Origin of the sequence: Achromobacter aloeverae (genome assembly GCF_004121055.1) — a bacterium.
GTDB classification, from domain to species: domain Bacteria; phylum Pseudomonadota; class Gammaproteobacteria; order Burkholderiales; family Burkholderiaceae_B; genus Bordetella_C; species Bordetella_C aloeverae.
Genome location: NZ_PYAL01000009.1, coordinates 1 through 56,124 on the forward strand (window position 1 = coordinate 1; position 56,124 = coordinate 56,124).

At 65.7% G+C, this 56,124-nt stretch carries 52 protein-coding genes, 1 rRNA gene and 1 pseudogene (1 of these 54 only partly in view); 28 read left to right on the forward strand and 26 right to left on the reverse strand.

Annotated elements, in window-relative coordinates; translation table 11 throughout:
• The first annotated feature begins 236 nt into the window (after positions 1–236).
• Positions 237–349, forward strand: a 5S ribosomal RNA gene (gene rrf / locus C7R54_RS25525).
• A 75-nt stretch (positions 350–424) separates the two neighbouring features.
• Here rrf and ydiK read toward each other — a convergent pair.
• The gene (gene ydiK, locus C7R54_RS25530) at positions 425–1,618 is read right to left on the reverse strand and encodes an AI-2E family transporter YdiK (protein ID WP_129153719.1); all 1,194 of its coding nucleotides are present in this window, start codon (positions 1,616–1,618) and stop codon (positions 425–427) included.
• Positions 1,619–1,812: 194 nt separating this feature from the next.
• Positions 1,813–2,211, reverse strand: a complete 399-nt coding sequence (locus C7R54_RS25535; RefSeq protein ID WP_129153721.1) for a YchJ family protein — start codon at positions 2,209–2,211, stop codon at positions 1,813–1,815.
• Positions 2,212–2,499: 288 nt separating this feature from the next.
• Between C7R54_RS25535 and C7R54_RS25540 the strand changes: the two genes are divergently transcribed.
• The 4 genes from C7R54_RS25540 to C7R54_RS25555 are packed head-to-tail and all read left to right on the forward strand — an operon-like array spanning position 2,500 to position 6,938.
• Entirely contained in the window at positions 2,500–3,309 is an 810-nt protein-coding gene (locus C7R54_RS25540) for an IclR family transcriptional regulator (protein WP_129153723.1), read from the forward strand.
• A 47-nt stretch (positions 3,310–3,356) separates the two neighbouring features.
• Positions 3,357–4,376: a TRAP transporter substrate-binding protein gene (locus tag C7R54_RS25545; protein ID WP_129153725.1), complete on the forward strand. Its 1,020-nt coding sequence runs from the start codon at positions 3,357–3,359 to the stop codon at positions 4,374–4,376.
• Entirely contained in the window at positions 4,373–6,244 is a 1,872-nt protein-coding gene (locus tag C7R54_RS25550; RefSeq protein WP_129153727.1) for a TRAP transporter large permease, read from the forward strand. The genes C7R54_RS25545 and C7R54_RS25550 overlap by 4 nt, the downstream gene beginning before the upstream one ends.
• 49 nt (positions 6,245–6,293) lie before the next feature.
• Positions 6,294–6,938 (forward strand): hypothetical protein, encoded by a 645-nt coding sequence (locus tag C7R54_RS25555; RefSeq protein ID WP_129153729.1) that lies wholly within the window; start codon positions 6,294–6,296, stop codon positions 6,936–6,938.
• 9 nt (positions 6,939–6,947) lie between these two features.
• Here the strand turns inward: C7R54_RS25555 and C7R54_RS25560 are convergent, their stop codons facing one another.
• Both C7R54_RS25560 and C7R54_RS25565 read right to left on the reverse strand, forming a co-directional pair.
• Positions 6,948–7,388: a type II 3-dehydroquinate dehydratase gene (locus C7R54_RS25560; RefSeq protein WP_129153731.1), complete on the reverse strand. Its 441-nt coding sequence runs from the start codon at positions 7,386–7,388 to the stop codon at positions 6,948–6,950.
• Between the two features lie 35 nt (positions 7,389–7,423).
• The gene (locus tag C7R54_RS25565; RefSeq protein WP_129153733.1) at positions 7,424–8,827 is read right to left on the reverse strand and encodes an MFS transporter; all 1,404 of its coding nucleotides are present in this window, start codon (positions 8,825–8,827) and stop codon (positions 7,424–7,426) included.
• A gap of 137 nt (positions 8,828–8,964) precedes the next feature.
• Between C7R54_RS25565 and C7R54_RS25570 the strand changes: the two genes are divergently transcribed.
• Entirely contained in the window at positions 8,965–9,747 is a 783-nt protein-coding gene (locus tag C7R54_RS25570) for an IclR family transcriptional regulator (protein ID WP_129153735.1), read from the forward strand.
• On the opposite strand, the gene C7R54_RS25575 is transcribed toward C7R54_RS25570, so the two are convergent.
• Positions 9,740–10,669 (reverse strand): LysR substrate-binding domain-containing protein, encoded by a 930-nt coding sequence (locus tag C7R54_RS25575; RefSeq protein ID WP_275669710.1) that lies wholly within the window; start codon positions 10,667–10,669, stop codon positions 9,740–9,742. The genes C7R54_RS25570 and C7R54_RS25575 overlap by 8 nt on opposite strands.
• 183 nt (positions 10,670–10,852) lie before the next feature.
• Here C7R54_RS25575 and pcaH point away from each other — a divergent pair, with 183 nt between their 5' ends.
• From pcaH to C7R54_RS25590, 3 genes are read left to right on the forward strand one after another with little or no spacing between them, the layout of a single operon-like run.
• Positions 10,853–11,554 (forward strand): protocatechuate 3,4-dioxygenase subunit beta, encoded by a 702-nt coding sequence (gene pcaH / locus C7R54_RS25580; RefSeq protein WP_129153739.1) that lies wholly within the window; start codon positions 10,853–10,855, stop codon positions 11,552–11,554.
• 4 nt (positions 11,555–11,558) lie between these two features.
• Entirely contained in the window at positions 11,559–12,131 is a 573-nt protein-coding gene (gene pcaG / locus C7R54_RS25585) for a protocatechuate 3,4-dioxygenase subunit alpha (protein ID WP_129153741.1), read from the forward strand.
• Positions 12,132–12,144: 13 nt separating this feature from the next.
• Complete coding sequence (locus C7R54_RS25590; protein WP_129153743.1) at positions 12,145–13,554, forward strand: 3-carboxy-cis,cis-muconate cycloisomerase; 1,410 nt, start codon at positions 12,145–12,147, stop codon at positions 13,552–13,554.
• Positions 13,555–13,611: 57 nt separating this feature from the next.
• On the opposite strand, the gene C7R54_RS25595 is transcribed toward C7R54_RS25590, so the two are convergent.
• Positions 13,612–15,012 carry an MFS transporter gene (locus C7R54_RS25595; protein WP_129153745.1) on the reverse strand — a complete coding sequence of 467 codons (1,401 nt, stop codon included), beginning with the start codon at positions 15,010–15,012 and terminating at the stop codon, positions 13,612–13,614.
• A gap of 127 nt (positions 15,013–15,139) precedes the next feature.
• Between C7R54_RS25595 and C7R54_RS25600 the strand changes: the two genes are divergently transcribed.
• Positions 15,140–16,039 (forward strand): LysR family transcriptional regulator, encoded by a 900-nt coding sequence (locus C7R54_RS25600; protein ID WP_129153747.1) that lies wholly within the window; start codon positions 15,140–15,142, stop codon positions 16,037–16,039.
• A gap of 73 nt (positions 16,040–16,112) precedes the next feature.
• On the opposite strand, the gene C7R54_RS25605 is transcribed toward C7R54_RS25600, so the two are convergent.
• The 6 genes from C7R54_RS25605 to C7R54_RS25630 all read right to left on the reverse strand — a co-directional run bounded on the left by C7R54_RS25605 (position 16,113) and on the right by C7R54_RS25630 (position 21,425).
• Positions 16,113–16,742, reverse strand: a complete 630-nt coding sequence (locus C7R54_RS25605; protein ID WP_129153749.1) for a glutathione S-transferase family protein — start codon at positions 16,740–16,742, stop codon at positions 16,113–16,115.
• Positions 16,743–16,791: 49 nt separating this feature from the next.
• Positions 16,792–17,451: a glutathione S-transferase family protein gene (locus tag C7R54_RS25610; protein ID WP_129153751.1), complete on the reverse strand. Its 660-nt coding sequence runs from the start codon at positions 17,449–17,451 to the stop codon at positions 16,792–16,794.
• A gap of 107 nt (positions 17,452–17,558) precedes the next feature.
• Entirely contained in the window at positions 17,559–17,951 is a 393-nt protein-coding gene (locus C7R54_RS25615; protein ID WP_129153753.1) for a hypothetical protein, read from the reverse strand.
• Positions 17,952–18,247: 296 nt separating this feature from the next.
• Positions 18,248–19,426 carry a bifunctional 2-methylcitrate synthase/citrate synthase gene (prpC, locus tag C7R54_RS25620; protein WP_129153754.1) on the reverse strand — a complete coding sequence of 393 codons (1,179 nt, stop codon included), beginning with the start codon at positions 19,424–19,426 and terminating at the stop codon, positions 18,248–18,250.
• Positions 19,427–19,475: 49 nt separating this feature from the next.
• Positions 19,476–20,363 (reverse strand): methylisocitrate lyase, encoded by an 888-nt coding sequence (prpB, locus tag C7R54_RS25625; RefSeq protein WP_129153756.1) that lies wholly within the window; start codon positions 20,361–20,363, stop codon positions 19,476–19,478.
• A 72-nt stretch (positions 20,364–20,435) separates the two neighbouring features.
• Positions 20,436–21,425, reverse strand: coding sequence for a malate dehydrogenase (locus C7R54_RS25630; RefSeq protein ID WP_129153757.1), 990 nt, complete (start codon positions 21,423–21,425; stop codon positions 20,436–20,438).
• A 337-nt stretch (positions 21,426–21,762) separates the two neighbouring features.
• Here C7R54_RS25630 and C7R54_RS25635 point away from each other — a divergent pair, with 337 nt between their 5' ends.
• The 7 genes from C7R54_RS25635 to gltA all read left to right on the forward strand — a co-directional run bounded on the left by C7R54_RS25635 (position 21,763) and on the right by gltA (position 27,610).
• Complete coding sequence (locus tag C7R54_RS25635; RefSeq protein WP_129153758.1) at positions 21,763–22,548, forward strand: GntR family transcriptional regulator; 786 nt, start codon at positions 21,763–21,765, stop codon at positions 22,546–22,548.
• A 146-nt stretch (positions 22,549–22,694) separates the two neighbouring features.
• Positions 22,695–23,108 carry a succinate dehydrogenase, cytochrome b556 subunit gene (gene sdhC / locus C7R54_RS25640; protein WP_129153759.1) on the forward strand — a complete coding sequence of 138 codons (414 nt, stop codon included), beginning with the start codon at positions 22,695–22,697 and terminating at the stop codon, positions 23,106–23,108.
• A complete protein-coding gene (gene sdhD / locus C7R54_RS25645) occupies positions 23,109–23,492 on the forward strand; it encodes a succinate dehydrogenase, hydrophobic membrane anchor protein (protein ID WP_129153760.1) in 384 nt (127 codons plus the stop codon).
• Positions 23,493–23,495: 3 nt separating this feature from the next.
• Positions 23,496–25,274 (forward strand): succinate dehydrogenase flavoprotein subunit, encoded by a 1,779-nt coding sequence (gene sdhA, locus C7R54_RS25650; RefSeq protein ID WP_129153761.1) that lies wholly within the window; start codon positions 23,496–23,498, stop codon positions 25,272–25,274.
• Positions 25,275–25,287: 13 nt separating this feature from the next.
• Entirely contained in the window at positions 25,288–26,004 is a 717-nt protein-coding gene (locus tag C7R54_RS25655) for a succinate dehydrogenase iron-sulfur subunit (RefSeq protein ID WP_129153762.1), read from the forward strand.
• An 18-nt stretch (positions 26,005–26,022) separates the two neighbouring features.
• Positions 26,023–26,283 (forward strand): succinate dehydrogenase assembly factor 2, encoded by a 261-nt coding sequence (locus C7R54_RS25660; protein ID WP_129153763.1) that lies wholly within the window; start codon positions 26,023–26,025, stop codon positions 26,281–26,283.
• A gap of 16 nt (positions 26,284–26,299) precedes the next feature.
• On the forward strand, positions 26,300–27,610 hold the full coding sequence (gltA, locus tag C7R54_RS25665; protein ID WP_129153764.1) for a citrate synthase: 1,311 nt from the start codon (positions 26,300–26,302) through the stop codon (positions 27,608–27,610).
• 127 nt (positions 27,611–27,737) lie between these two features.
• Here gltA and C7R54_RS25670 read toward each other — a convergent pair whose 3' ends face one another.
• The 5 genes from C7R54_RS25670 to C7R54_RS25690 all read right to left on the reverse strand — a co-directional run bounded on the left by C7R54_RS25670 (position 27,738) and on the right by C7R54_RS25690 (position 32,952).
• Positions 27,738–28,883 (reverse strand): hypothetical protein, encoded by a 1,146-nt coding sequence (locus C7R54_RS25670; protein WP_129153765.1) that lies wholly within the window; start codon positions 28,881–28,883, stop codon positions 27,738–27,740.
• A 150-nt stretch (positions 28,884–29,033) separates the two neighbouring features.
• Positions 29,034–29,960 carry an AEC family transporter gene (locus C7R54_RS25675; protein WP_129153766.1) on the reverse strand — a complete coding sequence of 309 codons (927 nt, stop codon included), beginning with the start codon at positions 29,958–29,960 and terminating at the stop codon, positions 29,034–29,036.
• Positions 29,957–30,184, reverse strand: a complete 228-nt coding sequence (locus tag C7R54_RS25680; protein WP_129153767.1) for a hypothetical protein — start codon at positions 30,182–30,184, stop codon at positions 29,957–29,959. The genes C7R54_RS25675 and C7R54_RS25680 overlap by 4 nt, the downstream gene beginning before the upstream one ends.
• Positions 30,138–31,058: a LysR substrate-binding domain-containing protein gene (locus tag C7R54_RS25685; RefSeq protein ID WP_129153768.1), complete on the reverse strand. Its 921-nt coding sequence runs from the start codon at positions 31,056–31,058 to the stop codon at positions 30,138–30,140. The genes C7R54_RS25680 and C7R54_RS25685 overlap by 47 nt, the downstream gene beginning before the upstream one ends.
• 160 nt (positions 31,059–31,218) lie before the next feature.
• On the reverse strand, positions 31,219–32,952 hold the full coding sequence (locus tag C7R54_RS25690) for a 2-isopropylmalate synthase (protein WP_129153769.1): 1,734 nt from the start codon (positions 32,950–32,952) through the stop codon (positions 31,219–31,221).
• A 379-nt stretch (positions 32,953–33,331) separates the two neighbouring features.
• On the opposite strand from C7R54_RS25690, the gene C7R54_RS25695 reads away from it, so the two are divergent.
• From C7R54_RS25695 to C7R54_RS29320, 3 genes are read left to right on the forward strand one after another with little or no spacing between them, the layout of a single operon-like run.
• Positions 33,332–33,745, forward strand: a complete 414-nt coding sequence (locus C7R54_RS25695) for a helix-turn-helix domain-containing protein (protein WP_129153770.1) — start codon at positions 33,332–33,334, stop codon at positions 33,743–33,745.
• Positions 33,742–34,629, forward strand: coding sequence for an alpha/beta fold hydrolase (locus C7R54_RS25700; RefSeq protein ID WP_240039719.1), 888 nt, complete (start codon positions 33,742–33,744; stop codon positions 34,627–34,629). The genes C7R54_RS25695 and C7R54_RS25700 overlap by 4 nt, the downstream gene beginning before the upstream one ends.
• Positions 34,610–35,017 (forward strand): DUF4180 domain-containing protein, encoded by a 408-nt coding sequence (locus C7R54_RS29320; protein ID WP_240039720.1) that lies wholly within the window; start codon positions 34,610–34,612, stop codon positions 35,015–35,017. Before C7R54_RS25700 ends, C7R54_RS29320 begins: the two co-directional genes overlap by 20 nt.
• 14 nt (positions 35,018–35,031) lie before the next feature.
• On the opposite strand, the gene C7R54_RS25705 is transcribed toward C7R54_RS29320, so the two are convergent.
• Both C7R54_RS25705 and C7R54_RS25710 read right to left on the reverse strand, forming a co-directional pair.
• The gene (locus tag C7R54_RS25705) at positions 35,032–35,484 is read right to left on the reverse strand and encodes a DUF2214 family protein (RefSeq protein ID WP_129153771.1); all 453 of its coding nucleotides are present in this window, start codon (positions 35,482–35,484) and stop codon (positions 35,032–35,034) included.
• Between the two features lie 10 nt (positions 35,485–35,494).
• On the reverse strand, positions 35,495–36,343 hold the full coding sequence (locus C7R54_RS25710; protein ID WP_129153772.1) for a LysR substrate-binding domain-containing protein: 849 nt from the start codon (positions 36,341–36,343) through the stop codon (positions 35,495–35,497).
• Between the two features lie 112 nt (positions 36,344–36,455).
• On the opposite strand from C7R54_RS25710, the gene C7R54_RS25715 reads away from it, so the two are divergent.
• Entirely contained in the window at positions 36,456–37,475 is a 1,020-nt protein-coding gene (locus C7R54_RS25715) for a Bug family tripartite tricarboxylate transporter substrate binding protein (RefSeq protein ID WP_129153773.1), read from the forward strand.
• 94 nt (positions 37,476–37,569) lie between these two features.
• Positions 37,570–38,718, forward strand: a complete 1,149-nt coding sequence (locus C7R54_RS25720) for an Ldh family oxidoreductase (protein WP_129153774.1) — start codon at positions 37,570–37,572, stop codon at positions 38,716–38,718.
• Here the strand turns inward: C7R54_RS25720 and C7R54_RS25725 are convergent.
• The 6 genes from C7R54_RS25725 to C7R54_RS25750 all read right to left on the reverse strand — a co-directional run bounded on the left by C7R54_RS25725 (position 38,691) and on the right by C7R54_RS25750 (position 46,109).
• A complete protein-coding gene (locus C7R54_RS25725; RefSeq protein WP_129153775.1) occupies positions 38,691–39,545 on the reverse strand; it encodes an NAD(P)-dependent oxidoreductase in 855 nt (284 codons plus the stop codon). The genes C7R54_RS25720 and C7R54_RS25725 overlap by 28 nt on opposite strands.
• A gap of 296 nt (positions 39,546–39,841) precedes the next feature.
• Positions 39,842–40,381, reverse strand: coding sequence for a carboxymuconolactone decarboxylase family protein (locus tag C7R54_RS25730; RefSeq protein WP_129153776.1), 540 nt, complete (start codon positions 40,379–40,381; stop codon positions 39,842–39,844).
• 96 nt (positions 40,382–40,477) lie between these two features.
• Positions 40,478–41,692: an MFS transporter gene (locus C7R54_RS25735; RefSeq protein WP_129153777.1), complete on the reverse strand. Its 1,215-nt coding sequence runs from the start codon at positions 41,690–41,692 to the stop codon at positions 40,478–40,480.
• Between the two features lie 34 nt (positions 41,693–41,726).
• Positions 41,727–42,485, reverse strand: coding sequence for an SDR family oxidoreductase (locus C7R54_RS25740; protein ID WP_129153778.1), 759 nt, complete (start codon positions 42,483–42,485; stop codon positions 41,727–41,729).
• Positions 42,486–42,716: 231 nt separating this feature from the next.
• Positions 42,717–43,667 carry a GlxA family transcriptional regulator gene (locus tag C7R54_RS25745; protein WP_129153779.1) on the reverse strand — a complete coding sequence of 317 codons (951 nt, stop codon included), beginning with the start codon at positions 43,665–43,667 and terminating at the stop codon, positions 42,717–42,719.
• A gap of 150 nt (positions 43,668–43,817) precedes the next feature.
• Entirely contained in the window at positions 43,818–46,109 is a 2,292-nt protein-coding gene (locus C7R54_RS25750) for an NADP-dependent malic enzyme (RefSeq protein ID WP_129153780.1), read from the reverse strand.
• 426 nt (positions 46,110–46,535) lie between these two features.
• On the opposite strand from C7R54_RS25750, the gene C7R54_RS25755 reads away from it, so the two are divergent.
• The 6 genes from C7R54_RS25755 to C7R54_RS25780 all read left to right on the forward strand — a co-directional run bounded on the left by C7R54_RS25755 (position 46,536) and on the right by C7R54_RS25780 (position 55,723).
• Positions 46,536–49,406 (forward strand): 2-oxoglutarate dehydrogenase E1 component, encoded by a 2,871-nt coding sequence (locus tag C7R54_RS25755; protein ID WP_129153781.1) that lies wholly within the window; start codon positions 46,536–46,538, stop codon positions 49,404–49,406.
• A 73-nt stretch (positions 49,407–49,479) separates the two neighbouring features.
• Positions 49,480–50,706 carry a 2-oxoglutarate dehydrogenase complex dihydrolipoyllysine-residue succinyltransferase gene (odhB, locus tag C7R54_RS25760; protein ID WP_129153782.1) on the forward strand — a complete coding sequence of 409 codons (1,227 nt, stop codon included), beginning with the start codon at positions 49,480–49,482 and terminating at the stop codon, positions 50,704–50,706.
• Positions 50,707–50,922: 216 nt separating this feature from the next.
• Complete coding sequence (gene lpdA / locus C7R54_RS25765) at positions 50,923–52,350, forward strand: dihydrolipoyl dehydrogenase (protein WP_129153783.1); 1,428 nt, start codon at positions 50,923–50,925, stop codon at positions 52,348–52,350.
• A 110-nt stretch (positions 52,351–52,460) separates the two neighbouring features.
• A complete protein-coding gene (zapE, locus tag C7R54_RS25770) occupies positions 52,461–53,552 on the forward strand; it encodes a cell division protein ZapE (RefSeq protein ID WP_129153784.1) in 1,092 nt (363 codons plus the stop codon).
• A 111-nt stretch (positions 53,553–53,663) separates the two neighbouring features.
• A complete protein-coding gene (locus C7R54_RS25775; RefSeq protein WP_129153785.1) occupies positions 53,664–55,007 on the forward strand; it encodes a tryptophan--tRNA ligase in 1,344 nt (447 codons plus the stop codon).
• 11 nt (positions 55,008–55,018) lie between these two features.
• Positions 55,019–55,723, forward strand: coding sequence for an SMI1/KNR4 family protein (locus C7R54_RS25780; protein WP_129153786.1), 705 nt, complete (start codon positions 55,019–55,021; stop codon positions 55,721–55,723).
• 205 nt (positions 55,724–55,928) lie between these two features.
• Here the strand turns inward: C7R54_RS25780 and C7R54_RS25785 are convergent.
• A pseudogene (locus tag C7R54_RS25785) lies at positions 55,929–56,124 on the reverse strand (VapC50 family PIN domain-containing toxin) (it continues 380 nt past the right edge of the window).

The window sequence follows — 56,124 nt, forward strand, 5'->3', positions numbered from 1 at the left end:
GCTTGATCCTATAACCCTGATGGTTGGTCTGGTGTACGAGTGAAGACTCCTCGGCATCGGGCACCAACAACCCCAACGATTCAATGCATCCAAGCAGTTGTCATAGCGAGATATGACATCGCGTGCGGCGATCGCAACCCACACCGAATACAGAACGAACACAAAGCGTTAGCTTCTTCCCAGATTGGCATGCCGTGACGGGCTCACCCCCGGCCCACGACATGCAACCCCTTACGCCTGACGACCATAGCGAGTTGGTCCCACTCCTTCCCATCCCGAACAGGACAGTGAAACGACTTTGCGCCGATGATAGTGGACGGACGTCTGTGAAAGTAGGTCATCGTCAGGCTCTTATCCTCAAACCCCCGCTGGTAATCCAGCGGGGGTTTGTCTTTGGGCGGACGGAATGTGCGCGGGCCACCGTTCAGCTGGGCCCTTTCCCCTCCGGCGTAACAGGGGGCTCGGCCGAATGATGCAATGTAGCCAAAGGCGGAATGCCGGGCGAGCTGGACAGGTCCTGCGAGCTACTCGCCTTGGCGTCCGCGGCCTGTAGCGTTTCGGAAACCAGTGGCGTCCCCTGCACCCAGGCACGCAGCATGGCTTGCGTGACGGCCAGGACCACGGGCCCGATGAATAATCCCACCAGTCCGAACGCCAGCAGGCCGCCGATCACGCCGCACAGGATGAGCAGAAGCGATATGCGCACGCCGCGGCTGATCAGCCAGGGCCGCATGACGTTATCCATGGTTCCCACCACGATGGACCACAACAAAAGCAAGGTGGCCGCGATGTTGGCATCTGCCCGGTACAGGAAAATGACGCCGGCCAGCATGGGCACCAGGGGCCCTATCTGGGCAATGCAAAGCAGCAGCATGACGGCTGTGAGAATGCCGGCAACCGGCACGCCGGCTACCCAGAGTCCAAGGCCACCCAGCGCCGTCTGGGCGGCTGCGGTCAGCACGATGCCCATGGCCACCGCGCGTATCGCCTGGCCTGCCAGTACCACGGCGACTTCCCCGCCCGGCCCGGCCAGCCGCACGGCGCCGTCGCGGATGAAGCTGGCCACCACCTCGCCCCGCACATACAAAATCCCGGCGAAAACCAGTGTGATGACCATGTGGACGGCGAACGCGCCCACCACCGCGGCGTGACCCAGGACCCAACGGGCCGCCATCGTCAGATACGGTTCCACGCGGGCCAGCAGGCCGCCGGGCCCGACATCCGAAAGACGCTGCCATTCGACCGTTGCACGCGGGCCGACCAGCGGCACTTCGCGGAGCCAGGATGGGGGAGGAAACAGGGTATAGGTTGGCAGCCGGCGTATGGCGCCCACGATGTCGTTGGCCCGTTCCGCGAACGTGTCTATCGTCAGGTACAGCGGCAAGACCATGACTACCAGCAGGCATGCCATGATGATGAGCACCGCCAGCCAGCGCCGGTTGCCCACACGGCGCTGCAGCCACAGCAGCAGGGGCCAGGTGGCTACGACGATCGTGCCGGCCCAGATCAGGCCGGGGAGAAAGGGCCGCAGGATGTACACGCTGCCGGCGAGCAAGGCCGACAGCACCACGACCAGAAAGAAGCTGCGAGCGACGTCGTCGCGAGGGCGCATGGCCATGCGGATTCCCCCCTTTTCGTGACGTGGCGGCACGTTTGGCCGCCAGCAGGGCAGGTATATGGTGCCTGAGTCTGGCCGGACTATCCATACGGCTTTGGTCCATGCCGGGGCCACGCACGCCTGCACCTGCACCCCTCGGCACCGCGGCCGTGGTGGCCGGCCACCTGCGCCCCGTGGCTCCTTGCCGTCACCTTTCAGCGGTCATGGATGTCGCCATCCACATAAAACCAGCGGCCATCTTCCAGCACGAAACGGCTGGTCTCGTGCAGCCTTTCGCCTTTGCCTTGCCACCGGCTGCGCGCGACAAACTCGACCGTGGCGTGCGTGGCGTCCTGGATCTCATGGCGCTTGACCGTCAGCCCCAGCCACTTCAGTCCCGGTGGCGACGGTTCGATATCCGTCGGGCGGGTGGAGGGATGCCACGTGTCGCGCAGATAGTTGGTGAGGTCCAGCACGAAGGCGCTATAGCGCGACCGCATCAGCGCCTGGGCATCGGGGGCGCGCAGATGAGACGCGCCACCGTGCCAGCGGCCGCAGCACGCTGCGTAGGCATGGCCGCTGCCGCAGGGGCAAGCAGGGTTCTTGGTAGGCATGGTAGTGAGCGAGCCACGCTTCAGGAGCCGCGTGGCATTGAAAGCAAAGTCGGAAAGCGAAATCCAGGAAGCGGAATCCTAAGGCGGAATCCTAAGGCGGAATCCCGGTCATGACGATACCGTAAAGTCTTTCGCCGCCGCCGGCGCTGCTGCCAGGTGCGGCCGGCGGGCGGGCGTGCCCAGGGTAAATACCAGTGCCGGATATCGCGATTGAGCTTGGAAAGTCCTTCCAAAATGGAAACGACTTCCATAGAATGGCGGCACATCTCCCACCTTCGACGCACGCCCATGAGCAATATCATCGAACGCTCCTTCGCCATACTTCAGGAGCTGTCCTACCACCGTGATGGCAGGACCCTGTCCGAACTGGCGGAGAAGCTGGACATCCCCCTCAGCGCCACACATCGCCTGCTCAATGACTTGATCGCCATCGGCTACGTGCGCAAGGACGAACGCCACGGCGAATTCACGTTGACGATGCAGATCGTCTCGCTCGCCTTGCGTCACCTCAGTTCCGGGGGCATCGTCGACGTCGCCCAGCCGATACTGGAACGTCTGGCCGCGACTAGCCGCGAACTGGTGCGCCTGGCCGTGGTGGACGGCGATCAGCTCATCTACGTCGCCAAGGCGCAGGGCGCCACCGTGGGCCTGCGCTATGACCCCGAGATGGGGCAGCCCGTCATGCTGTCCTGCAGCGCGGCCGGCCTGGTCTGGCTGGGGCACAAGACGGAAGAGGAAGCGTTGCGGCTCATCGCCACGCAGGGCATGGGCGATCCCAAGGACTTCGGACCGGACGCGCCCACCAGCATCAAGGCCTTGATGACGCAGGTGCGCGCGACGCGCAAGCGCGGCTACGCCACCACCATCAATGTCTTCCTGCCCGGCATGAGTTCCATGGCGGCGCCTGTCTACGGCCCGGGCCAGGAGGTGCTCGCCGTTCTCATCGTCGCCGGTCCCATGAATCGCCTCACCCAGGAACGCATGGATGCACTGAGCCGCGACCTGGTCCAGACGGCGGACGAACTGAGCGCGGCCAGCGCCGTTTCCCCCATCTTCCAGCGCCGTCCCAGCCAGCCCTTGCCGACGCGCAAACACTGACTTCCCCCTAGCAACGCTTGGTCAATAAACCGATAACGGAGACAAAAATGACCAGACTACACACACGCCGCAACCTGCTCGGCGCGCTTGCTGCCGCTCCGGTGCTGAGCCTGCCCTTCGCGTCGCGCGCCCGCGCCGCGGAGTATGTCTTCAAGGTCGCGCATCCGCTGGCTGCCACCCACCCCACCAACCTGCGTCTGCAGCAGGCGGCCGATCACATCGCCAAGGACACGGACGGCCGCGTCGAGCTGCGCCTTTTCCCCAACAACCAGTTGGGCGGCGAAGTCGACCTGCTCAACCAGGTTCGGTCCGGCGCCGTGGAGATGTTCGTCGTCGGCGGATTGATCGCGTCCAGCGTGGTGCCCATGGCTGCGCTCGACGGCGTCGGTTTCGTGTTCAAGGACTCCGCCGCCGTGATGAAGGGCATGGACGGGGACCTGGGGACCTTGATCCGGGGCGCGCTCAAGCAGGCCAATCTCTACGCGCCGGCCACGGTGTGGGACTATGGTTTCCGCCAAGTGACCTCGTCCACCCGCGCCATCAAGACCGTCGACGACATCGCCGGGATGAAGATACGGGTCCCCGGCGCCGCCGCCTACGTCGATCTGTTCAAAGGCCTGGGGGCCGCGCCCACGAGCATCCAGTTCAACGAGGTCTATCCTGCCTTGCAGACGCGCATCGTCGACGGCCAGGAAAATCCCCTGGGCGTCATCGTCACGTCGAAGTTCTACGAAGTGCAGAAGCATTGCTCCCTGACCAACCACATCTGGCAAGGCAACTGGGTCTTGATCAATGGGCGTGTCTGGCGCAACCTGCCCGGCAATCTGCAGGAGATCGTCGAGAAGCGGCTGAATGAAGCCGGGTTGGCGCAGCGCAAGGACCTGGCGGACCAGGAGCAGTCCTATAAGGACGCCATCGCCAAGGGCGGCGTGGCCTTCAATGCTGTGGACGTCGACAGCTTCCGCAAGAAACTCACCGCCTCCGGCTATTACACCGAGGCTCGCAAGAAGTTCGGCGACGCTGCCTGGAAAGTGCTGGAGCAAGCCGCCGGCGGGGCGCTGGCATGAGTTGCGCGTCCGCGTCCCATGCCGCGGACCGCGATGGCGCCGCGTCGTGGCTGGAAAGAATGGACGCAGGGCTGGGGCGCGTGGTGGATGGCGCGGCCGCGGCGCTCATCGTGGCCGAAGTGTGCCTGCTGTTCGCCGGCGTCGTCGCGCGCTACGCCTTGCACAGCCCCATCGTCTGGTCGGACGAACTGGCCGGCAGCCTGTTTCTCTGGCTCGGGATGCTGGGCGCGGCGATCGCGCTGCGCAGGGGTGAGCACCTGGCCTTCGGCGCCTTGAGCCGGGGCACCCGGCCCGGCATCCAGGTCGTGTTGCGCGCGATTGTCATGGCCGTGGTCTTTGCCACCCTCTGCCTGCTCCTGCGGCCCGCCATGGACTACGTCGAGGACGAATCCTACGCCGTGCTGCCCAATCTGGGCGTGCCGTCCAGCTGGCGTGTATTCGGCATCGAGCTTGGCGTCATTCTGCTGCTGGTGACGGTCGTGCTGCAGGCGGCCAAGAGCAGGCTGCTGCTGGCGACGGTGGCGGCGGCCGTGGGCCTGGCTGCGTTGGGCGCCGGGCTATGGGCGATCGCGCCCTGGCTCGTCAAGATCGGCAACTTCAATTTGTTCGTATTTTTTGTCGCGATCGTCGGGGCCGCCATCTTCATCGGCGTGCCCATCGGCTTTTCCTTCGGCATCGCGACCTTGAGCTATCTTTTGCTGACGACGACCACGCCCATGAGTGTCGTGGTCAACCGGCTCGACCAGGGAATGTCCCAACCCTTGCTGCTGGCCATCCCGCTGTTCATCTTCCTGGGCCTGCTGATCGACGTTACCGGGTTTGCCCGTTCCATCATCGCCTTTCTCGCGGCCTTGCTCGGATTCGTGCGCGGCGGCCTCTATTACGTGCTGCTGGTGGCCATGCTTCTTGTCTCGGGCATTTCCGGCTCCAAGGTCGCCGACATGGCCGCGATCGCGCCCGGCCTGTTTCCCGAGATGCGGCGACGCGGCGCCAAGGACGGCGACCTGGTCGCGCTGCTGGCCTGCTCGGCGGCCATGGCCGACACGATACCGCCCAGCATCGTCCTGATCACGCTGGGATCGGTCACCGGGATCTCCATTGCCAGCCTGTTCGCCGCCGGCCTCTTGCCCGCGCTGCTGCTCGCGGTCTTTCTTGCCATGCTTACTTTCGTGCGGGCCCGCGCCGAGCCGGCCCCTGCCGAGAGCCGGCCTGACTGGCGCGCCATACACGGCACGTTCCTGGCCGCGCTGCCGGCCATTGCGCTGCCCTTCGTCATCCGATGGGCGGTGGTGGAAGGCGTTGCCACGGCGACGGAGGTATCGACGATCGGCATCGTCTATGCGCTAGGGGTCAGCATCCTCATTTATCGCCCTGTCCAGTGGCGCCGCTTCTATCCGGCCCTGGTCGAGACCGCCGCGCTGTCCGGCGCCATCCTCTTCGTGATCGGCACGGCCACGGGCATGGCATGGGCGCTGACGCAGTCGGGCTTCTCCAACGACCTGGCGCGCGCGATGACCGCGATCTCCGGCGGTCCTTATGGCTTCCTCGCGATCACGGTGGTGGTCTTCCTGCTCCTGGGCAATATCCTGGAAGGCATACCGGCGATACTCCTGTTCGCTCCCTTGCTGTTGCCGGTCGCGCATAGCTTCGGCATCAACGACGTGCACTACGCCATGGTCGTCGTGGTCGCGATGAGCATAGGCCTGTTCGCGCCGCCTTTCGGGATCGGGTTCTACGCGGCCCGCGCCATCGGCAAGGTCACGCCTGACGCCGTCATACGCCATATGGGACGTTATCTCGCGGTACTGGTTCTTGGCTTGCTGGTGATCGCAGCGGTGCCGGCGGTTTCAACGATATTCATCAAGTGACGGCGATATGGCTCTATTAGGAAAGGCAGCATTGGCCATGTGGTGGAACATGGCCGATTCCATGAGGTCGGAGTTCGAGGATTGGCATACGCACGAGCACTTTCCGGAACGGCTCGGCGTGCCGGGGTTTCTGCGCAGCACGCGATGGACCGATGCGCATGGCGGCGCCGGCGTTTTCGTGATCTATGAACTGGACACGCATGCGGTCCTGTCATCGGCCGCCTACCTGGGCCGGCTCAACGCTCCCACGCCCTGGTCGCGCAAGCTGATGCCTTATCACCAGGACATGGTGCGCAGCCAGTCCCACGTGCTTGCCACGTACGGCAGCCTTACCGCGCGGCATGCATTGACTGTCCGGTTGATGGCGGACGGCGCACGCGGTGTGGAGCGTCTGTGCGCGGGACTGCGCGAAGCGCTGGCCTGCCTGCCCGGGCAAGCAGGCCTGACCGGCGCGCACCTGTTCAGGCACGAGGCGCCGGAGATCGCGCAGACCACGGAACAGAAAATCCGCAAGGCGCCAGACCAGACCGTCGATGCCGTGGTGCTGCTGACAGGCTACGACGAAGCGGCATTGCGGGCGGCTGCCGCCGGGCACTTGAACGAGACCGCGCTGATTGCGCTGGGTGCGATCGGGGCGCCGGCGGTGAACCTGTACACGCTATCCCACTCCGCCTTGCGCTCGGACATCGGGTGAGGACGGGGCCTATGACCGCAGCAGCTGCGCCATGGCGTGCAGCGCCAAGGCATAGCCCTGCACGCCCAATCCCGCGATGACGCCGGTAGCCACCGTGGAAATGAGCGAGTGGCGATAGAGTTCCTCGCGCTTGTGGATATTGGTGATGTGGACCTCGACCAGGGGACGGACCAGCAGCTTGGCCGCATCCAGCACGGGAACCGAGAAAAACGAGAACCCGGCCGGATTGAGGACGACGCCGGCGTCCTTTTCATAGGCCTCCTGCAGCCAGCCGACCATTTCGGCCTCGCTATTGGTCTGGCGAAAGTCGCAACGCAGACCCAATGTTTCCGCCAGCGCCGTGACGTCGGCTTCGACCTGCGCCAGCGTGGTGTGCCCATACAGATGCGGCTCGCGCTTGCCGAGCATGTTGAGGTTGGAGCCGTTGAGGACGTAAACGAGTTCGGACATGATGGCCTGCTTTGCGTGTAGTGATGGATGTTGGTTCAACGGCTGTTGCCCAGGCGGGTGCCGCTATCGATGGCGCCTGGCGACGACAAGGGCGCCTGGCCTGCGCTACCCGCCAGGCGGGACGAGGAATCGGCGCGATTCATGTCTATGCCCCGCGTTTCGGGCCCCCAGAGGATGGCAATCAGCGAAATCAGGTTCAATGACGCGCACAGCGCCACCACCGCCCATGGCGACCCGTTGCTGATGGACAGCAACCAGACCGCCACCATGGGCATGGGGCCGCCGGTGAGAAGATTCGCGCCGGTATATGCCAGTGCCGACCCCGAATACCGCACATTGGTGGGAAAGGCCTCGGCGAAGGCCACGGGCTGGATGCCGCTCTGGTACTGGGTAAAGCCCAGGAACAGGCCCATGATCAACAGCATGGGCACAAAGCTGCGGGTGTCCAGCACCGAGAAATAGACCAGGGAGATCAGGAGGGTCGCGATCGACCCGATGGCCAACGCTTTCTTGCGGCCGATGCGGTCGCTGAGCATGCCGCCCAGCAGGGCGCCGCCGATCGCGAACACATTGGCGCCCATCAGCAGCATGAAGCCGTCCTGCTTGGGCACGTTCAAGGTCTTGGTGATGTAGCTGAGGGAGAACACCACGATCAGGTAGAACAAGGCTGCCGGACCGCAGAAAAACAGCATCCATCTGATGAGCGGCTTGTAGTGGAAACGCACCGCATCGCGCAGGGGATTGCTGACCTTGGCGACGTTACCCGACCGCTGCATCTCGACGAACGCCGGCGTTTCGTGCACCTTCAGCCTGATGTACACGCCGACGATCACCAGCAGGAAGCTGAGCAGGAACGGAACGCGCCATCCCCAGGCCTCGAACGCTTGCGCCGACATCGACGCGGACAGGCCGAACAGCACGGCGTTGGCGACGATCTGGCTGACGGGGGAGCAGATGCCCAGCAGGCCCGAGTATTTGCCGCGCCGGTCCGGGCTGGCGTGTTCGATGGCCATCAACTGGCCGCCGGTGGATTCGCCGCCCAGCGCGAAACCTTGCACGATGCGTAGCAAGACCAGGAGGATGGGCGCCCACACGCCTATCTGGGCGTAGGTGGGCAGCAGTCCCATCAGGAAGGACGACAGGCCCATGACCGAAACGGTTGCCAGCATGAGATTACGGCGGCCGAACTTGTCGCCCAGCGAGCCGCAGATGACAGCGCCCAGCGGTCTTGCGGCCAGGCCGACGCCGAACGTGGCCAACGACGCCAATAGCGAGGATGTCGGATCCATCGCGGGAAAAAACAATTTGGGCAGAACGGTGGCGGCCAACGCGCCATACAGCGCGAAATCCGTCCATTCCAGCGCGGTGCCTATCGTCGCGGCGGTCACCGCGCGCGTCTGCATGGCGCTGTCGCTTCCCTGTGCCGAGTTGTGGTTCATTCCTGTCTCCTGTCCTGTAATCGCGATCTTGTTGTTGTTGCGGTGAGGATCTTAATGACGGATTCGGAACCCTGTTCCGAAGTGGAATCGCATGCCACAATGCGAAAAAATCAGACTGCAATCCAAGGAGACAGCCGATGAGTGGCGTCATGGCACGCACGTTGGCCATACTCGAACTGCTCGCGGGACAGGTCGGAGGCACGCCCCTGGCCTATATCGCGGACGAACTGGACATTCCTCGCGGCGCCTGCCACCGCCTGCTGACGGATCTCAAGGCCCATGGCTATGTGCGGCAGCTGCGCGAGCACGGCGATTATGTCCTGACCACCAAGCTGGTGGGCCTGGGCTTGAGTTTCCTCAGCACGTCCGGCATCGTCGACATGGCGCAGACGACGTTGGATCGCCTGGCGGAAGCCTCCGGCGAACTGGTGCGCATGGCCCTCGTCGACGGCGATCGCATCACCTGGGTGGCCAAGGCGCAGGGCGCGGTCAAGGGCCTGAAATACGATCCGGACATGGGCATGGATACCCGCCTGTCCTGCACGGCGACCGGCCACGCGTGGATGATGACGATGACCGATGAACGCGCAGTGGAGCTGGTGAGCCGGCAGGGGTTCGGCCAGCCCGAGGATTTCGGGCCCGCGGCGCCCACCACCATCAACGGCTTGCTGGCCTTCCTGCATGCCGCCCGCGAACGCGGCTATGCAACCATCGTCGAGGTTTTCGCGCCGGGCATGACCGCCATGGCGGCGCCTATTCGGCGCAAGGGCTATCCGGCCACCGGGGTGATCAGCATCGCCGGCCCGCGGATCAGGCTGGACGAGAAACGGATGGCGGCGCTGGGACCGGCCCTGTTGGCGGCGGCCGCGGAACTGGCGGCGGCCAGCCACGCGTCGCCGCTGTTCGAGCGCTTCAAGTAGCGTGGGCGGCGGCCGCGATGGTCCGGACTTCGCGCGCGTAGGCCTCCGCCGAAGGATGCAGGGCGCGGTCCGCGCGGCGCAACAACCCGATCGGCTCCTCGGTGCCTTGCGTCGAGATGGGCAGCACGGCCAGCTCTCCTTCAGCGGCCAGGCGCTTGATCGCTGACGTCGGCGCGGCCCATACGCTGTCCGTCGTCCGCGTCACCAGGTTGCCCAGGTAGGCATCCGCCGTTTCAAGGCAGCCGTTGGGCAAGGCCAGCCCATGCCGTGCCAGCAGGCTCTCAAGGCTATGCCGCGGAATGGAGCCATGGGCGGGCACCACCAGCGGCCAGCGCAGAACGTCGGCAAGGGTGGCGGAGGACCGCGCCAGCGGGTGGCCGGCGCCGACGGCGAACAACAAGGGCTCCGGCCCTAGCGATTCGAACCATAGCCCCTCCATTGCGGCAGGGTCGTCCATGCGGCCCAGCACCAGGTCGAAGACGTCCGCCTTCAGGCGATCGATCAGCAGGCGATTCATTCCCGTGCTGACGGTCAGGGTCACGTCCGGATGCCGCTGCCGGTATCGGTTGACGACGTCCAGCAGCAGCGCCGGCACGATGCTGGGCAAGGCGCCGACACGCACGCACTCGGCTGGGCGCGCGCCCCGTTCATCGAGGCTGTCCGCGGCGGCGTCCAGTCCTTCCAGCACACGCAGCGCGTGCCTTAGCAGGCGCATGCCCTCCGCCGTGAGCGACGTGCCGGCGCGGTGCCGCGCCAGCAGGCGCGTGCCCGTCATCGCTTCGAGTTCCGTAAGCGTCTTGGACACGGCGGGTTGGGTCAGTCCCAGCTGGTCGCCGGCCCGTCCCAGGTGCCCGGTTTGGGCGACCGTCACGAAACATTGGAGATGGCGCAAGCGCACGCGGGAGCGGAACAGGCCGGACACGCCGTTGCCGGCCGGGTTGCTGCCGGCTGACCTGCTGCCAACTGAGCTGCTGCCGACTGAGCTGCTGCTTTTCATAATGAATATTCATGCAAATAGCAGAAAAACTCAATTTACATGAATTATCGGGCAAGCCATAGTTTCTAACCCGCCGCATTCGACAACAGAAAAACGGAGACACGTGCGATGACGCGTCCAGCCCAATACCGCCGTCCCTATTGGGATACACAGCCCGAATATCGTTTCGACCCTTACGGGTCGACGCGATTCCGGTCGCCGCAACAGCCGCTCATTGCCTTGCCGCAAAGCCTGTCCGAAGTGACGGGCCCCGGGCTGGATACGTCCTTCGTCCAACGCGATGACAACGACCTCACCGTCGGGCATGGCGGCGAACCCATCGGCGAACGCATCCTGGTCAGCGGCCGCGTGCTGGATGAAAACGGCCGCCCGGTTCCGCATGCCCTGATCGAAATATGGCAGGCCAACGCCGCCGGCCGTTATGTCCACGAGCGCGACCAGCATGACGCTCCGCTCGATCCGCACTTTTCCGGTGAAGGCCGTGTCGTGACGGACGACCAGGGACGCTACCAGTTCAAGACCATCAAGCCTGGCGCCTATCCCTGGCGCAACCACTACAACGGCTGGCGCCCCCAGCACATCCATTTCTCGCTGTTCGGGCGGGCCTATGCGACCCGCCTGGTGACGCAGATGTACTTTCCGGGCGATCCCCTGCTGGCCTACGACCCCATCTTCAACTGCGTGCCGGATGCCAAGGCCCGCGACCGGCTGGTTGCTGCCTTCGACTGGGAGACCACGCAACCCGAGCATGCGCTCGGCTACCGTTTCGATATCGTGCTGCGCGGCCGCGACGCCACGCCGATGGAGTGAGAACATGTTATACGCCACCGCATCCCAGACCGTCGGCCCCTATCTCCACATCGGCCTGGCCGATCGTTATTGCGATGACCTGACGGGCGACGCGCCCGGACTGCGAGATTCCCGCATCGTCATCGAGGGCCGTGTCCTGGACGGACAGGGCGCGCCCGTCCCGGACGGCATGGTGGAGATCTGGCAGGCCAATCCGAACGGCCGCTACCGGCATCCGGAGGACGAGCGTACGCACTTGCCGCTGGTCGACGGGTTTACCGGTTTTGGCCGCGTACCCACTGGCCCCGACGGATCGTTCCGCTTCATCACCGTCAAGCCGGGCGCGGTGCCGGACGTGCATGGCGTGCCGCAGGCGCCGCATATCCTGGTGTCGGTCTTCATGCGCGGCCTGCTCAAGCACGTCGCGACCCGGATGTACTTTCCGGACGAAGCCGCCGCCAACGCGAACGATGGCGTCCTGCGCCTTGTGCCGCCGGCGCGCCGCGACACGTTGGTCGCGCGCCGGGGCGACGATGGGGCCTTGCGCTGGGACATCGTGTTGCAAGGCGAAGGCGAGACCGTCTTCTTCGACATTTGAGCAAGGGGGCGCTATGCCTGCTCACACCGGCTTGACCGCTCCGATGTTCGGCAGCCCGGACGTGATGGAGATCTTTTCCGGGGCGGGCCTGATACGCCGCATGCTGGACGTCGAGGGCGCCCTGGCGCGCGCTGAAGCGCGTTGCGGCGTGATCCCGGCCGCCGCCGCGGCAACGATAGCCGACGTCTGCGCGCAGCCTGAAGACGGCGGGCGCCAGCCTGTCATCGACGCGGAAGCCCTGGCCCAGGGCGCGATAGGCGTGGGTAACCTGGCGATCCCCTTCGTCAAGCAGTTGACCGCCGCCGTCGCGGCGCGCGACGAGACCGCCGGCCGCTACGTGCACTGGGGCGCGACCAGCCAGGACATCCTGGATACCGCGCTGGTGCTGCAACTGGTCGACGCCCTGCGCATCCAGGACGGGCGGCTGACACGCCTGGCGGACGACTGCGCCGGTCTTGCACGCCGGCATCGAGACACCGTCATGGTGGCGCGCACGTGGCAGCAGCATGCCTTGCCCACGACCTTCGGCCTGAAGGCCGCCGGCTGGCTCGACGCCCTGCGCCGCGACCTCATGCGTCTTCAGGACACACGCGGCCGCGTCCGCGTATTGCAATTCGGCGGGGCAGCGGGAACGCTGGCCAGCCTGGGACCGACGGCCCCGGACGTCGCGGCATGCCTGGCCGGGGAGCTCGCATTGGCGCCGCCGGCCTTGCCCTGGCACACCCATCGCGACCGTCTCGTGGAAGTTGCCAGCACGCTGGGCATGCTATGCGGCACCCTGGGCAAGATGGCGCGCGATATCTCGCTGATGATGCAGACCGAGGTCGCCGAAGTGGCGGAACCGGCGGGCGCTGGGCGAGGCGGATCCAGCACCATGCCACATAAGCGCAATCCCGTGGGATGCGCCGCCGTGCTGGCCATCGCGACGCGCGTGCCGGCCCTGGTGTCGACCATGTTCAGCGCGATGCCGCAGGAGCATGAGCGCGCGCTGGGCGGCTGGCAGGCCGAATGGGACACCTTGCCCGACATCGTGGCGTCGACCGCGGGCGCGCTGCGGCAGATGGGCGAGATCATCGCGGGACTGGAGGTCGACGCGGCCCGCATGCGCGCGAATCTCGACCTCACCGGTGGCCTGATCCTGGGCGAGGCATACATGCTGGCCCTGGGCCAGCGCCTGGGGCGCCTGCCCGCGCATCATCTGGTGGAATGCGCGTCCCGGGACGCCGTTGCCGCGAACGTGACTTTGCTCGACGCGCTGCGCAAGCGTCTCGCCGCCGATCCCGCACTCGCCGGCTTGCTGGATGACGCGGACTTGGAACAGCTGGCCGACCCGACCCGCTACACGGGACAGGCCGCGCGATACGTGGATGCGGTGTTGACGGAGTGGCAGGCTGCGCGCGGCGCGCAGGACGGCGCTCCCTAGGTCTCTGTCGTCGGCGGGACGGGGCCGGTGTGCTCGTTCGCAAAGCTTGCGCGGGGTTCAGCCGCGCTGCGGGGCGGCCAGGTAACGCCAGACCAGGCTCGCCCCCGCCAGATAGACCAGCGTGATCGCCCCGAAGGCAAGGGGCAGGACCCTCCCCCAATCGGCCTGGCCATGCAGGATGGTGCCCATGAACGCGACGCCGACCAGCACGCCGATCTGGCGATTCGCGTTCAGGCTGGCGGCGGCGACGTTGGAATGCATGCGCCCGGCCACCTGCATGACGGTGGCCGTCATGACCGGAACGGCGACACCCGCGCCCAGGTTGGCCAGCGCCAGCAGCAGCGCGAAGATCCAGTAGGCGGTGTCCGGCCGCAGCACCAGCGTCGTCAAGGCCGCGAACACGGTGCAACTGATCATGCTGCCCAGCAGGGCATGGCGCGGGCCGAAGCGGCTGACCAGATGGGGAACCGCCAGGTTGCCCACCGTATAGACCGCGATGGTGGGCAACAGCTGTATGCCGGCCTGCAGGGGCGTGGCGTGACGCGCCTGTTGCAGGAACAGGCTGAGCAGGAACAGTTGCCCGAAGCCGCCGAAGTTGATCAGGAAACCCAGCAGGTTGGCGGCGCCGAAGCGCGGGGTTTCGAATAGCGCGCGCGGCAGCAGGGGCTCCACGCTGCGGCGTTCATGCAGGACAAAGGCACAGGCGGCCGCGATCGCCAGCACGGCGGCGCCGACGATGGGCCTGGACAGCCAGCCATCCACCGGTCCCTGGATCAAGGCATAGCTGACCGCGCCCAGCGTGGCCATGCCCAGGGCGTGGCTGAGGAAGTTGATGGCCTTGGGATGCCGGGCCACGGGCGTGATGACCTTGCTGGCCAGCACCAGCCCGACGAGGCCCAGCGGCACGTTGACCAGAAAGATGCTGCGCCAGCCGAAGCGGTCGATGAGTATGCCGCCGACCAGCGGCCCCGAGGCGGCGGCCACCGAAACGATGGCCGACCACATGCCCAGCATGCGCTGGCGCACCGTCTCGTCCGGATACGCATGGGCCAGCAGGGACAGCGAACTGGGCATGAACAGGGCGGCGCCCAGGCCCTGCAGGAAGCGCGCGGCCACCAGCGTGCCGCCGCTGGGCGCCAGGCCGCACAACACCGAGGCCAGCACGAACACCGCGAGGCCGCTGAGGTACAAGGTCTTGGCGCCGTAACGGTCGGCCAGGCCGCCGCCGGCCAGCAGCATGGCGGCGAAAGTGAGGGTGTAGCCGTCGACGACCCAGACCAGCCCCGCCAGCGGCACGGTCAGCTGGCGCGCGATATCCGTCAGGGCGACGTTCACCACGGTGACGTCCAGGATGGCCATGACGAAACCGATGGCAAGGGTGATCAGCGGCAGCAGGCCGACGGACGCGGCGGCCGATCCGCGCAGGGAGGAGGGGGCTGAGGTAGGGGAGGCGCTCATCTTGCAGCGCATCATACTGCTGCCAGGACGATGCAAATATACGTAGAATTGCTCGCCTGGAATGCAAATTTGCTTGTGCATCACCTGGAAAAACCGCAACACGCGGAGTGCGCGAGGACGGATATACATGGATTGGGACAACACCCGCATCTTCCTGGCGGTATATCGGACCGGCACGCTGCGTGCGGCCGCCGCCTTGCTGCAAATCGACCAGGCCACCGTCGGGCGGCGGCTGGCGGCGCTGGAAAAATCGCTGGAAGCGCGCCTGTTCCTGCGCACCTCGAACGGCTATGTGCCGACACCCGCCGGCGAGCTGGCCTTGCTGGCCGCCGAAGGCATGGAGCGCGCGGCGGACCAGCTGGTGCGCCAGACCCAGGGCATCGACGAGCGCGTATCCGGCACGGTGCGCGTGGCGACGTCGGACACCATAGGCAGTCATTTGATGATTGCTGCGGTGCAGAAAGTGCAGGCCGCGCATCCGGACCTGCGCGTGGTGCTGACCACGTCCCTGCAACTGACCAACCTGGCCCGGCGCGACGCCGACATCGCCGTGCGCAATGTGAGGCCGGACAATCCGGACCTGATCTCGCGGCGGCTGGTTCGGCGCGAAATCGGCCTGTACGCCAGCAAGGCCTACCTGAAGGCCCACGGCGAACCCCGCCGCGGCACGGCGTTCGAGGGACATGCCGTGGTGATTTATCAACGCGCGTTCATGATCGGTCGTTCCGACATGTTGGCGGGCGAACCTTGCGCGAATGCGCGGGTGGCGATGGAAGTGAATTCGGGCCTGGTGCTGCGCGAGGCGGTGCGAGCGGGATTGGGATTGGCGGAGCTGCCGGTCTACCTGGCGGAAGGGGATCCGCGCCTGAAAAGGGTCTGGCCGGATCGCGCCGAGCACTACGATGTCTGGATGGTGCTGCACGGCGATCTGCATCGCTCGGGCCGGGTGCGGGCGGTGGCCGATGCCATCGTGGACGTGTTCGCGTCCGATGACATCGCGCCGCCGTTGTGCGAGCGCAGGCGCTGAGCGTCGCGGACCTCGCCGCGGACCTTGTCGAGGACCTTAGCGCTGACCTTATTAACGCTTATTAACCCTGACCTTACTTGTCCAGCTTCACTTCGAAGCCGCGCTTGACGCCGGGACGCGCCATCAAGGCCTCATACCAGCGTTTCACATTGGGAAAGTCAGCGAGGTCGACCTGGTGCCGCTCGTGGCGCCAGGCCCAGCCGACGATGGCGAAATCGGCCACCGACAGCGGTCCCGCGACGAATTCCACGTTGGCCAGGCGGCGATCCAGCACGCCATACAGGCGGCGGGTCTCCGCCACGTAGCGTTGCGCGCCGTAGCGCCGGTCGACCTCGTTCTCCAGGCCCAGGAAGTGATGCGCCTGCCCGGGCATGGGGCCGAAACCGCCCATTTGCCACATCAGCCATTCCAGCACCGGAATGCGGTCGGCCAGTTTGGCGGGCAGGAATTTGCCCGTTTTTTCACCGAGGTACAGCAGGATCGCGCCGGATTCGAAAACGCTGACCGGCTTGCCGTCCGGGCCGTCCGGATCGACGATGGCCGGAATGCGGTTGTTGGGGCTGATGCGCAGGAAGGCCGGCTGGTGTTGTTCGCCGTGGCGGATATCGACCGGATGCACGGTATAGGGCAGGCCCATTTCTTCCAGCGCGACGCTGATCTTGCGGCCGTTGGGGGTATTCCAGGTATGAAGTTCGATGGTCATTGCGTGGGCTTTACGGTGAGGGGGCAGGGCTGTCCTTGCTGCAAGCGCATCAGGTCAGCGCGGGTGCGACATGGCGCTGGAAGGCGGGCCGCCGTTGCAGGCCCTCGTACCACTTTTGCACGCGGGGCAAGGCCGGGCGCTCGATGCCGTCCAGGCCCAGATAGCGGCGGCAGTAGGCGCCGAGCACGATGTCGGCGATGGAGAAGGCCTTGCCTTCCGCGAACTCGCGGCCTTCAAGGTGAGCGTCCAGCATCTGCCACAGCTTGCCGCAGGCATCGGCCGCTTTCTGGATGGCGGGCATGTCGCGCTCGGCCGCCGGCGTGCGCACCATGCCCCAGAACACGGACCGCTCCGCCGGTTGCAGGGTGGACAAGGTCCAGTCCAGCCAGCGGTCGATACTGGCGCGCAGGCGGGGTTCGGCGGGGTACAGGTCGTGGCCGGCCGCCGGACGGCCGGACCCCGGATGGCCGGCCCCACCATATTGCATCACCAGGTAGCGCAGGATGGAGTTGGATTCCCACAGGGAGAAATCGCCATCCTCCAGGGTCGGCACGCGGCCGTTGGGGTTCATGGCCAGGTAGCCGGGCTCGTTGTTGCGGCCGAATTGCAGGCCGGCATCGATGCGTTCGTAGGGCAGGCCCAGTTCATCGCAACACCAAAGGACCTTTTGCACGTTGACCGAGTTCACCCGGCCCCAGATCTTGATCACACGCGTCTCCTCGCGAAAATGGCAAGCTTGAACGCAAAGACGCCGCGATGCAATGGCCTTGTCGTGGCCATCGATCGCGGCGGCGTGGGGGAGGGAGGCCGTTCGCGTCAGCGGCGCAGCAGCATCAGCGTCCACAGCGCGATCATGGCGATCAGGCCTATCCAGCAGCCCGCCCAGAGGCCCATCAGCGGCCACTTCAGGCGCAGGGGCACCTTCTTGGGATCGACGTGCGCGAGCACGCGGTTGGCGTAGCCGAACAGGCCGAATTGCAGGCGCGGGAAGAAGAGGTGCAGGAAATAGTCCTGCAGGATGCCGGCCTGCAGCGACCGCGGCAGCCTCTTGAACGGCTGCTTGGCCAGCAAGGGGTGCCGCATGGTGTCGTTCAGCTCGTTCAGCTTGAACAGGTAGATCGTCGCGAGGGAGACGGCGGCGATGAAGAAACAGGCGACGAAGACATTGAACGCGACGATCATCGCGTAGGCAAGCACGGGGGAGGACATGGGAAGCAGGAGTTCGACAGCTTTCAGGAAGCGGACAGGGTAACCCGATCTCTTACATAACTCCTACATAAAAACAGGGAGTCTCCATAAAAACCGCAAATCGCGGGGCGTGCGCTGCGTGGCCGTTTGACGCATACAACGCCGCGCGCATTTTTTCCCCTGCCTTTCCCCTGCCTTTTCGTTCCCTTCCCTTGCCCCGGCCCCCGGCGCGGCGTCCCGCCAGCCGCGGACCATGGTGTCGGGTCGTCCCGGGGCGATGCGACAGGAGCCGGCCTGGGCGGCCGGCTCCGCTACCATCACTTGCGTTTTTCGATCGGCACGAACTTCTGGTCTTCCGGACCCGTGTAGTTGGCGGTCGGACGAATGATCTTGTTGTCGACGCGCTGCTCGATGATGTGGGCCGACCAGCCGGCCGTGCGCGCGATGACGAACAGGGGCGTGAACATCGCGGTGGGCACGCCCATCATGTTGTAGCTGACGGCCGAGAACCAGTCCAGGTTCGGAAACATCTTCTTGATGTCCGCCATGACGGTTTCCAGGCGTTCGGCGATGTCGTACAGCTTGGTGGTGCCGGCCTGCCTGGACAGCTTGCGCGCCACCTCCTTGATGACCTTGTTGCGCGGGTCGGAGACCGTGTACACGGGATGGCCGAAGCCGATCACCACTTCCTTGTTCTCGACGCGACGGCGGATGTCGGCCTCGGCCTCGTCCGGATTGTCGTAGCGGCTTTGCACTTCGAACGCCACTTCGTTGGCGCCGCCGTGCTTGGGGCCGCGCAGCGCGCCGATGCCGCCGGTGATGGCCGAGTACATGTCCGACCCCGTGCCGGCCACGACGCGGCAGGTGAAGGTCGACGCGTTGAACTCATGCTCCGCGTAGAGGATCAGCGAGGTGTGCATCGCCTTGACCCACTCCTCGGGCGGCTCCTTGCCATGCAGCAGGTGCAGGAAGTGCCCGCCGATGCTGTCGTCGTCGGTCTCCACGTCGATGGAGCGGCCGTTGTGGCTGTAGTGGTACCAATACAGCAGGGCCGAACCCAGGCTGGCCATCAGGCGGTCGGCGATGTCGCGCGCGCCCGGGGTGTTGTGGTCGTCCTTCTCCGGCAGCACGCAGCCCAGCACCGACACGGCGGTGCGCATGACATCCATCGGGTGGCTGGACGCGGGCAGCGCTTCCAGCGCCACCTGCAATTGCACGGGCAGGCCGCGCAGGGCGCGCAGCTTCTGCTTGTAGGCCTTCAGTTCGGCCTTGTTGGGCAGCTTGCCATGGACCAGCAGGTAGGCGATTTCCTCGAACTCGCTGGTGCCGGCGATGTCCAGGATGTCGTAACCACGATAGTGCAGGTCATTGCCGCTGCGGCCCACCGTGCACAGGGCCGTGTTGCCGGCCACCACGCCGGACAAGGCCACCGACTTCTTCGGCTTGAAACCCGGCTTTTCCTGCTCTTTGGTTTCCTTGGTGCTGGAGGTGCTCATCTGTCTGCTCCTTTCCTCGACGGTGGGGTGAGTATTGTTCGACTTGCTGTTACTTCGACTTGCTGAACAGCGCGTCCAGCTGCGATTCGAAGGCGTGGTAGCCGATGCGGTCGTAAAGCTCGTCGCGGGTCTGCATCAGGTCCACCACGTTCTTCTGGTGGCCGTCGCGGCGGATCGCGGTGTAGACCGCTTCGGCGGCCTTGTTCATGGCGCGGAAGGCAGACAGCGGATAGAGCACGATGCCCACGCCCACGGACTTCAGTTCGTCCACACTGAACAGCGGCGTCTTGCCGAATTCGGTGATGTTGGCCAGCACCGGTACGCCCACCGCGCGCACGAACTTGTCGTAGGTCGGCAGGTCGTAGGCGGCTTCCGCGAAGATGGCGTCGGCACCGGCCTCCACGCACTTCAGCGCGCGTTCGATGGCGGCGTCCACGCCGTGCGACGCGATGGCGTCGGTGCGGGCGATCAGGTAGAAATCGTCATCGGTGCGGGCGTCGGCCGCGGCCTTGACGCGGTCGGCCATCTCCTCGGTGGACACGATTTCCTTGCCGGGACGGTGGCCGCAGCGCTTGGCGCCGACCTGGTCCTCGATATGGCAGGCCGCGGCGCCGAACTTGATCAGGCTCTTGACGGTGCGGGCGATGTTGAAGGCCGACGGCCCGAAGCCGGTGTCGATGTCGACCAGCAAGGGCAGGTCGCAGACGTCGGTGATGCGGCGCACGTCCACCAGCACGTCATCCAGCGTGTTGATGCCGAGGTCGGGCAGGCCCAGCGAGCCAGCCGCCACGCCGCCGCCGGACAGGTAGATCGCGCGATAGCCGGCGCGCTTGGCCAGCAGGGCATGATTGGCGTTGATGGCGCCGATGACCTGCAACGGCGATTCTTCGGTCAGGGCCTGGCGGAACAGGGCGCCGGGCGACGGGGGACGGGACATGCGGTACTCCGGGAGGGAAGACGGAAAAAAATGGGCCCATTCGCACGGGCCCACTTTTTCATTTGCGCTGGATTACTTCAGCAGGTCTTTCACGCCGTCGCGCTCTTCGAGGAGCTCCTTCAGCGTGAAGTCCATGCGCTCGCGCGAGAACGCATCGATTTCCAGGTCCTTGATGACGGTGTATTCGCCGTTGGCGGTGGTCACCGGCACGCCGTAGATGATGCCTTCGGGGATGCCGTAGGAACCGTCCGAGGGCACGCCCATGGTGACCCACTTGCCGTTGGTGCCCAGCACCCAGTCGCGCACGTGGTCGATGGCGGCGTTGGCGGCCGAGGCAGCCGACGACAGGCCGCGCGCGTCGATGATGGCGGCGCCGCGCTTGCCCACGGTCGGGATGAAGACGTCCTTGTTCCAGGCGTCATCGTTGATGATCTTGTTCAGGCTCTGGCCGCCGACGGTGGCGAAGCGGGTATCCGGATACATCGTGGGCGAGTGGTTGCCCCACACGACCAGCTTTTCGATGTCGGCGACCGGCTTGCCGGACTTGGCCGACAGTTGCGACAGGGCGCGGTTGTGATCCAGGCGCAGCATGGCGGTGAAGTTCTTGGCCGGCAGGTCCGGCGCCGACTTCATGGCGATGTAGGCGTTGGTGTTGGCGGGGTTGCCGACCACCAGGACCTTGACGGTACGCTTGGCCACTTCGTTCAGGGCCTTGCCCTGGGCCGTGAAGATCTGGGCGTTGACGGTCAGCAGGTCCTTGCGTTCCATGCCGGGGCCGCGGGGACGGGCGCCGACCAGCAGGGCAACGTCGATATCCTTGAAGGCGGTGCGCGGATCGCTGTGCGCGGTCACTTCCTGCAGCAGCGGGAAGGCGCAATCGTCCAACTCCATGATGACGCCCTTGAGGGCCTTCTGTGCCTTTTCGTCGGGGATTTCCAGCAGTTGCAGGATGACGGGCTGGTCTTTGCCGAGCATTTCGCCGGAGGCGATGCGGAACAGCAGAGCGTAGCCGATTTGACCGGCGGCGCCGGTGACGGCGACGCGCAAAGCGGGCTTGGACATGAACATTCTCCGTAAGAGTCGTCGAGAAAAAATCTCGCCGGACAGTGTAATCGTTAGGTCCGAGGAAAGCGGATCCTTGCTGACTTTGGAAAAGTCTTTTGCACCTGCGGAACGATGGCCATATTGCAGTGCCATAACACTGCGGTGGCAACCCCGCGAAGCAGGGCGTATCCTAAGGCGAACATGACGTTTACGTCAATTTGACTTATATCTTATATAAGACATAAGACGTTGGACACGCGTCATGCCGTTGTGCAACAATAGCGCCGCTCGTGCGACAGCCCCGTTTCAGGCTCCTGCCTCAAACCTGCGGCCGCCGGCAAACCGAAGAAAATCAATGGCAGATCCCCGGCTAGAAGCCCCCGCTTGGAGTAAGAACACCGCTGGCCGTCCGGCCGGTGCGAGCGCCGCTTTCAGTCCGTTATATCGCCAGATCAAGGACCTGCTGGTGCAGAGCCTGGATCGCGGCGAATGGAAGCCGGGCGAGCTCATCCCCAGCGAGATCGACCTGGCCGCCCGCTTCCAGGTCAGCCAGGGCACCGTGCGCAAGGCCGTCGACGAACTGGCTGCCGAGCATGTGCTGCTGCGTCGCCAGGGCAAGGGCACCTTCGTCGCCACCCACCACGAAGCGCGCGTGCGCTTTCGCTTCCTGCGCCTGGCCGCCGACGAGGGCGCCGAAACCGAATCCGCCGAAAGCCGCATCCTCGACTGCCGCCGCCTGCGCGCGCCGGCCGACGTGGGGCGCGCGCTGGAGTTGCGCGCCGGCGAAACGGTGTTCGCGCTGCGCCGCTTGCTGGCCTTCGGCGGCGTGCCCACCGTGCTCGATGAAATCTATCTGCCGGGATCGGCCTTCCGCGGCCTGACCGTGGAAGCGCTCAGCGCCAACAAGGCGCCGCTTTATGGCTTTTTCGAATCCGAGTTCGGCGTGAGCATGATCCGCGCCGACGAAAAATTGCGCGCCGTCGCCGCCACCGACGATGCCGCCGCCGCCCTGAACCTGGCGGTGGGCACCCCCCTGCTGCAGGTGGAGCGCATTTCCTACACTTATGGCGACCGGCCCATGGAACTCCGTCGGGGTTTATACCGTACCGATCGTTATCACTATCGCAATAGTTTGAATTGATAGGCTTTTTAATCCGATTTGATAGCAACCCGTTACATGGGCGAAAATAGATAAGTTTTACCCCCGAGGGTCGAGTCCAGAGACCTGCCCAGGGTCCGGGCATTCCCGCCATCACGATTTTTAGTTTCGAGACAACCGAGGTCGTCATGTCCGACACAGCTGCCAAGCCGCGTCCGCAGTTTCGCAATATCAGCATTGGTCAAATCGCCAAGTACCGCCTGCCCCTGGCCGGCCGTCTGTCGATTCTTCATCGCGTCAGCGGCGCGTTGTTGTTCCTCTGTATCCCCTTGGTCATCCTGCCCTTGCTCGGCGCCAGTCTGGCGTCGGCCGAGAGTTTCGCGGGCGTGGCCTCGGTCGTGGGGCACCCGATCGTCAAGTTGATCCTGCTGGTTTTGATCTGGGGCTATCTGCACCATTTCTGCGCCGGCATCCGTTACCTGGTGCTGGACCTGCACATTGGCATCGACAAGGACTCGGCGCGCAAGTCGGCCGGTATCGTGTTCGTGGTCAGCCTGGCGCTGACCGTGGTTTTCGGTCTCAAACTGTTCGGAGCTTGGTAAATGGCCGCTAGCAAGAATTACGGGCCCAAGTGCCTGGTCGTCGGTGCCCACTACGGCACGATGGATTTCCTGGCCCAGCGCCTGACCGCGATCATCATGGCGGTCTACACGCTGGTGCTGTTCATCGGCGTGCTGGTCATGCCGGGCTTTACGTACGAAAGCTGGAAGGCGCTCTTCACTTTCCACGTATACGCGCTGCCGTTGGGCCAACTGCTGGTCACGCTGGCCTTCCTGTCGCTGGCCTATCACGCCTGGATCGGCGTGCGCGACATCTGGATGGACTACGTGCGCCCCGTGGGCGTGCGCCTGCTGCTGCAGGTCCTGACCGTCCTGTGGCTGGTCGGCTCGGTCGTGTATTTCGCGCAAATTATCTGGAGGCTCTAAGCCGTGGTCGCTGTCAAGAAATCCTTGCCGCGCCGCCAATTCGATGTGGTGGTGGTCGGCGCCGGCGGTGCCGGCATGCGCTGTTCCCTGCAACTGTCCCAGGCGGGACTGTCCGTGGCGGTGCTGTCCAAAGTATTCCCTACGCGTTCGCACACCGTGGCGGCGCAGGGTGGCGTCAGCGCTTCGCTGGGCAACATGAGCGAAGACAACTGGTACTGGCACATGTACGACACCGTGAAGGGGTCGGACTGGCTGGGCGACCAGGACGCGATCGAGTTCATGTGCCGTGAAGCGCCCAGCGCCGTCTACGAGATGGAGCACTTCGGCATGCCGTTCGACCGCAATCCGGACGGCACCATCTACCAGCGTCCCTTCGGCGGCCATACCGCCAACTTCGGCGAGAAGCCGGTGCAGCGCGCCTGTGCCGCCGCCGACCGCACGGGCCATGCCCTGCTGCACACGCTGTACCAGCGCAACGTCGCCACGCGGACCCAGTTCTTCGTGGAATGGATGGCGCTGGACCTGGTGCGCTCGGAAAGCGGCGACGTGGTCGGCGTGACCGCGCTGGAAATGGAAACCGGCGAAATCTACCTGCTCGAAGCCAAGACCACGGTGCTGGCCACCGGCGGCGCCGGCCGTATCTGGGCCGCGTCGACCAACGCCTTCATCAACACCGGCGACGGCCTGGGCATGGCGGCGCGCGCGGGCATCGCCCTGCAGGACATGGAATTCTGGCAATTCCACCCGACCGGCGTGGCCGGCGCGGGCGTGCTGATCACCGAAGGCGTGCGCGGCGAAGGCGGCATCCTGCTGAACAAGGATGGCGAGCGTTTCATGGAGCGCTATGCGCCCACGCTGAAGGACCTGGCGCCGCGCGACTTCGTGTCGCGCTCGATGGACCAGGAAATCAAGGAAGGCCGCGGCTGCGGCCCGGACGGCAGCTACGTGGTGCTGAAGCTGGACCACCTGGGCGCCGACGTCATCAACAAGCGCCTGCCTTCGATCCGCGAAATCGCCATCAAGTTCGGCAACGTCGATCCGATCAAGGAACCGATCCCGGTCGTGCCCACCATTCACTACCAGATGGGCGGCATCCCGGCCAACTACCACGGCCAGGTGGTCGAGTGGAAGAATGGCGAGTCCAAGGTCGTCAACGGCCTGTACGCCATCGGCGAATGCGCGGCGGTGTCGGTGCACGGCGCCAACCGCCTGGGCACCAACTCGCTGCTGGACCTGATCGTGTTCGGCCGCGCCACGGGCAACCACATCGTCAACTCGCATCCCGAGCGCCAGCATTCGCACCAGCCGGTGTCGCAGTCGTCCATCGACTTCTCGCTGGACCGCGTCAACGCCCTGGAAAACCGCACGGGCGGCGAAAAGACCCAGTACGTCGCCAACGCGATCCGCGCGTCGATGCAGCGCCACTGCGGCGTGTTCCGCACGCTGGACCTGCTGAACGAAGGCGTGGGCCAGATCGAGGAATTGGCCGAGCAGGCCAAGAATATCTCGTTCAAGGACAAGTCCAAGGTGTTCAACACCGCCCGTATCGAGGCGCTGGAACTGGCCAACATGACCGAAGTGGCGCGCGCCACCATCAAGTCGGCCGCCAACCGCACCGAGAGCCGTGGCGCCCACGCCCTGGATGATCACCCGACCCGCGACGACGAAAACTGGCTCAAGCACACCCTCTGGTACACGGAGGGCAGCCGCCTGGACTACAAACCGGTCCAGATGAAGCCGCTGACCGTCGAGTCCTTCCCGCCCAAGGCGCGTACTTTCTAAGCAGGATGCTGGCATGAGCACCAAGCGTATCGTTAAATTCGAGATCTACCGCTACGATCCTGACAAGGACGAGCGTCCCTATATGCAGAAACTGGAGGTCGAACTCCAGCCCACCGACAAGATGCTGCTCGATGCGCTGGTGCGCATCAAGAACGATGTCGACGACAGCCTGGCCCTGCGCCGCTCCTGCCGTGAAGGCGTGTGCGGTTCGGACGCCATGAACATCAACGGGAAGAACGGGCTTGCCTGTACCACCAACCTGCGCGAGCTGAAGGAACCCATCGTCCTGAAGCCCCTGCCGGGCTTGCCCGTGATTCGCGACCTGATCGTGGACATGACGCACTTCTTCAACCAGTACCACTCGATCCGGCCGTATCTGATCAACGATACGCCGCCGCCCGAGCGCGAGCGCCTGCAGTCGCCGGAAGCCCGCGAGGAACTGGATGGCCTGTACGAGTGCATCCTGTGCGCGTGCTGCTCGACGTCGTGCCCGTCGTTCTGGTGGAACCCGGACAAGTTCGTCGGCCCGGCTGGCCTGCTGCAAGCCTACCGCTTCATCGCCGACAGCCGCGACGAAGCCACGGGTGCGCGCCTGGACAACCTGGAGGATCCGTACCGCCTGTTCCGCTGCCATACCATCATGAACTGCGTCGACGTGTGCCCGAAGGGGCTGAACCCCACCAAGGCCATCGGCAAGATCAAGGAACTGATGGTCCGCCGGGCGGTCTAGTTTAGGAAAGGTGTGAACATGAGCGAGCTGACCGATCTTGACCGCACCCGCCTGCGCTGGCGGGCGCGGCGCGGTCTGCTCGAGAACGACCTGATTATTACGAAGTACCTGGACGCGTACGAGTCGTCCTTGGCGAATGAGGACGTTGCCGCGCTGACGCAATTGTTCGAACTCGGCGACAACGACTTGCTCGATCTGTTGCTGGCGCGAAAAGAGCCGGAAGGTGACCTGGACACGCCGAAGCTACGCGAAATCATCCACAAGATGCGCGAGCTATAACTTAGAGAGGAATGTGATGAAACTGTCAGACAAGAAAGCCACCCTATCATTTTCGGACGGCTCCGCTCCGATCGATTTTCCGATTTACCAGGGTACGGTAGGTCCGGACGTCATCGACATTCGCAAGCTGTATGGCCAGACGGGCATGTTCACGTACGACCCCGGCTTCATGGCCACGGCCTCGTGCTCTTCGGCGATCACCTACATCGACGGCGACAAGGGCGAGCTGCTGTATCGCGGCTACCCCATTGAACAGCTGGCGGTGAAGTGCGACTTCCTGGACATCTGCTACCTGATCCTGAATGGCGAACTGCCCGATGCCGCTCAAAAGGCGGACTTCGACTCGCAAGTGACCCATCACACGATGGTCAACGAGCAGCTGCACTTCTTCCTGCGCGGCTTCCGCCGCGACGCGCACCCGATGGCCGTGCTGACCGGCCTGGTCGGCGCGCTGTCGGCCTTCTATCACGACTCGCTGGACATCACCAATCCGCAACACCGCCACATCTCCGCGATCCGCCTGATCGCCAAGATGCCGACCCTGGTCGCGATGGCGTACAAGTACTCGCAGGGCCAGCCTTTCATCTATCCGCAGAACGACCTGTCGTACACCGGCAACTTCCTGCGCATGATGTTCGCCACCCCGTGCGAGGACTACAAGGTGAACGAAGTGGTCGAGCGCGCGCTGGACCGCATCTTCATCCTGCATGCCGACCACGAGCAGAACGCCTCGACCTCGACCGTGCGCCTGTGCGGTTCGTCGGGCACCAACCCGTTCGCCGCCATCGCGGCCGGCGTGGCGTGCCTGTGGGGTCCCGCTCACGGCGGCGCCAACGAAGCCTGCCTGCAGATGCTGGAGCAGCTGCAAGCCGAAGGCGGCGTGGCCAAGGTGGGCGAGTTCATGGAGAAGGTCAAGGACAAGAACTCGGGCGTGCGCCTGATGGGCTTTGGCCACCGCGTCTACAAGAACTACGACCCGCGCGCCAAGCTGATGCAGCAGACGTGCAAGGAAGTGCTGGCGGCCCTGGGCCTGGAAAACGATCCGCTGTTCAAGCTCTCCATGGAGCTGGAGCGTATCGCCCTGGAAGACCAGTACTTCGTCGACCGCAAGCTGTACCCGAACGTCGACTTCTACTCGGGCATCGTGCAGCGCGCCATCGGCATCCCGACCGCGCTGTTCACCGCCAACTTCGCGCTGGCCCGCACCGTGGGCTGGATCGCCCAGTGGAATGAAATGCTGTCGGATCCCGATTACAAGATCGGCCGTCCGCGCCAGCTGTTCACGGGTTCGGTGACCCGCGACGTGCCGGACCGCAAGAAGAAGTAATCCCTGGCGCCGTTCCCCCGCGGCCTGTCGGCGCGGGGCCGGCCCACGTGGTTCGCGAAGGAGAAAGGCCTGTGCCATGCGCACAGGCCTTTTTCATTGCGCGATGCGCTTTATCCGTTTACTCGGCTTATTCCGACCACGTCCAGCATTGGTCTTTTCTCTTGTCGTAGTAAACCTCGCGACCGTTGGCGGTCGGTTCGCAGGCGCTCCAGCGCAGGTGGAAGCGACCGTCCTTGGGATCGACGTCGGCCCATGCTTCGTAGCTTTCTCCGCCACGGATATTCCACGCGGAATTGGTGCCGTCCACGCAGGGCTTGCCGCCGTTGAAGTCGCACCAGGAAACCAACAAGGCCTGGGAGCAGGTGTTCTGCATCTTGTACCAGTACATACCCTTGACGTCCCGGTCCATGCGGATGTCGGTGGGCTTGATGCATTGCTTGCCGAGGTTCTTCAACACGACGCGCTTCCTGCCGCCACTGCCCTGCTGGCTGGCCGCGTCATTCGCCGCCCGCAGCGTGTCGGAACGGGGACCGTACTTGCCGGAAAGTGCGTCGCGATGCTGGCGAGCCACGATGCCGGCCGCGGCGGCCGGCGTCCACTCGACGACCTTTACCGGCTTCTGCCTGCCCATGTCCCTTAAGAAGTCGTTGTACTCCGACGCCTTGATGCAGCCCGCTTCGGTGTATATCTTGCGCTCGGACTTGATATAGCTTTTCCACAGCTGGCCCAGCTTCGTATCGTCGTCGTAGAAGCCGTGAGGCGTGGCGTCGAAGGTGAAGATCTTCGTGATGAAAGCCGAGCCGCCCGCGAAGGATGCGCGCCCGCCCGGCGGCGGTTCGTCATAGACGTACGCCGCGCAGAATTGCGCTGTTCCCGTCGCCGGCGTGCCAGGGGCGGTGGCAGCCCGACTGTCACCCGCGCCGGCGGCACGCGACTGCTCCCGGGCCGGAACCTGGGTGCCGCCGCCGGGTGACTTTGCGCCCGCCGAGGACAATTGCGCGACCCTTTGCTGCATCGCGGCTCGCCTGCACGCCACCATGGGCACGTTGCGCGTGTTCGCCCCCGTATTCTCGTAAAGCGCCAGCGTTTCCCGCGCCAGGCCCAGGTCGTTCGTATTCACCCGCTTGTTGAAGCGGTCTATGGATTGTTGCGCGAGCTCGGCGGCGCCCGGGCCGTACTGCGCGCGCGCCTCCGCCTCGCAGGCGGCTCGTGACGCGGCCGGGACGGCGGATACCGCCGCCATGGCGACAAGGACCAGGGGTCGTGCGTACATGACAATGCTCCGGTTCATTGCGGCGCGGTCCATCCTCCGCGCTACGCGCGGGACGGTGGCCATGGTGGGGGAATCCGCCGCATCGGGGAATTATTCAGCGGCGGGCGGCGCGGGCGCATCACCAAAGTGGGGGATGCCGCGCCAGGCCGGCTAGATCCAGGAGGTGAAAAGCAGTACCGATGCCGGCAGCGAGATACCGGCGACGACGGTTTGCACGGCGATGATGCCGGCCATCAGCGGCGCATCGCCGCCCAGTTGGCGCGCCATGATGTAGGACGAAGACGCGGTGGGCAGCGCCTGGAAAATGATCGCGGCCGTGGCCGCCGGGCCGCTCAAGGCGAAGAGGTGGCAGGCCAGCACGGTGACCAGGGGCATCAGCGCGAACTTGAATATCGACGCGAATATCGTCGGTCGCATCCAGGAGCGCGCGGCGCCGAAATCCAGGGCCGCGCCGACGCACAGCAGGCCCAGCGGCAGCGACGCCTGCCCCAGCGACTTGAGCACTTGCTCGAATACCCCCGGCAGCGGGAAGTCCGTCGCCTTCAGGGCTATGCCCAGCACGCTGGCGACGACCAGCGGATTCAAGGCGAGCTGCTTCAGCACGTTCTTCAGGGACAGCTGGCCGATATTCCCATAACGCGCGAAGACCAGCACGCACAGCACATTGACGGTGGGGATGATGGCGGCATTGGCGACGGCGGCGAGCGCGACCCCCTGGGCGCCCAGCAGCCCCGCCGCGGCTGAGATGCCGACATAGTTGTTGAACCGGATGCCGCCCTGGAAGATGGACGTGAAGGCCGGATTGCCGACACCGGCCGTGCGGCGCGTCGCCAGGACCAGCAGGGCCACGATGGTGGTGGAGCAGACCAGGGTCGCCACCATCGCCTTGATGGGCAGTCCGTCCAGCTTGGCCGTCGCCAGGCCGTGGACGAAGAGGGCGGGCAGCAGGATGTAGTAGCTCAGGCGCTCGGCCTGGGCCCAGAACGGATCGGACAGGACCTTGCGGCGGCGTAGCTCCCACCCTAGCGCAATCAATAATGCGATCGGCGCAACCGAGGCGAGCAACGCGGTAATCATTCAGTCTCCCTGTTCTTTTCTACCGACTCCATGGCAAGCGACGCAATGGCTGGATGCAGAACGATAGCGCCGTGGATCAATAAAGCAAAACGATAAATAATCCGGTTTGGCTTGAAAAAAATTTGTGGATCGGGGGGCGCTGGGGGGCGCGGATGAATTGCGGGATAGATTGCCCGATCAATCGCCGGCTCGACCGCCATCGAGCCGGTCATGGTGCGCGGCATGCCGTTCCGCGCATTCCTGGATCTCGTGGGCCACGGCCTGGGCGAATTGCAGGGATGGCCTGCCTGCCCGCTCCAGGATGACGACCTTGCGGTGTCGCTGCGGGCTGCCGAAGGGCAGGCAGGTCAGGCCCTGGCTGGTGGCCAGCTTGCTGGTGAACAGCGGTACGATGCCCGCGCCCAGGCCCTTGGAGACCATCTGCACGATGGCCTCCAGGTCATCGAGCTCCATGCCGATGTCGACCTTCAGCTTCTGCTTGCGCAGTTCGCGTGTGATGGTGCGGCCGGCCCAGGAGTGCTGGTCGAAACGTATCAGCGGATACTCCTGCAGGATGCGCCGGGCATCCTTGTTCGCGGCCTCGCGCGGGGCGACGATCCAGTAGTCCTCCCGGTAAAGCGGCGTGCTGACCAGGTCCGGCGGATGGGGCTTGACCGGTTCCGTGGTGATGGCCACATCCAGTTCGTCATTGGTCAGGCGTACCGCGAGTTCCGCGGACAGGCCCGATGACACCAGGATGCGCAGCTTGGGATGCTGGGCCTGCAATTGCGCAAGCGCGGTGGGCAGGATGTCGGCGAAGATGGACCGTATCGCCCCCAGCCGCAGCCGGCCCGACAGCTTTTCGCTTTCCACCAGTTCGGTATGCAAGCCATCGTACAAGGCGAGAATCTCGTGCGCCCGTTCCAGCACGATCTTGCCGGCATCCGTGAGCGTCGGCACGCGGTGCGACCGGTCGAAAAGGGCGGCGTTGAACTCGCGCTCCAGTTGTCGCACCTGCACGCTGACGGCGGACTGGGTGAGGAACACCGCTTCGGCCGCGCGTACGAACGAACCATGCTGCGCGATGGCGACCAGGGTTCTCAACGCGCGTAGGGACATGAGGACAGGGTTCCGGGAGGGGGCAGGGCGTCGACGTCGATACGATTGTATTCCTCCACCTGCAATGGACAGTCGGGCGGGTTCGAGGACGTGTCCTTGCCGGCGCGGGTGCAAACCCCCGGCCTGAAGAGGCCGGGGTGCCTTTGCTGGAACGCGATGCTCAAGACGGACGGGCGGCGTCCGTCCCGTAGCGTGTCGCCGCGCTGAGGACCGCCAGGATGGAGGCGGTGACGATGTTGGCGTGCCTGCCTACGCCGAAGCGCGACCCGGGCACACCGGGCCAGGCGGTTTCGACGATGGCGATGGCCGACGCGTCGGCGCCGCTGCCCAGGCTGCGTTCTTCATAGCTGTCGATGCGCAGGGGCAGGGCGAGGGCGGCGACGGCGGCGGCGATGGGGCCGTTGCCGGCGCCTTGCCGCACGTGGACCGAGCCGTCCGGGGCGTAGAACTCCAGTTCCATGCCCTGGCCTTCCTCGCATTCGTAGAGGCGATGGCGCCGATAGGTGTAAGCACGGGGCACACCGTCGGAACGCCCGTCCGCCGTCCGGCCCGACGCGGCAGGCACGCCGTCGGGCGCCAGGGACGGCGCCAGATAGGTCTTCTCGAACAAGGCCCAGATCTGCTCGCTGGTCAGCTCCGTCTCGCTGGCGTCGGCCTGCGCCTGCACGATGGCGCTGAACTCGACCTGCATGCGGCGCGGCATGACCACGCCGTGGTCGCGTTGCAGCAGGAAGGCGATGCCGCCCTTGCCGGACTGGCTGTTGACCCGCACGATGCTGTCATAGGTACGTCCCAGGTCATGCGGATCGATGGGCAGGTAGGGAACGCGCCATGGCCCGTCGGGGTCCTGCGCCGCGAAGCCCTTGGCGATGGCGTCCTGGTGCGATCCGGAGAAGGCGGTGAAGACCAGGTCGCCGACATAGGGGTGGCGCGGGTGGATAGGCAGGGCGGTGCACTCCTCGGCGATGCGCGCGACCGCGGCGATATCGGAGAAGTCCAGGCCCGGCGCGATGCCCTGCGTATAAAGGTTCAAGGCCAGCGTCACGACATCCAGGTTGCCGCTGCGCTCGCCATTGCCGAACAGGCAGCCCTCCACCCGCTGCGCGCCGGCCAGCATGGCCTGCTCGGCGCACGCCACGCCGGTGCCGCGGTCGTTGTGCGGATGCACGGACAGCACGATGTGCTCACGGCGTTCCAGGCGGCGGTCCATCCACTCGATCTGGTCGGCGAAGACGTTGGGCGTGGAGACTTCCACCGTGGTCGGCAGGTTGACGATCATGGGCCGTTGCGGCCCCGCGTCCCACGCCCGGATGGCGGCATTGCAGACGGCCAGCGACACGTCGAGCTCGGCCATGCAGAAGGTCTCGGGCGAGTACTGCAGGATCCATTCCGTTTCCGGGTGCGCGGCGGTCAGTGTCCGCAGCAAGCCGATATGGCGCTCGACCATGGCGATGATCTCCGGCACGCGCATGTTGAACACGATCTCGCGCCACGCCGGCGCGATGGCATTGTAGAAATGCACGATTACGCGGCGCGCGCCGGCGACGCTGCGCACGGTGGCCTCGATCAGGTCCTCGCGCAATTGCGTGATGACCATGGGCGTGACGTCTGCCGGAATCAGGTCGGCGTCGATCAGGTGGCGCACGATCTCATAGTCGGTGCGCGACGCGGACGGAAAGCCGACTTCGATTTCCTTGAAACCGATGCGCACCAGTTCATGGAACAGGCGCAGCTTGCGCTCGCGGTTCATCGGCTCGAACAGCGCCTGGTTGCCGTCGCGCAGGTCGGTGGACAACCAGACCGGCGCCTGGGTCAGCGTGCGCGCGGGCCACTGGCGGTCGGGAATGTCGACGGCGGGGAGGGCGCGATAGCGGGTGGAAGGATGGGACAGCATGGGGACCTCGGATAGGGTATCGGACAGACCTGATTCCCCTGCTTGCGGGAAGCTGCCGAGGTCCGGGGTCAGGGGGAATCAGGATAGGTGGGTACGCAGGCGCATGCGTGCCGACCCCGGCCGGGAGGCAGGGGTAGTAGTCGTTGCACGGACAGCCAAGTAGCGGACATGAGCCTGGGGCGGGGGATGTGTTCCGCCTGGTACTATAGATTTCCTCCGGCCGCGTGGCTGTCGCGTGACAGACAAGCGATGCGGTGAAAGAGACAGGGGCGGACTTGTCGTCCCGGACAGCGCCATATCCCCTTCGAGGCTTTAATTGTTCCCTATGGAGTCCTATTTAATGGAATAATTGGGAGTATTTTGACGTTCCCGCCTACCCATGTTCCTGACTGTCGAAGACGCGGCCGCCCGCCTGCGCATTCATCCGAAAACCGTCCTGCGCTATATCCGCGAGCAACGCCTGCCGGCTGCCAAGATCGGCAAGTCCTATCGAATCGCCGATGCCGACCTGGCCGCGTTCGCGCCGACGCGCGCGACAGCGGCCGCGCCGCGCAGCGCGCGAGCGACCTGCATCGTGGATATCCCCGATGCATCCCAAGCCCTGCATCGTTACCTCGCGCGGTCCTTGCACGCAATGACGGCAGGCCGGCCAGCGCGCGACGCCCCGATGCGGGTGGACTTGGCCTACGATCCCGCCACCAGCCAGTTGAAGGTCATCGTCATGGCGACGCCGGCGGATACGGCCGCGCTGCTGTCCGCGCTGCAGACCTTGCTCGAAAACGGTGCTCGATGAGCCGGTCCCCCGTGCATTTCAAGACGCCGCGGCACGCCCGGGCGGTGGGGGAGGCCTATGCCGCGGCCGTGGCGCATTGGCCCGCCGGCCACCGTCGCATCGAGCTGGTCACCGGGCAGGGGCGCACGCACGTGATCGTGTGCGGACGCGCGGATGCGCCGCCGCTGGTGCTGTTGCATGGCGCTGCGAGCACGGCCGCGAGCTGGCTGCATTACGTGACCGCATGGGCCGCGCACTTCCATATCCATGCCGTCGATGTGATCGGCGAGGCAGGGCCCAGCGCGGCCTCGCGTCCTCCGCTGTCCGGCGACGCCCATGCGCGCTGGCTGGCGGAGGTGCTCGACGGCTTGCGGCTGGAACGGGCCGCTTTCGCTGGCATCTCGCTGGGCGCATGGCTGGCGCTGGACCTGGCGCTGCGATGCCCCCGCCGTGTCAAACGCTTGGCCTTGCTGTGCCCGCCGGGGATCGGGCGGCAACGCGCGTTCCTCTGGTGGGCCTTGCCCTTGTTGGCGCTGGGCGAGAGCGGTCGCGCCATCGTCCGGCGGCAAGTGCTGGGCGAACTGCCCCGGCCGGTCACGCCCGCCGAGCTGGCGAGCCGGCGCCTGATGGATGAGATAGACCGGGGCTTCAGGCCGCGCCGGGAAACCATTCCGGTCTTCGCCGACGAGGCCTTGCAGGGGCTGCGGGCGCCCACGCTGGTCATTGTCGGCGGTCGGGACGTCATGCTCGATTCCCGTCATACCCGCGACCGCCTGGGCCGTCTTGCACCACAAGCCCGTGTCGAATTGCTTCCGGCGCAGCGCCACTTCATCCACGGGCAACGCGAAAGGATCCTGGATTTTCTTTGTGAAGGCGACGATCACGATGACCGATCATGCCGTTGAAACACCGGCGTCGCCGGAATCACGCGGCGCAGGCGTGTCGCCGGCACACGCTGCCTGCCCAGTGCCGCGCGTGCTGGCCTGGCACGCCCCGGCCGCTTCCCTGCGCCGCGAGGACGATGCCCTGGACCTGATCGTCGCGGCCCGTGCGCAGGATGCGGAGTGGATCGCGGTCGACGTCGCGACACTGCACGAGGATTTCTTCCGCCTTCACACGGGGGCGGCCGGCGCCATCGCGCAAAAACTCGTCAACTACGGCTTCAAGCTGGCGGTGGTGGGGGATATCGAGCCGTGGCTGGCCGACAGCGTAGCCTTGCGCGCCTATGTACGGGAGTCCAACCGTGGCGGGCATGTGAGGTTCGTCGCCACGGTGGACGCGCTGCGGCGCTAGCACGGCGGCCGGTGTCAGCGTCCCACGCCGCGCGCCATCATCGCCGCGCACAACGGCAGCAGCAGGAACAGATGGGCTTCTATCATGACCCAGCGGCGCACGCGCGCGATCTCCTGGTTGGTGGGCACGAAGCCCGGCAGGTGCCGGGCCTGGCGCCGCCATTTGATGAACGCGATGGTGGGACGCACCGAGCACAGGGCGATGATGACGAACAGCGTCATCTTGGCGTGGAACCAGGGATTGGGCGTATAGAACTGCACGCCCTTGATGCCCAGGAACAGGCGCAGCAGGCCCGTCGCCAGCACCAGCACCGCACAGGCGGCATAGAAGATGTCGTAGTTCGCCAGGCGCCGCACGGTCGCGGCAGGCATGTCTGGACGCAGCAGCACGGCTTGCGCGGCCATCGGAACGAGCAGGCCGAAAATGGCCAGGTAATGCAGCCACGCGAGCAAAGCGTCGGTCACCATGGTAGCTCCTTCAGAAACTGCAATGCTGCAGCGAGTCGAAAAGCCGTTGCGCCAGGGGCTGGGCGCCCAGGGAGCTCAGGTAGAGATTGAAGCTGACGTCGGGCAGCCGGGGCAGGGCGGCGTCGTCGCCCAGTACGCGCAGGTCGCTGCCCAGCATTTCGATGGAACGGGCCGTGACGCCCAGCCCGGCCCGCACCGCGGCCCGCACGCCCACGACGGTGGGTGAAGTGTAAGTGATGCGCCATGACACGCCGGCGCGCTCCAGGTGTTCGATGGCCAGGCGGCGGAACAGGCTCGATTCCGCCGCGACGATGAGGGGCAGCGGGCGCGTGGGATCGTGCCGGTAGTTGGCCGCGCACATCCAGACGATGGGCGACGTGCGCAACGTCAGCGCGCGCAGTTCGGGCGCCTCGCAGGCGGCCACGGTCATGTCGATGTCGCCCTGGCGCAGGGACTGCACCAGGTGGGGGCTGCGTCCCATGTGGATCGCGATCCGCAATTCCGGGTACACGCTGGAGCAATGCGCCAGCAGGTTGGGCAGGATGGTATCCGCGATGTCGTGCGGCGCGCCCAGCCGCACTTCGCCCGTGACGCTGCGGCCGTCGATGGCCATGCAGGCCTCGTCGTTGAGCGCCAGCAGCCGGCGCGCATAGTCCAGCAACTGCCGCCCTTCGGCGGTCAGGCGCTTGGCGCGCCCGCTGCGCTCGAACAGGCGCTTGCCGGTCTGCGATTCCAGCCGCTGCATTTGCTGCGTCACGGCGGATTGGCTGCGCGTCACGCTCTGCGCGGCGGCGGCAAAGGACTCCCGCTCCACGACGGCGACGAAAGTTCGCAGCAGCTCCATGTCCAGGTTGCGCATCCGGCTTGCTTCCCACTTCAGTTTTTCTGATGTATTTCGCTGGAAAACTGGCTTTTTTCGGTCTAGAGGCGTGTTTATAGTCCTTCAATCATAAAAAACCAAGGAGACAGCCATGAGACAGAAGAAGTCATTGCGCACCCGGTGTAACCGGGTCCTGGCCGCGGCCGGCTTGCTGGCCGGCTTGCTGGCCGGCCTGGCGGCGCTGGCGGCCTTTGCGGAACCCGCGGCCGCGGCCGATTACCCGGCCCGGCCCATACGCATGATCGCGCCCTTTGCCCCTGGCGGTGGGTCCGACGTGGTGGCGCGCCTGGTGGCGCAGAAGCTGACGCCCCTGCTCGGCCAGTCGGTGGTGGTGGAAAACCGGCCTGGCGCGTCGGGCATCATCGGCGCCGATCATGTGGCCAAGGCGGCCCCGGACGGCTACACCATCCTGATGACCAACAGCGCGCTAACCAGCAATCCATGGCTGTACAAGACCTTGCCCTATGACACGGAGAAGGACTTCGTGCCGGTGATCGAGCTGGCCAGTTCGCCGACCTTGCTGGCGGCCTATCCCAAGGCGCCGTTCAACACGGTGCCGGAGCTGGTGGCCTATGCCAGGCAGCATCCGCGCCATGTGACCGTCGGTACGCCGGGCGCCGGCCAGATGTCGCACCTGGCCGCCGAAATGCTGGAGCAGGCCAGCGATACCGAATTGATGATGGTGCACTACAAGGGCACGGCGAATTCGCTGGCGGACCTCATCAGCGGCAACATCATGATGTCCTTCGGCACCGTGCCCGGTTTCGTGGGGCAGATCAAGGCGGGCAAGCTCAAGCCTATCGCCGTCGCCAGTACGAAGCGCGTCGCGGCGCTGCCCGACGTGCCCACGGTGGCGGAGACCTATCCCGGTTTCGAAATGACGGTGTGGTTCGGCGTATTCGTTCCGACGGGCACGCCGGACGCCGTGGTGACCAAGCTGAATGCCGCCATGGGCGAGGTGCTGCGGGATCCCGTGGTGCGCAGCCGTTTCGCGGACGAAGGGCTGGACCCCGTGGCCGGCTCGCCCGCGCAGTTCGATGCGCTGTTCCGCAAGGACCTGGCGAGCTGGGGCAAGTTCATCAAGGAACGCGGCATCCGCATCGCGGAATAGCGGAATACGGGCAACAGGATGCGCACGCGGTATGGATGCAATGTGGATGCAATGCGGACGCGCATCGCCGAATAGCGTAAGAAAGGAAGCGATCATGCAGAATGCAGGCGAGCAGCCGGCCGGTGCCGGCATTCCCCGAGGTCCGCACGCGACGGACGGCGGTTCGGCCACGGCCACGGCCGCGCCGCTGGATCCCGATGCCTTGCGGGCCTTTGCCGCGGCGGTCTATCGCAGCGCGGGCGTGCCGGACGAGGACGCGGCGCTGGCGGCCGATACGCTGGTGCAGGCCGACCTGTGGGGGCACCAGTCGCACGGGATGCTGCGCCTGGGCTGGTACTACGCGCGTTTGCGTTCCGGCGCGATGAAGGCCCGCACGGCGTGCCGCATCGCGGTCGACGGCGGCGCGGTGGCCGTGCTGGACGGCGCCGACGGTGTCGGCCAGGTCGTCGCGCGGCGCGCCACCGACGAGGCGGTGCGGCGCGCGCGCGAGCACGGCGTGGCGGTGGTGTCGGTCCGCAATTCCAACCACTTCGGCACGTGCATGTACTACACGCGCATCGGCGCGCAGGCCGGCTGCGTGACGATGCTCATGAGCAATGCCGGCCCCAACATGGCGCCCTGGGGAGGCCTGAAGAAAAAGATAGGCACCAATCCTTGGTCCATCGCGGCGCCGGCGGGCGGCCGCCCGCCCATCGTCATGGACATGGCCAATTCCGGCGTGGCGCGCGGCAAGATATACCTGGCCAACAATCGCCACGAATCCATCCCGAGCCACTGGGCCATCGACAAGCATGGCAATCCCACCACCGACCCGGCCGCCGCGCTGGAAGGCTTCATCCTGCCGATGGCGGGGCACAAGGGCTATGTGATGGGGGTCATGATAGATGTCCTTTCGGGCGTCCTGTCCGGCAGTGAATTCCTGGACGGCGTGCACGGTCCGTACGATCCGGTGAACCGCAGCGGCGCGGGCCACTTCATGCTGGCCGTGAACGTGGGCGCGCTGATGCCGCCCGAGGAATTCGGCGCCCGCATGGACGCCTATATCGCGTCGCTCAAGGACGTCCCCGTCGCGCCGGGCCACGAACAGGTGTACTACCCCGGCGAAATGGAGGCCCAGGCCGACCAGCGCAATCGCGCCGCCGGCCTGTTCCTGGCCCCCGAGACACTGGCCGACCTCGCCCGCGTCGGCGCCGAGGCCGGCGTGCCCTGGGACGATTACTTCGCCGTGGAGCGCAAGGTGTAGTCCGCCATGATGGCCCAGTCGCGTTCCGCCCCGCCGGCCTCGATGGCCTTGCCCATCTGGGCGTGCACGGCGTCCAGCATGGGCAGGGGCGCGGCCAGCGGCTGCGCCGCCTCGCGGGCAAGGCGCAGGTCCTTCAGGCCCAGCGCGGCCTTGAAGCCCGGTTCGTAGGCGCCTTCGCTGATGATCTTCGAATAGACCTGGTAGGAGCGGCCGCCGAACAGCGTGCCCAGGATCAGTTCGAAGAAGTCCTCGCGCGGCACGCCGTTGGCATCGGTGAGCGACGCGGCTTCGGCCATGGCCTCGATCGCCATGGCGATCATCATGTTGCAGGCAACCTTGGCCGCATGCGCGCCCGCCGGCTGTTCCCCGAGCGGCCAGGTCTTCCGGCCTATCGCTTCCAAGATCGGCTGCACCCGCGCCAAGGCAGCCGGCGCGCCCGCCGCGAGGATGTTCAGCTCGCCCTTGGCGGCGACGTCAGGACGTCCCAGCACGGGCGCCGCCACGTAGGCGACGCCCGCCTGGCGATGGCGGTCCTGCAATTCCCGCGAAAAGGCGACGGAAATGGTGGAGCTGACGATGTGCACCACATCGGGGCGCGCGGCGGCGAGCACGCCCGTATCGAGCAGCGCCGCACGGATCGCGGCGTCGTCCGACAGCATGGTCAGGACGGCATCCCCCTGGAATGCCTCGCACGGGGTGGCCACCATCGTGATGCCCGCGACCTCGCCGCCCGAGCGGTTCCAGCATTTGACGTCGTGGCCGGCGGCCACCAAGTTGGCGGCCATCGCACGGCCCATGGCGCCCAGGCCGATCAATCCAACTTCCATGTTCTGCTCCTTGCGGCTAAATGCGGATAAATAAGGCGGGGGAGCGCAACGCGGCGCCTGCCAGGCTCGCGCATGCGCCGCCGCTTGTCGCCCCATCCGGCCTTTTTACCTTAGGCCGGCCCGACGGCAGGAAATACCCCTCCCGCCGCAAGGCCTGTGCTGCTCGCTGCCTCGCGCCACCGTGGCCCGTCTCCAGGCCGCTGGCCGGAAGGAGGAACGCCCGGCATCGAGCCATGCGGGGGCTCTCGCCGGAGAGTGGCGTCCATACCGAGACGTGTGCATTCAAACCCGCTTCTTCACTTCAGGGCAGGGAAGTCCACGGTGGTGTCGTTCACACGATTGAATACGTTCGTAAACGTGATGACCGCGATAGCCAATGCAACATCGACCACGGCCTCGTCCGCAAAGCCTGCTGCCCGGAATGCCTCGAACTCCCCAGACGAGATCGTTCCCTGGCTTTCCTGGAGAACACGGACAAATCGAATCAATGCGTCGCGACGCGCGTCGCCGCTGGGCTCCAGCGTCCTGATCGCGCGTACGGTGCCGACAGGGATCCCGGACGCCTTGGCGGCGAGGCTATGAGCCGCTACACAGTAATCGCAGCCGGCGATCGCGCTGACCACCAGTTTCACGGTCTCGCGCTCCTGCGCGGACAGCGTCCCGCGCGAGAGCACCGCGTCGGCGGAAAGCACGGCTTGCAGCGCGGGCGTGTTCAAGGCGCCGATGGCCGCATAGGCATTCGGAACCATGCCGACGGCCTTGCGGATCGCGGCAAAGACCTCGGCGGTGCCGCCTGTGGCATCAGTGGCGGCGGGAGTGGGGATACGGGAAGTCATTTTGGCTACTCCTTTTGAGAATGCCTTCGCAGGCAAGCCGATCACCGCGAAGGGTTGGAAATCAGAGCGGTTCGATCGTCCAGGTCGGCGCTGCATTCAAATGGACGCGCTTGCGCGGCTCTGGCTTTTTCCAATTCGGGCATTGAGGCCCAAGGCCATGAGTTCCGCGATGGCCGCCACGATGCCGATTCCCCAGACGGCTCCGGTGCCCAGCACTAGCGCGCCCAGGGCGCTACCGACCGAGAAACCGAGGTACATGGTCGACGTGTTGAGTGCCAGGGCGACAGGTGCCTGCGCCGGCTCGCCAGCGCCGATCAGCCGCGCCATCTGCGCTGGAAAGAATGACCAGACGGTAAAACCCCACAGCGCAACGGCGATGAGCACCGGCACCAGGGCCGCCTGCGCCGGCAACCCGGAGGCGGCGGCGAGCGCCAGGAACGACAGGCCCAGTAGCGCCAGCGAGGCACGGACCACCCGGCGGGCCCCGAAGCGGTCGTTGAATATGCCTCCCGTCATCACCCCGGCAGCGGCCGAAATCCCCCATAGGGAAACAGTCGCGGTGATTGCGTCCGGGCCGAAATCGAGCACGGCGGCCAGATACTCGGCGATATAGGGATAGGCGGCAAAGGCGCCGATGGCCCAGAACAAGCTGACAGCCAGCAACCGCCGGATGGTGAACTGGCGGATCACCGACACGCGCGCGCGCAGGTTCGCCACCGCGACGCCCTGACCCGCCTCGCGGGCGATGCCAGCGGCGATGCCGGCGATTGCGATGGCGCTCATCGCGCCGACCAGCCCGAAGGTCGCGCGCCAGCCGAAGGCGTGGCCGACCACGCCGCCCAGCGGCAGCCCCAGCGCAATGGCCAGGGTCTGCCCGGCGCTGACGATGGCCAGCGCACGGCCACGCATGCTGGCCGGCACGATGACACCGGCCAGCCCATTGGCCGCCGGCACGTACAGGCCCGCGGCGACAGCCATCAGCACGCGTGCGCCCACCAGCACGGCGAAGGAGGAAGACAGCGCCGCGGCGACATTGCCGATGGCGAACAGCGACATCGCCAGCAGCAGCACGCGCTTGCGGGCCATCCGGCTGGTGGCAACAGTAGCGATAGGCGAGGACAGCGCCAGCACCAGCGTGAAGACGATGACCAGCAGGGCCACCGTTGGGACCGGCAGGGCGAAATCCCGGGCCATGACCGGCAGCAGCGGCGCGATCATGAAGCCTTCGGTGCCGATGGCGAATGTTCCCAGGGCGAGAAACCCGGCCGGCAGCAGGGTGGCCCGGGGATTCAGGGCAAGCGACGCGGCCATGGCGCGGATCTCCTCTTGGGACCGCATGGCGGCGTCACACCGGGATGGGATTGGCGGCGATCTCGGCGTTGAAGCCGTCGACCAGGGCATGCTCGCCCAGGCCGGGGTTGTCGCGCAGGGCGCGGATCGCTTCGACGAAGACCTCGGGCGCGTCGGTCGCCAGGCCCTTCATGGTCTCGGCGATGAAGGCGTCCAGTGGCATGGCGCGCGGATCGCCGCTTTTCTTGATCAGGTCCGTGTCGACCCATGGCGGTGCGATTTCCTGCACCGACACGCTCGTGCCCTTGAGCATGAAGCGCTGCGACAGCGCATAGGAATGCAGCGCGGCCTTCGAGGCGGAATAGACCGCGTTGGTGGCGATCGGCACGTAGGCCAGCACCGAGGTGTTGTGGATGATGGTCGCGCGCGGCTGCGCCTTGAGGTGCTCGACCAGCGCCGAGGTCAGCCGGATGGGACCGAGCAGGTTGGTGTCGAGAATGCGGCGCGCGACGGCATCGTCGATGCGGGCGGAGGGATCGTCGAAGGGCATGATGCCGGCGTTGTTGATCAGCACGTTCAGTGCCGGGTAGTCGCGGATCAGTTGTGCGGCGACGCGGTCGATATCGGCGGCATCCGAGATGTCGAGCGCAATGCCTTCGATGCCTGGATGGGCGGCCGCGACCTCGTCCAGCAGGGCCTGGCGGCGTCCGGCAATGATGACTTTGTTGCCCAGCGAGTGGAACTGTTCGGCCAATGCCCGGCCGATGCCCGAGGTGCCGCCAGTGATGAAAATGGTGTTGCCGGTCGTCCGCATGATTCTCTTCCCTGTCCTGGCGCCGCCATGGCGCTGTTTGTCGATGGGTCGAACTATGCGCGCCAAATGGTAAGTCTCAAATGACATATAAACGGCGATAACGGACATGCCGAGGGCTTGTACCCAATAAAAAACCCGGCGGGGCGGCCGGGCTGACGGAGGAGGCGCGTTATCTCCGGGCGCGAAGGTGCAGGGTAGCGAAGATGCAGGACATAAATACGGCGTGGCGGGTCATTGACCGCCGTTGTCTTCCATCAGCTTCAACTGGCGCTTCAGGGTTGCAGGCGGCTGTCCATAGCTGCGCAAGAAGGCCCGGCGCATCCGATCTCGATCCGCGAAGCCGGTGTCGCGGGCAATGATGTCCAGCGGATGGCGGCTGTCTTCCAGCATGATGCGCGCCGCCTCCAGGCGCAGCATTTCCACGGCCTTGGCCGGGGACCGCCCCGTTTCTTCCCTGAACACCCGACTGAACTGACGTGGCGACAGGCTGGAAGCCTCGGCCAGTTCCTCGACCGACAGCGGGTTGCGCAGGTTCTCGCGTGCATAGGCGAGGGCACGCCTGACCCGGTCCGAGCGCGGCTCCAGTTCCAGCATCGTGGAGAACTGCGACTGGCCGCCAGGCCGGCGGTGGTAGACGACCAGTTTGCGGGCAATGGCGCGGGACAGCGCCGGGCCATGGTCGTCTTCGAGCAGGGCCAGCGTCAGATCGATGGCCGACGACATGCCGGCCGAGGTCCAGATGTTGCCGTCGCGGATGAAGATGCGGTCCTCGTCCACGCGCACTTTCGGAAAACGTGCCTGCAGCGTGCGCGCATGTGCCCAGTGCGTGGTGGCCGCGCGCCCGTCCAGCAGGCCGGCCTGGGCCAGGGCGAATGCCCCGGTGCACACCCCCGCCACACGCCGGGCTTCGCTGCCGGCGCGGGCGATGTAATCCCTGACGCCGGGCGACACATCCTGCGGCAGCAGTTCGCCGGCCACCATGAGCGTATCGGGCAGGACCCCCATGGGCTGGGTCTCGATGCCGGCGTTCATCGAGGAACGCACCGTGCCGCCACGCTCGGACAGCACCGTCAATTGATAGCCTTCCGTACCCAGTTCGGCATTGGCCAGCTCAAAGGCCGCCAGCGCGGCCAGTCCCATGAGCTGAAAGCCGTCTTCGAGGATCAAGCCGACCTGTCGCATCACCTTTCCTTCCTGAAATGCTGGATCAACATTATCGTGCCACCGAAGCGCAAGAGACAGCGTGGCGCGTTGACCGCCATGGGCGGCCCCAAGACAAAAAAGCCCCGCCGCGGCAACGCGGCGGGGCTTATCCCTGACGCTGCGCGGGTATCAACGACGGCGTTGGGTGGCCTCCTGCTGCGCATCCACGACGGCCAGCGCCGTCATGTTGACGATGCGGCGCACGGTGGCGCTGTTCGTCAGGATGTGCACGGGACGGGCGGCGCCCAGCAGGATCGGGCCCATCGCGATACCGTTGCTGCCGGTCATCTTCAGCATGTTGTACGTGATGTTGCCGGTGTCCAGGTTGGGCATGACCAGCAGGTTGGCCGGGCCCTTGAGCTTGCTGTCCGGATAGGAGGCGGCGCGGATCTTGTCCGACAGCGCCGCGTCGGCGTGCATTTCGCCGTCCACTTCGAGGTCGGGAGCGCGCTGCTCGACCAGCTCGCGGGCCTTGGCCATCTTGTTCGACGATTCGGTCGGACGACTGCCGAAGTTCGAGTGCGAGAGCAAGGCGATCTTGGGCACCATGCCGAAACGCAGCATTTCGTCGGCGGCTTGCACCGTGATGTCGGCGATCTGCTCGGCGTCCGGGTTCTCGTTGACGTGGGTGTCGGCGATGAACAGGGTCTGGTCCGGCAGCATCAGCACGTTCAGCGCGGCGTACGTCGACGCGCCTTCCTTGCGGCCGATGACGTCATCGATGTACTTGAGCTGGTTGTCGTAGCGGCTGCCCACGCCGCACAGCAGCGCGTCGGCGTCGCCGCGGCGCAGCAACATGGCGCCGATCAGCGTGTTGTGCTTGCGCACCATCGCCTTGGCGATGGTGGGCGTCACGCCGTGGCGGCCGCGCAGCTGGAAGTAGGCATTCCAGGTTTCGTTGAAGCGGTCGTCGTCTTCCGGATCGACGATCTGGATATCCTTGCCGGGTTCCAGGCGCAGGCCGAATTTGTCGATGCGCATCTGGATGACGGCGGGACGGCCGATCAGGATGGGCTGGGCCAGCTTTTCGTCGACCACGGTCTGCACCGCGCGCAGCACGCGCTCGTCTTCGCCGTCGGCGTAGATGACGCGCTTGGGCGCCTGCTTGGCCTGCTGGAACAGCGGGCGCATCAACTGGCCCGAGTGGTAGACGAAGCCCATCAGCTTCTGGCGGTAGGCCTCGATGTCCTTGATGGGACGGGTGGCGACGCCGGAATCGGCGGCGGCCTGAGCCACGGCCGGGGCGATCTGCACGATCAGGCGCGGATCGAAGGGCTTGGGAATGATGTATTCAGGCCCGAAGGCAAGGTCCTGGCCGGGGTAGGCGCGGGCCACTTCGTCGTTCTGCTCGGCTTCGGCCAGTTCGGCGATGGCCTTCACGCACGCCAGCTTCATTTCCTCGGTGATGCGGCTGGCGCCGGCATCCATGGCGCCGCGGAAAATGAAGGGGAAGCACAGCACGTTGTTGACCTGGTTCGGATAGTCCGAGCGGCCGGTGGCGATGATGCAGTCGGGACGCGCCGCCTTGGCGACTTCGGGGCGGATTTCCGGATCGGGGTTGGCCAGCGCCAGTATCAGCGGCTTGGGGCCCATGGTCTTCACCATATCGCCCGTCAGCACGCCCGCGGTGGAGCAGCCCAGGAAGACGTCGGCGTCCTTGACGATGTCGGCCAGGGTGCGCGCCTCGGTCTTCTGCGCATAGCGCAGCTTGTTGGGCTCCATGTTGGCTTCACGGCCCTCCCAGATCACGCCGCGCGAATCCGCGACGTAGATGTTTTCGCGGCGCACGCCCAGGTGCACCAGCAGGTCCAGGCAGGCGATGGCGGCGGCGCCGGCGCCCGAGCAGACCAGCTTGACGTCCTCGATGCGCTTGCCGACCACTTTCAGGCCATTGATGATGGCGGCCGAGGAAATGATGGCGGTGCCGTGCTGGTCGTCGTGGAAGACCGGGATCTTCATGCGCTCGCGCAGCTTCTTCTCGATATAGAAGCACTCGGGCGCCTTGATGTCTTCCAGGTTGACGCCGCCCAGCGTGGGCTCCAGCGCCGCGATGATGTCGACCAGCTTGTCGGGATCGGTTTCGGCCAGCTCGATATCGAACACATCGATGCCGGCGAATTTCTTGAACAGGCAGCCCTTGCCTTCCATTACCGGCTTGGCGGCCAGCGGTCCGATGTTGCCCAGGCCCAGCACCGCGGTGCCGTTGGTGATCACGCCCACCAGGTTGCCGCGCGAGGTGTACTTGGACGCGGCATCGTCGCCTTCCGCATGGATGGCCATGCAGGCGGCGGCCACGCCAGGCGAATAGGCCAGGGACAAGTCGTCCTGCGTGGCCAGGGTCTTGGTCGGCGTGACCGAAATCTTGCCGGGCGTCGGATATTGGTGATAGTCCAACGCCAGTTTGGTCAGGGTGTCATCCATTGCATACTGCCTTTAACGATGCGGAAAAGAGGGCGGCGAAGCCGTGATTTGAAAGCCGAAAGACGGCAAGAATAGCGCTTATTGCAGTCAACGGTCACATCGGACGGGTCGCGAAACAGGGCGATGTTCATGCTGCGCCGCCGCAAATCGAGGCGCTGACCGGGCGCTGAAACAATTGGGGGCGCACGTGGCGCGGAGGGCGCGAGCGTTGTATCGAGCGCACGTCCAAGGCGGTTCACACAAATTTAAAGATGCGGTCCGGACACGGGTCCGCCCTTGCTTTTGCCAAAGCGCTATACTCCCCGGAATAGGCTATTGAGGCTTGTACGCGCCTTCTGCCCCGCTATCCGCTAATCGGTGAAGCCGTGTCGCGGAAGGTTTTCCTGCATCGCAACGGGTGAAACACCCGGCAAGGTGAAGCAACACATGTCGACTGAGAAAGAATCCAGATCCAACTCATATCTGTTCGGGAGTAACGCTCCCTACGTCGAGGAGCTCTATGAAGCCTACCTCGACAATCCGGCGGCGGTCTCCGACAACTGGCGCAGCTACTTCGATCAGTTGCAACACCAGCCCGCCACGGATGGACAGGAAACCACCCGCGACCGCGCCCACGCCCCCATCATCGAGTCCTTCGCCCAGCGCGCCAAGGCCAATGCCTTCGTGCACCGCGGCCAGGAACCCGATCTGTCGGTCGCGTCCAAACAGGTGTCGGTGCAGTCGCTGATCGCGGCCTACCGCACGCTGGGATCGCGCTACGCCGACCTCGATCCGCTCAAGCGCCAGGAACGCCCGGCCATCCCCGAGCTCGATCCGGCCTTCTACGGCTTGACGGAAGCCGACCTGGACCAGGTCTATTCCGCCACCAACACCTACTTCACGACCGCCAGCACGATGACGCTGCGCGACATCCTGAAGGCCCTGCGCGATACGTACTGCCGTACGATCGGCGCCGAGTTCTCGCATATTTCCGACCCGGTCCAGAAGCGCTGGATCCAGGAACGCCTGGAGTCGACGCTGAGCGCGCCGGCGGTGACGCCGGAACATAAGCGACATATCCTGCAGCAGTTGACCGAATCCGAAGGTCTCGAGCGCTTCTTGCACACGAAATACGTGGGTCAGAAGCGCTTTTCGCTGGAGGGCGGCGAAAGCTTCATCGCCTCCATGGACGAAGTGGTCAACCATGCCGGCGAGAACGGCGTGCAGGAAATCGTGGTCGGCATGGCCCACCGCGGCCGCCTGAACATGCTGGTCAACATCATGGGCAAGATGCCCGGCGACCTCTTCGCGGAGTTCGAGGGCAAGCACGCCGAAGGCCTGACCGACGGCGACGTGAAGTACCACAACGGTTTCTCCAGCGACCTGTCGACCCGTGGCGGTCCGGTGCACCTGTCGCTCGCGTTCAACCCCTCGCACCTGGAAATCGTCAACCCGGTGGTGGAAGGCAGCGCCCGCGCGCGCCAGGAACGCCGTGGCGACCATGAAGGCAAGCAGGTCCTGCCGGTGCTGGTGCACGGCGACGCCGCCTTCGCCGGCCAGGGCGTGGTCATGGAAACCCTGAACCTGGCGCAGACCCGCGGCTACGGCACGGGCGGCACGCTGCACCTGGTCATCAACAACCAGATCGGCTTCACCACGTCGGACCCGCGCGATTCGCGTTCGACGCTGTATTGCACCGACGTGGTCAAGATGATCGAAGCGCCGGTCTTCCACGTCAACGGCGACGATCCCGAAGCCGTGGTGTTCGTCACGCGCCTGGCGCTGGACTACCGCGCCCAGTTCCACCACGACGTCGTGGTCGACATCGTCTGCTTCCGCAAGCTGGGCCACAACGAGCAGGACACCCCCTCGCTGACGCAGCCGCTGATGTACAAGCGCATCGGCCACCACCCCGGCACCCGCAAGGTCTACGCCGACAAGCTGCTGGCCCAGGGCGTGCTGGCCGAAGGGGATGCCGAGCAACTGGTGAAGGACTACCGCCAGCTGATGGAAGACGGCCATCGCACCATCGAGCCGGTGCTGACCGACTACAAGAGCAAGTACGCCATCGACTGGTCGCCCTTCATGGGCGCCAAGTGGACCGACCAGGCCGACACCGCGGTGCCGCTGGCCGAGCTCAAGCGCATCGGCGAGCGCATCACCACCGTTCCGGAAGGCTTCACGCCGCACCCGCTGGTCGCCAAGCTGCTGAACGACCGCCGCGCCATGGCGCAAGGCACGCTGAACCTGGACTGGGGCATGGGCGAGCACCTGGCTTTCGCCACCCTGGTGGCGTCCGGCTACGCCATCCGCATCACCGGCCAGGATTCGGGCCGCGGCACGTTCACGCACCGCCACGCGGTCCTGCACGACCAGAACCGTGAACGCTGGAACGACGGCACCTACATCCCGCTGCAGAACGTTTCCGAAGGGCAGGCGCCCTTCACCGTGATCGACTCCGTGCTGTCCGAAGAGGCGGTGCTGGGCTTCGAGTACGGCTATTCCAGCGCCGAGCCCAACACGCTGACCATCTGGGAAGCGCAGTTCGGCGACTTCGTCAACGGCGCCCAGGTCGTGATCGACCAGTTCATCAGCGCCGGCGAAGCCAAGTGGGGCCGCCAGTCCGGCCTGACGATGATGCTGCCGCACGGCTACGAAGGCCAGGGCCCGGAACACTCGTCCGCCCGCATCGAGCGCTTCCTGCAGCTGTGCGCCGACAACAACATGCAAGTGGTGCAGCCCACCACCGCCGCGCAGATCTTCCACCTGCTGCGCCGCCAGATGATCCGCCCCTTCCGCAAGCCGCTGGTCATCCTGACGCCGAAGTCGCTGCTGCGCAACAAGGACGCGGGTTCACCGCTGACCGAGCTGGCCGGCAGCAGCTTCAAGCCGGTGATCGGCGAGCTGGACGACTCGATCAAGGCCAACTCGGTCAAGCGCGTGCTGGCTTGCTCGGGCAAGGTCTATTACGACCTGGTCCACGGCCGCAAGGACCGCGGACTGGACAACGTCGCGATCGTGCGTGTCGAGCAGCTCTACCCGTTCGCGCACAAGGCTTTCGAAACGGAACTGCGCAAGTATCCCAAGGCCACGGAAGTGATCTGGGTGCAGGACGAGCCGCAGAACCAGGGCCCCTGGTTCTACGTGCAGCATCATCTCTATGAAAACATGAGTGAAGGGCAAAAGCTGGCGTACGCCGGCCGCCCCGCCTCGGCATCGCCGGCGGTGGGCTACATGGCCAAGCACCAGGAGCAGCAGAAGGCGCTGGTTGAACAGGCGCTGGCCCCGAAGTACAAGGGCTTCATGCTGACCAAGTAAGCGCTTGACGCGCGTAGGGGGCGCCCGTGGCGGGCGCCCCACGTCACGAACACTCACTATACGGATATAAAAAATGGCTATTACTGAAGTTGTCGTCCCCCAGCTGTCCGAATCGGTCTCCGAAGCCTCGCTGCTGACCTGGAAGAAGCAGCCCGGCGCCGCCGTGGAAGCGGATGAAATCCTGATCGAAGTGGAAACCGACAAGGTCGTGCTGGAAGTGCCGGCGCCCGCCAGCGGCGTGCTGGCCGAAATCGTCGAAGCCGACGGCGCCACCGTGACCTCGGGCCAGCTGATCGCCCGTATCGACACCGCCGCCAAGGCCGCCGCTGCTCCCGCCACGGCGCCTGCCGCCGAAGCGCCCAAGGCCGCCGCCGCCGCGCCGGCTGCCGCGCCCGCCGCCGCCCCGGCCGCCTCGGCCTCGGCCCCGGTCGCTTCGCCCGCCGCCGCCAAGATCCTCGCCGACAAGGGCGTGTCGCCCGCCGACGTGGCCGGTTCCGGCCGTGGCGGCCGCATCACCAAGGGCGACGCCCTGGAAGCCGGCGCCGGTGGCGCCAAGGCCGCCGCCGCTCCGGCGCCGGCGCCGACGCTGTCCCTGGACGGCCGCCCCGAGCAGCGCGTGCCCATGAGCCGCCTGCGCGCCCGCATCGCCGAGCGCCTGCTGCAATCGCAGTCCGAAAACGCCATCCTGACGACCTTCAACGAAGTCAACATGAAGGCGGTCATCGACCTGCGCAACGCGTACAAGGAAAAGTTCGAGAAGGAGCACGGCGTGAAGCTGGGCTTCATGTCCTTCTTCGTCAAGGCCGCTGTCGCCGCGCTGAAGAAGTACCCGATCCTGAACGCCTCGGTCGACGGCAAGGACGTGATCTACCACGGCTACTTCGACATCGGTATCGCCGTCGGCAGCCCGCGCGGCCTGGTGGTGCCCATCCTGCGCAACGCCGACCAGCTGTCCATCGCCGACATCGAGAAGGCCATTGCCGACTTCGGCCGCCGTGCCGCCGACGGCAAGCTGGGCATCGAGGAAATGACCGGCGGTACGTTCTCGATCTCCAACGGTGGCGTGTTCGGTTCGATGCTGTCGACCCCGATCATCAACCCGCCGCAAGCGGCCATCCTGGGCATCCACGCCACCAAGGAACGTCCGGTGGTGGAGAACGGCCAGATCGTGATCCGTCCGATCAACTACCTGGCGATGTCCTACGACCACCGCATCATCGACGGCCGCGAAGCCGTGCTGGGCCTGGTCGCCATGAAGGAAGCGCTGGAAGATCCGCAGCGCCTGCTGCTGGAAATCTAAGCATTGCATTGCACCGACGGCCTGTTGCTCGCGCGACTGGCCGTCGGCCGGTATGCCGCATGATGCACGTTCGTATACAGCCCGCTCGCATACCGCACGCTTGCATGCCCGCGTGCCCTCGCGGGCGCACCGGCCAGCCGGCTTCCCCCGGCGCCTTCTTACACCCGGGCGGGGCGCGTGCCTTTCCGCTTCCCGCCTTCCTCTAGCGAGAACACCATGTCCAAACAATTCGACGTCATCGTCATCGGCGCGGGCCCTGGCGGCTACATCGCCGCCATCCGCGCGGCCCAGCTGGGCATGTCGGTGGCCTGCATCGACGCCTGGCAGAACGCCCAGGGCGGTCCCGCACCCGGCGGCACCTGCACCAACGTGGGCTGCATTCCCTCCAAGGCGCTGCTGCAATCGTCCGAGCACTTCGAGCAGCTGAACCACCACTTCGCCGAGCACGGCATCGAAGCCCAGGGCGCCACTGTCAACGTCGAGAAGATGATCGGCCGCAAGAACGGCGTGGTCAAGCAGAACAACGACGGCATCCTGTACCTGTTCAAGAAGAACAAGATTTCGTTCTTCCACGGCAAGGGCGAGTTCGCCGGCAAGGCCGAGGGCGGCTACGCCGTCAAGGTGACCGGCCCGACGTCGGAGGACCTGGTCGGCAAGCACATCGTCGTCGCCACCGGTTCGGCTCCGCGCGCGCTGCCGGGCCTGCCTTTCGACGAGAAGGTCGTGCTGTCGAACGACGGCGCCCTGGCCATCGGCGCCACGCCGAAGAAGCTGGGCGTGATCGGCGCCGGCGTGATCGGCCTGGAAATGGGCAGCGTGTGGCGCCGCCTGGGCGCCGAGGTGACCGTCCTGGAGGCCTTGCCCGAGTTCCTCATGGCCGCCGACCAGCAGGTCGCCAAGGAAGCGCTGAAGGTCTTCACCAAGCAGGGCCTGAACATCCAGACCGGCGTGAAGATCACCGAGACGAAGGCGACCGCCAAGGGCGTTTCGCTGACCTACACGGACGCCAAGGGCGCCGAGCAGAAGCTGGCCGTGGACAAGCTGATCGTCTCGATCGGCCGCGTGCCCTACACCGACGGCCTGAAGGCCGACACGGTGGGCCTGAACCTTGACGAGCGCGGCTTCATCGCCGTGGACGACGAGTGCAAGACCAACCTGCCCAATGTGTGGGCCATCGGCGACGTGGTGCGCGGCCCCATGCTGGCGCACAAGGCCGAGGAAGAAGGCGTGGCGGTGGCCGAGCGTATCGCCGGCCAGCATGGCCATGTCAACTTCGCCACCGTGCCGTGGGTCATCTACACCTCGCCGGAAATCGCCTGGGTGGGCAAGACCGAGCAGCAGCTCAAGGCCGAGGGCCGCGAGTACAAGGCCGGCAGCTTCCCCTTCCTGGCCAACGGCCGCGCGCGCGCCCTGGGCGACACCACGGGCTTCGCCAAGGTGATCGCCGACGCCAAGACCGACGAGGTCCTGGGCGTGCACATCATCGGCCCGATGGCGTCGGAACTGATTTCCGAAGCCGTGACCATCATGGAATTCCGCGGCGCCGCCGAGGACATCGCGCGCATCTGCCATGCGCACCCGACGTTGTCCGAAGCCGTCAAGGAAGCCGCGCTGGCGGTCGACAAGCGCACGCTGAACTTCTAAGGCGCGCGCGCCCGGGGTGATGCCCGGGCGACGTCATCCAGGGGGCGGGTTGCAAGGCCCGCTCCCTTTTCTTTTGCGACGATGGGCCGGCTTGCCGGCCTGTGAACTACATGAACGTACGCGAGTACTACCAGAAGGCCCTGTCCGAGCGCGGCTACCAGCCCGACGCGGCCCAGCAGCAGGCGGTCGACCGGCTGCAGAAGTATTACGACGACTGGGTGTCCTTCAAGGCCATGCGGTCCAGCGCGCTGAAGAAGCTGCTCAATCGTCCCGAAGTGCCGCGCGGCGTGTACCTGTGGGGCGGCGTGGGGCGCGGCAAGAGCTTCCTGATGGACGCTTTCTACGCGACCGTGCCGGTGGTGCGCAAGACGCGCGTGCACTTCCACGAATTCATGCGCAGCGTCCATCGCGAGATGCAGGAAGTGAAGGGCATGGCCGATCCGCTGGACGAGGTGGCGCGGCGGGTGTCCAAGCGCTACCGGCTGATCTGCTTCGACGAATTCCACGTGTCCGACGTGGCTGACGCCATGATCCTGCACCGCCTGCTGCTCAAGCTGTTCGAGTACGGCGTGTCCTTCGTCATGACGTCGAACTACGAGCCGAACAAGCTGTATCCCGACGCGCTTTATCGTGAGCGCATCCTGCCGGCCATCGAGTTGATCGAGGCGCGCATGGACATCCTCAATGTCGACGCGGGCATCGACTACCGGCGCCGCACGCTGGAGCAGGTCAAGTCCTATCACTGCCCGCTGGACCAGGCGGCCGAGCAGGCGCTGGAGGCGGCCTTCAACAGCCTGGCCGACCGGCCGCGCGAGGAGCCGGTACTGCATATCGAGCATCGCGAGATCCGCTGCGTGGCCCTGGCCGGCAGCGTGGTGTGGTTCGATTTCGCGACCCTTTGCGGCGGGCCGCGTTCGCAGAACGACTACCTGGAACTGGCCAGCCGCTTCCAGGCGGTACTGCTGTCGGGCGTGCCGAAGCTGGCGCCCAAGGACGCTTCGGCGGCGCGCCGCTTCACCTGGCTGATCGACGTGTTCTACGACCATCGCGTCAAGCTGATCATGTCGGCGGAGGTGGAGCCCGAGGAAATCTATACCGAGGGCACGCTGTCCAACGAGTTCCATCGCACGGTGTCACGCATCCTGGAGATGCAGTCCAAGGAGTACCTGGACTCCAGCCGGCGCGATACGGTGGCGCTTTGACGCCAGGCCGCGGACGCCCCGCGGCTTCGCGTCCGGCGTCCCTGTCGCGCCTGTGGCGGGGCGGGCCGGCACGTTAAACTACGCACTTTCCCGCTTCCTTCGCGACCCGCCATGAATACCCGCGTCCTGACCGGCATTACCACTACCGGTACTCCCCATCTTGGCAACTACGCCGGCGCGCTGCGCCCGGCGATCGAGGCCAGCGCCTTGCCCGGGGTCGACGCCTTCTACTTCCTGGCGGACTACCATGCGCTGATCAAGGCCGACGACCCCGTGCGCGTCTCCCGGTCGCGCCTGGAAATCGCCGCCACCTGGCTGGCCGCGGGCCTGGATCCGGAACGCGTGACGTTCTACCGCCAGTCCGATATCCCCGAGATCCCCGAGCTCAGCTGGATCCTTACCTGCGTCACGCCCAAGGGCCTGATGAACCGGGCCCACGCCTACAAGGCGTCGGTGGACCAGAATACGGAAAAGGGCGTGGAGCCGGACGACGGCGTCACCATGGGCCTGTTCTCCTATCCGGTGCTGATGGCCGCGGACATCCTGATGTTCAATGCGAACAAGGTGCCGGTGGGCCGCGACCAGATCCAGCACCTGGAAATGGCGCGGGATATCGCCCAGCGCTTCAACCATACCTACAAGGGCGATTACTTCGTCCTGCCGGAAGTGGTGATCGCCGAGGAAGTGGCGACCTTGCCGGGCCTGGACGGCCGCAAGATGTCCAAGAGCTACAACAACACCATCCCGCTGTTCGAAGGCGGCGCCGCGGCGCTGCGGTCGGCGGTGATGCGCATCGTCACCGATTCGCGGCAGCCGGGCGAGCCCAAGGAAGCGGACGACAGCCATCTCTACACGCTGTTCCGCGCATTCGCCACGCATGAGGAATCGGCCGAATTCCGCGCCGCCTTGCTGGCGGGCATGGGATGGGGCGAGGCCAAGCAGGCCCTGTGCGACCGTCTGGAGCGCGAACTGTCGGAGAAGCGCGAGCGCTATGACGAATTGATGGCCAAGCCGGACGAGATCGAGGACATCTTGCAGGCGGGCGCGGCCAAGGCGCGCAAGCTGGCGACGCCGCTGATGGAACGCGTGCGTGAGGCCGTGGGCCTGCGCACCCTGCGCGGCAGCGGCACGACCAAGGCAGCAGGCAAGAAGGCGGCCGCCAAGGCCGCGCGCTTCGTGAGCTTCCGCGAGGATGGACAGTTCCGCTTCCGCCTGATGTCGGCGGAAGGTGAGGAATTGTTGTTGTCGGTGGCTTACGCCGATCCCAAGGAAGCGGGCGCGACGATGAAACGCCTGCAAGGCGAGGGCGCTGCCGTCGTGGTCGAGGGCGCCGCTTATGCGGTGACGCTGGATGGCGCGGTGGTGGCCCATGGGCCCGCCGGCCTGGATGCGGCGACGGCGGCCGCGGGTGCGGAACGCACGCGTGCGGCGTTGGCCAGCCTGCAGGCAGGCTGACGGACGCGAGCATGAGTGGTCTACAGGATTTGGCGGGTTTCCGGGAACTGGCCGACGAGATCGGCGTGCCGGTGCCCTCCGTGCTGGCGCAATGCATCGAACGGGGGTTGACGGCCTATCCGGACGATTACAACGGTAGCTACCTAGCCATCCTGCCCAGTCGTCCGCCGGCCTTGGCCAGCACTTACGATTTCGAATGGACGGGCCTGGACGAGGCCCGCACCTTGTGCGAGGAATGGCTGGTGCCCTCCAGCCAGCATGGCAATGCCTTCCTGCCTTTCGCCATGTCGGGCGCGGGTGATGTGTATGCCCTGATCCGCCTGGCCGATGGCCGCGAGGGCTGCGGCGTCGTGCTGCACGACCAGGACGACAGCGAAATGCGCTACGCCGGCTTCGAGGACTTCGTCTGCGCGCAGCTGCTGGACACCTTGCGCGACCTAAGCCACCTGACCGACGACTTCGACATCGACACGGCCGCCCAATGCGTGCGCGCGGATATCTCCCGCCTGGCGCCCCTGCTTGCCCCGCAATCCGGCATGCTGCTGATGGGCGCCGCCGCGCGCGAGCCTTTCTCGACGTCCATCCAACGCGGTCCCAAGGCCAGGCCCGAGGAAGTGCCCGCGCTGATCACGGCAAAAGAGCACGCCGATCTCATCGCCCGCTTCCTGCTGCCGGTGCCCGTGACGTTCAATACGACGCCGCCCTGGGAAGTCTGAGGGCGGCGGTGACTATATCGCAAGCCGTAGCGCATAGGCGTGTGCGGCGCGCGATCCTGGTGAAACGGGGCCGAGGTGTCTGGCCAGCCGTGTGTCGGGAATTTGTCGGGAATTTTTGAAGCGGAACGCTTGGCCTGGTCACGAGGCAAGTGCCCGGCATAAAGACATCGGATTGCTTATTGCCCCTTCGGGTCAGCATTCGATGTCAGAGAATGGCGCGATAGGTCGCCAATGCCTTGGTGGTCTGCACCAATCCCTGCCGCAACAAGATCTCCAGGTAGCGATCAACGTCGATAGGCGGATGCTTTAGTTGTGTTCGCTGGCGCTGGGCTGCGGCTACCACCGCCGCTGCATCAAGGTCGAAGAGGTTGTCCACGAACTCATCGGGGTGTTGAGATTCC

Bases quoted from the DNA above. Each gene is read 5' to 3' on its own strand.
- gltA (WP_129153764.1), top strand. From the start codon at position 26,300: ATGAAACTGTCAGACAAGAAAGCCACCCTATCATTTTCGGACGGCTCC.
- lpdA (WP_129153783.1), top strand. From the start codon at position 50,923: ATGTCCAAACAATTCGACGTCATCGTCATCGGCGCGGGCCCTGGCGGC.
- C7R54_RS25600 (WP_129153747.1), top strand. From the start codon at position 15,140: ATGGATTGGGACAACACCCGCATCTTCCTGGCGGTATATCGGACCGGC.
- C7R54_RS25630 (WP_129153757.1), bottom strand. From the start codon at position 21,425: ATGTCCAAGCCCGCTTTGCGCGTCGCCGTCACCGGCGCCGCCGGTCAA.
- C7R54_RS25725 (WP_129153775.1), bottom strand. From the start codon at position 39,545: ATGGAAGTTGGATTGATCGGCCTGGGCGCCATGGGCCGTGCGATGGCC.
- C7R54_RS25635 (WP_129153758.1), top strand. From the start codon at position 21,763: ATGGCAGATCCCCGGCTAGAAGCCCCCGCTTGGAGTAAGAACACCGCT.
- C7R54_RS25615 (WP_129153753.1), bottom strand. From the start codon at position 17,951: ATGTCCTCCCCCGTGCTTGCCTACGCGATGATCGTCGCGTTCAATGTC.
- prpB (WP_129153756.1), bottom strand. From the start codon at position 20,363: ATGTCCCGTCCCCCGTCGCCCGGCGCCCTGTTCCGCCAGGCCCTGACC.
- C7R54_RS25690 (WP_129153769.1), bottom strand. From the start codon at position 32,952: ATGCTGTCCCATCCTTCCACCCGCTATCGCGCCCTCCCCGCCGTCGAC.
- C7R54_RS25670 (WP_129153765.1), bottom strand. From the start codon at position 28,883: ATGTACGCACGACCCCTGGTCCTTGTCGCCATGGCGGCGGTATCCGCC.
- C7R54_RS29320 (WP_240039720.1), top strand. From the start codon at position 34,610: ATGACCGATCATGCCGTTGAAACACCGGCGTCGCCGGAATCACGCGGC.
- C7R54_RS25710 (WP_129153772.1), bottom strand. From the start codon at position 36,343: ATGCGCAACCTGGACATGGAGCTGCTGCGAACTTTCGTCGCCGTCGTG.
- C7R54_RS25550 (WP_129153727.1), top strand. From the start codon at position 4,373: ATGAGTTGCGCGTCCGCGTCCCATGCCGCGGACCGCGATGGCGCCGCG.
- C7R54_RS25755 (WP_129153781.1), top strand. From the start codon at position 46,536: ATGTCGACTGAGAAAGAATCCAGATCCAACTCATATCTGTTCGGGAGT.
- zapE (WP_129153784.1), top strand. From the start codon at position 52,461: ATGAACGTACGCGAGTACTACCAGAAGGCCCTGTCCGAGCGCGGCTAC.
- pcaG (WP_129153741.1), top strand. From the start codon at position 11,559: ATGTTATACGCCACCGCATCCCAGACCGTCGGCCCCTATCTCCACATC.
- C7R54_RS25735 (WP_129153777.1), bottom strand. From the start codon at position 41,692: ATGGCCGCGTCGCTTGCCCTGAATCCCCGGGCCACCCTGCTGCCGGCC.
- prpC (WP_129153754.1), bottom strand. From the start codon at position 19,426: ATGAGCACCTCCAGCACCAAGGAAACCAAAGAGCAGGAAAAGCCGGGT.
- C7R54_RS25560 (WP_129153731.1), bottom strand. From the start codon at position 7,388: ATGTCCGAACTCGTTTACGTCCTCAACGGCTCCAACCTCAACATGCTC.
- sdhD (WP_129153760.1), top strand. From the start codon at position 23,109: ATGGCCGCTAGCAAGAATTACGGGCCCAAGTGCCTGGTCGTCGGTGCC.
- C7R54_RS25705 (WP_129153771.1), bottom strand. From the start codon at position 35,484: ATGGTGACCGACGCTTTGCTCGCGTGGCTGCATTACCTGGCCATTTTC.
- C7R54_RS25750 (WP_129153780.1), bottom strand. From the start codon at position 46,109: ATGGATGACACCCTGACCAAACTGGCGTTGGACTATCACCAATATCCG.
- C7R54_RS25590 (WP_129153743.1), top strand. From the start codon at position 12,145: ATGCCTGCTCACACCGGCTTGACCGCTCCGATGTTCGGCAGCCCGGAC.
- C7R54_RS25685 (WP_129153768.1), bottom strand. From the start codon at position 31,058: ATGTCCCTACGCGCGTTGAGAACCCTGGTCGCCATCGCGCAGCATGGT.
- C7R54_RS25715 (WP_129153773.1), top strand. From the start codon at position 36,456: ATGAGACAGAAGAAGTCATTGCGCACCCGGTGTAACCGGGTCCTGGCC.
- C7R54_RS25540 (WP_129153723.1), top strand. From the start codon at position 2,500: ATGAGCAATATCATCGAACGCTCCTTCGCCATACTTCAGGAGCTGTCC.
- C7R54_RS25730 (WP_129153776.1), bottom strand. From the start codon at position 40,381: ATGACTTCCCGTATCCCCACTCCCGCCGCCACTGATGCCACAGGCGGC.
- C7R54_RS25680 (WP_129153767.1), bottom strand. From the start codon at position 30,184: ATGCCGCGCACCATGACCGGCTCGATGGCGGTCGAGCCGGCGATTGAT.
- C7R54_RS25700 (WP_240039719.1), top strand. From the start codon at position 33,742: ATGAGCCGGTCCCCCGTGCATTTCAAGACGCCGCGGCACGCCCGGGCG.
- sdhC (WP_129153759.1), top strand. From the start codon at position 22,695: ATGTCCGACACAGCTGCCAAGCCGCGTCCGCAGTTTCGCAATATCAGC.
- C7R54_RS25555 (WP_129153729.1), top strand. From the start codon at position 6,294: ATGGCCGATTCCATGAGGTCGGAGTTCGAGGATTGGCATACGCACGAG.
- C7R54_RS25720 (WP_129153774.1), top strand. From the start codon at position 37,570: ATGCAGAATGCAGGCGAGCAGCCGGCCGGTGCCGGCATTCCCCGAGGT.
- C7R54_RS25695 (WP_129153770.1), top strand. From the start codon at position 33,332: ATGTTCCTGACTGTCGAAGACGCGGCCGCCCGCCTGCGCATTCATCCG.
- C7R54_RS25570 (WP_129153735.1), top strand. From the start codon at position 8,965: ATGAGTGGCGTCATGGCACGCACGTTGGCCATACTCGAACTGCTCGCG.
- C7R54_RS25605 (WP_129153749.1), bottom strand. From the start codon at position 16,742: ATGACCATCGAACTTCATACCTGGAATACCCCCAACGGCCGCAAGATC.
- C7R54_RS25660 (WP_129153763.1), top strand. From the start codon at position 26,023: ATGAGCGAGCTGACCGATCTTGACCGCACCCGCCTGCGCTGGCGGGCG.
- C7R54_RS25565 (WP_129153733.1), bottom strand. From the start codon at position 8,827: ATGAACCACAACTCGGCACAGGGAAGCGACAGCGCCATGCAGACGCGC.
- C7R54_RS25595 (WP_129153745.1), bottom strand. From the start codon at position 15,012: ATGAGCGCCTCCCCTACCTCAGCCCCCTCCTCCCTGCGCGGATCGGCC.
- C7R54_RS25655 (WP_129153762.1), top strand. From the start codon at position 25,288: ATGAGCACCAAGCGTATCGTTAAATTCGAGATCTACCGCTACGATCCT.
- C7R54_RS25740 (WP_129153778.1), bottom strand. From the start codon at position 42,485: ATGCGGACGACCGGCAACACCATTTTCATCACTGGCGGCACCTCGGGC.
- ydiK (WP_129153719.1), bottom strand. From the start codon at position 1,618: ATGGCCATGCGCCCTCGCGACGACGTCGCTCGCAGCTTCTTTCTGGTC.
- C7R54_RS25775 (WP_129153785.1), top strand. From the start codon at position 53,664: ATGAATACCCGCGTCCTGACCGGCATTACCACTACCGGTACTCCCCAT.
- C7R54_RS25780 (WP_129153786.1), top strand. From the start codon at position 55,019: ATGAGTGGTCTACAGGATTTGGCGGGTTTCCGGGAACTGGCCGACGAG.
- C7R54_RS25675 (WP_129153766.1), bottom strand. From the start codon at position 29,960: ATGATTACCGCGTTGCTCGCCTCGGTTGCGCCGATCGCATTATTGATT.
- C7R54_RS25745 (WP_129153779.1), bottom strand. From the start codon at position 43,667: ATGCGACAGGTCGGCTTGATCCTCGAAGACGGCTTTCAGCTCATGGGA.
- pcaH (WP_129153739.1), top strand. From the start codon at position 10,853: ATGACGCGTCCAGCCCAATACCGCCGTCCCTATTGGGATACACAGCCC.
- C7R54_RS25535 (WP_129153721.1), bottom strand. From the start codon at position 2,211: ATGCCTACCAAGAACCCTGCTTGCCCCTGCGGCAGCGGCCATGCCTAC.
- odhB (WP_129153782.1), top strand. From the start codon at position 49,480: ATGGCTATTACTGAAGTTGTCGTCCCCCAGCTGTCCGAATCGGTCTCC.
- C7R54_RS25545 (WP_129153725.1), top strand. From the start codon at position 3,357: ATGACCAGACTACACACACGCCGCAACCTGCTCGGCGCGCTTGCTGCC.